Here is a 56,692-nt window from a genome sequence, read left to right as displayed (position 1 = left end):
CACGGCTTGCTGTTGCTGGCCAGCCTGCTGTTTCTGGGCTCGGTGCTGAACCTGATTCCGCTGTCGGCGCTGGCGGCGGTGCTGCTGCTGGTGGGCTTCAAGCTGACCAAGCCGGCGCTCTACCGCACGCAGTTCAAGCTGGGCTGGGCGCAGTTTATCCCCTTCATTGTCACCATCGTGGCCATTCTTTTCACCGACCTGCTGAAAGGCGTGGGCGTGGGCCTGGTGGTGGGCTTCTTCTTCATTTTGAAAGCCAACGCCGAACAAGCGTATTTCCTGAGCCGCGACACCCCCGACCACGAGCCCGGTACCCTGCACCTGCGCCTTTCCGAGCATGTGTCGTTTCTCAACAAGGCCAGCATCGTGAACACGCTGGAGGCCCTGCCCGCCGGCAGCCGCGTCATCCTCGACGGCAGCCAGTCGGCCGATATCGACCACGACGTGCTCGAAGCCATTGAGTCGTTTCGTCAGGTGGCGCCCGAACGTCACGTTGAGCTGGAGCTGCGCGGCATTCGTTCGGTGGCGGTGGGCAGCCATTAGGCCACCGGGCCCGCTTTTTTCTCCGTTTTCTTTTTAATTCCGTATCATCGTGCCAGCACGTTCGCTCATTTCAAAAAAGTCTCAACCCATGTCCGGAGTAGAGGAAATTCTTAGAAACAACCGCCAGTGGGTGGCGGATAAAAACGCCCAGGACCCCGACTTCTTCAAGCGCCTGGCCAACGGCCAGCATCCCAAGTACTTGTTCATCGGCTGCTCCGATTCGCGGGTGCCGGCTTCGGGCATCACCGGCACCGGTCCGGGCGAGATGTTTGTGCACCGCAACATTGCCAACATGGTGGTACACACCGACATGAACCTGCTCAGCGTACTGCAATACGCCGTGGAAGTGCTGGGCGTGAAAGACATCTTAGTAGTGGGCCACTACGGCTGCGGCGGCGTGGCCGCGGCGGCCAGCAACAAGCAATATGGCCTGATTGACAACTGGCTGACCAACATCCGCGACGTCATTCGCACCCACGAAACCGAGATTCTGCGCATCAAAGACGAGCAGCAGCGGGCTCGTCGCCTGGTGGAGCTCAACGTCATTGAACAGGTGCGCAACTTGGCCAAAACCAACATCATCCAGAACGCCATGCGCGGCGAAAACCCGCCCCGGCTGCACGGCTTGGTGTACGACATCGCCGACGGCGTGCTGAAAGACCTGCAGGTCGACAACTCCGCCGTATTCAGCGAGATGGAGCACATCTACGGCACCGAGTCGCCGGTGGAAGCCGAGGAGGAGGCCGCGCCCGCGTCCCAGTCCGAGCCGCAATCGGTGGCCTAACGTTACCCCCGTTTTCCTTTCCAAGCACCCACAAAAAAGCCTGCCGCATGCTGCGGCAGGCTTTTTTGTGGGCCAACACGGCCGAAGTAGCGAAGAAGGGTTACTTCGCGGCTTCGATTTCGGCAATGGCTTTGTCGACCTGCTCCTTCGCCGTGGCGGCGTTGGCGCCTTTGGCCTTCTTGTCGGCAATGGCTTTCAACTGCTCGATGATGGGCTTGTCGGCGCCGTACATCTTGTACTTCACGCCCAGGCCTTTGAGGCGGCTGATGCCCTCCGCGAAGGCGGTGGCGTCGTCGAGGCGGCCGGTCATGGTGGCCAGGGGCTCTATCATGCCAAACTGGGCCTGAGGGCGGGCCGCGTCGAACTGGTCGCGCACGTAGGCCCACTCGGCCGCGCCGCCCCCCTGGGCGTAGGCCTGCATCACGGCTTGGTCGAGGGCCGCGTTGCCGTCGGTTTTCAACGCTTTGGCGCGGGCCAGGGCCTGCGCGGGCTGCACGGTGGCCAAGCCCTTCAAGGCGGCGGCTTGCACGTTGTAGGACTGGCTGTTGAGGTTCTGGCTAAACAGCTTCTCGTCCTTCTTGTCTTTCAGCTGCGCCAGCGCGGCAAACATCTGGGCCCGCACGTTGGTGTTCGGCTCATTGGCAGCCAGCTTGCGCAAGGTCGGCGCAGCGGCTTTGGCCACGGTTTTGTCGTCCATTTTCAGCGCCTGCACGGCCACGCTGCGGATGCCGTAGAACTTGTCGTTGAGGGCCGCCAGCAGCACGGCGCGCGAAGCGGCGTTGGTGGTTTGGTCCTTGGCGGCGGCCGTTACAGCTTCGCGCCGGTCCACGAAAAGCGGGGCGTGGCTGTACTGGTAGGCAAATTCGGCGGCCGATTTGTTGTCGGTTTTGTTCCAGAGCAGCTTCTTGCGGGCGTCTACGTTCACCAGCTCGGGCTTGGCGGCGAGGGGCATGCTGAAGGTCTGAGTGGCTTCGGTCATGGTCACGGCCTGGTGAATGGCCTTGCCGCCCACGTAGTAGTCGATGGTGAACGGCAGCTGGAAGGGCGTGCCCGGCTGGGTCTGCTTCACGGTCACGGACTGCACTTTCTTGGCCGCGTCCCAGGCGTAGTCGATGGTCACGACGGGGTGGCCGGGCGAGTAGTACCACTGATTCCAGAACCAGTTCAAATCCTGGCCCGACACGGCCTCGAACGCCAAGCGCATCTGGTGCGCCTCGCCGTTGCCGAAGGCGTTGTCCTTGAGGTATTTCTGCAGGCCGGCGAAGAAGACGTCATCGCCCAGGTAGGTGCGCAGCATGTCCATGATGGCGCCGCCCTTCTGGTAGCTCACCAGGTCGAATACTTCCTCCTGCTGGTCGTAGTGGAAGCGCACGAGGGTTTTGGCGGCATCGCGCGGCGAGCTCAGGTAGCGGCGCAGGTAGGTGTGGTAGTGGGCGTCGGCGGCTTCCTGGCCGTACTTGTGCTCGGCGTAGAGGCCTTCCGAGAAGTCGGCCATCGTCTCGTTCACGGTGATGTTGGACCAGCTTTCGGCCGTCACGTAGTCGCCAAACCACTGGTGAAACAGCTCATGCGCAATCACCGACTCGCTGCTGTACTGGCGGTCCAGCAGCTCGCGGTCGGTCATTTGCACCTGCTCGCCGTGCAGGGTGGCGGTGGTGTTTTCCATGGCGCCGCTCACGTAGTCGCGGGCCACAATCTGGCTGTATTTGTTCCACGGGTACTCCACGCCGAGGCGGTTGGAGTAGAACTCCAGCATGTCGGGCGTGTTGCCGAAAATCTGCTTGGCGAAGGGCGCATACTTGGGCTCGAGGTAATAATTCACCTCTTTGCCGCGCCAGGTGTCTTTGTAGATTTTGAAGTCGCCCACCGCCATCATAAACAGGTAGGGGGCGTGGGGCAGGTCCATTTTCCAGGTGTCGGTGCGCAGGCCGGGGCCGGCGGGCGTGCTGCTCACCAGCTTGCCGTTGCTGAGCGTGACGTACTTGGCGGGCACGGTCATCGAGATTTCCTCGGTGGTTTTTTGGTTGGGCCGGTCGATGGTGGGGAACCAGGCCGACGACCCCTCGGTCTCGCCCTGCGTCCAGATTTGCACCGGCTTGCCGGCCGTCGCTGAGTCGGGGTTGATGAAATACAGACCCTTGGCGTCGGTGATGGCGGCCGAGCCCTGCACTTTCAGCTCGTCGGGCTTGGCGGTGTAGTCGAGGTAAACGGTGTATTCTTCGCCCGGCTTGAAGGTGCGCCCCAGGTTGATGCGCAGGTTCATGCCGTCGGCGTAGTTGTACTTGAGCGCGGTTTGCTGGCCGCCGGTCACCAGGGCCACGGCCTTGATGTCCATGCCTTTGGCATCGAGGCGCAGCGAATCGGTGGGGTAGGCGTGGGGCTTGAGCGTGACCCACTCCTTGCCGTAGAGGTAGCGTTTGGCGTAGTCGAAGCGCACGTCGAGCTTGGTGTGCACCAAGTCGTTAATCTTGGTGGCCGAAGCGCGGTAGGGCGATTCGGACTTGGCGCCGGGGGCCTGGGCATAGGCGGCGCTGGTGGCTACGAGGCCAAGCAGGCCCAGCAGAGAAAGATGTTTCATTCAGAGAACAGCGGTGAGTGAAAATGGGAGTTCGCGCGAAGGACCGGGCCGCGGCGTAGGAGTTGCTTGGCGCAGCCACGAAAGTAGCGTGGGCGCCGCGAGTCTGTGCCGCGGTGCCGGGGCCGCGCTGCCGGGGCCGGGAGGGAACGGACGCGCCGAGCCGGGCGACAGTAAGTTTGTACCCTCATCAACCTCCTGCTTAATGCGACCAATTCGCTACGCTACGCCACTTTTCTGCTCATTTTTTGCCCTTAACTCGTTCGCCCAGACTGCCCCGGCCGACAGCGCCCGCAGCCTGCGCGAGGTGACGGTGTACGGCTCGCGCCTGAACCAAGTGGCTGGCCAGACGGGTCGTTACGTGTCCGTAATTCCGGGCCGCACGCTGAGCCAGTACCCCGTGGCCTCGCTCGACGACCTGCTGCGCCTGCTGCCGGCCCTGGAAGTGCAGAGCCGCGGCAATTTTGGCACCCAGGCCGACATCACCCTGCGCGGCTCCACCTTCAACCAAGTCCTGATTCTGCTGGACGGCATGCGGCTGAACGACCCGCTCACCGGGCACTTTGCGGGCTACTTTCCCATCGCGCCGGCCGAGATTGAGCAGATTGAAGTGGTGCGCGGCCCGGGCGCGGCCCTCTACGGCCCCGACGCCGTGGGCGGCTTCGTCAACATCGTAACCAAAACCTTTGCCGCCACCCACCGCCCCGATGCCCTGGAGCTGGGCGGGACCTTCCTGGCCGGCGAGTACGACCTGAAAAGCACCAACGCCGGCTTCTACGGCCAGGAAAAGGGGCTGCGCCTGGCCGGTGGCATCCTCAACAACACGGCCAGCGGCCAGCAGCTGAACCTGCCCGGCGGCGGGCGCAACGATTTCAAGCTCAATACTTATTCGCTGTCGGGCGCTTACCAGATTAGCGACAAGCTGAGTGCCGCGGCCCGCGCCAGCTTCGACCGGCGCGACTACAATGCCCAGAATTTCTACACCACCGCAGCCGGCGACCGAGCCCGCGAAACCACGGCGCGCGACTGGTACCAGGGCCAGCTGCGCTACGACTGGAGCGCCCGCGCCCGCACCGAGCTGCAGTTGGTGAGCACCGCCAGCACCGACTACTATCTCTACACGCCCGCTTCGGTGGCCAGCAGCCACCTCATGCACTACCTCAACGTGCAGGGCCAGCACCAACTTACCTTCTCGGACAAGGTGCGCCTGACCCTGGGCGGCCAGGCCGACCGCCGCGCCGTGCGCAGCAACGACCAGGGCCGCCACGCCGTGTGGCACCAGGGCGCCTTTGCCGTGGCCGGCCTCACCCCAACCCCGGGCCTGAGCCTGACGGCCGCCCTGCGCCTCGACCACGACCAAGCCTACGGCACCGAAGTGGTGCCTCAGCTCACGGCCAGCCAGCAGGTGGGGGAGAAGCTCACGGTGCGCGGCGCCGTGGGCCGGGCCATTCGGGCCGCCAATTTCACGGAGCAATACTACTCGTCCATCCGCCCCGGCACGGTGCCCTCGGGCTTCAACATCGGCAACCCCAACCTCAGCGCGGAGCGCACCTGGAGCTACGAGGGCGGGCTTGATTTTCAGCCCCTGCCGGTGCTCACGCTGCGCGCCACTTACTTCAACCGCTACGGCCGCAACCTGATTGACTACGTGGGCCAATCCGGCAGCCAGGTAATTGAAACCACGGGCCTCACCAACCTCAACCCCGCCGCCACCTACCGGCTGGCCCAAAACCTGTTTGCCGTGACTACTCAGGGCCTGGAGCTGGAAGCCACCGCCCGCGCCCAACTGGCGCCCCAGCTGCGGCTCGACGGCAGCGTGGGCTACACCTATACCCAGTTGGACGTGGCCGGCGACGTGGTGTCGCAGTACCTGAGCAACGTGGCCAAGCAGCTGATTACCGGCAACGTGAGCTTGACGCACCGGCGCTTCAGCGTGGGCGTGGGGGGCGTGTACAAGCAGCGCGCCGGCCAGCGCACCACTCCCAGCGCCACCGTCAACGACGCGGAGCTGACGCCCAGCTACGTGGTGATAAACGGCCGCCTCGACGTGGCGCTGCTGCCCGGGCGCGTGTGGGTGGTGGGGCAGGCCCAAAACCTGTTCAATGCGCAGTATTCCGACTTGCTGGGGGCCCAGATGCCCGGTCGCTGGCTGATGGCCGGTGTGCGGCTGGCCCTGCGCAACTAGCGCCTACCGTCCCCTCAAAAACAGCAGAAGCCCCCGATTTGGAACAAGTCGGGGGCTTCTGCTGTATCTTTGCCGTATCAATTCTTTCTCCCTGAAGGATTGTTTTTATACAGAGGCGCTGAGAGACAGGCTCTACGACGCGCCGGCAACCACCCGCAACCGCGGGCACGGTGCCAATTCCTGACCATATAAAAACAAGTTGCCGTGGAAGCCCCCAACAACCAACCCGTTTTTCTTGCCGCTTTTCGTGCCCGCGCCGCTGCCATGCGTTGCGTTGGCATGGCGTGTTGTTGCTGTTGTTGTCCGGCCTAACCCGCTGTAGTTTTTTCATCGCGGGTAGCCAAAGCTGAGTCCGGAGCAAGTTGGCTTCGCCGGGCCGCCGTGTGCGGCGTCCGGCTTGCCTGCCCGCCTCGGCGTTTCGGCCTCTTCCGACCCCGGCTCAGCGCCTTGCTCTGCGCAATTCCATTCCTGTCTCATGTCGGGCTTTGCCAGTTCACCACCTGCGTTGAGCAGCGTGCCCGCTTGCCTACGTTTCAACCCCCTCATTTCCATTATGTCTGCTGCTCAAAAGCCCATTGGCATCTACTTCGAACACCCCGAATGGTTCAAGCCGCTCTTCGCAGAGCTGGACCGCCGCGGGCTGCCCTACGAGAAAATTGATGCCGCCCACCACCTCTTCAATCCCGCCGAAAAGGAAAGCCGCTACAGCCTCGTGGTCAACCGCATGAGCTCCTCGGCCTACCTGCGCGGGCACGGGCAGGGCATTTTTCACACGGCGGGCTACGCCACGCATTTGGAGCGCATTGGCACGCGCATCATCAACGGCTCGGCGGCCACGGCCATCGAGACCAACAAGGCCCGGCAGCTGTCGCTGTTCGAGTCGCTTGGCCTGAAATACCCGAAGTCGTTTGTGATTAACCACGCCTCGCGGGCCGTCGACGCCGCCCGCGAGCTGCGCTTCCCGGTGGTGGTGAAGGTGAACATCGGCGGCAGCGGCGCGGGCATCATCCGCTTCGACACGCTGGAAGGCCTGCAGGCCGCCGTCGACAACAACCAGATTGACCTCGGCATCGACCAGACCGCGCTGGTGCAGGAATACGTGACGCCCCGCGGCGGCCACATCCACCGCGTCGAAACGCTGGACGGCAAGTTTCTCTACGCCATGAAGGTGTACACCACCGGCGAAAGCTTCAACCTGTGCCCGGCCGAAATCTGCCAGATTCCGGAGGAGCAGTCGGCCGAGTTCTGCCTGACCGAAGCGCCCAAGAAGGGCATTCAGGTGGAGGCCTTCACGCCGCCAGCCGAGGTGATTGCCGCTGTGGAGCGCATCGTGGCCGCCGCCAAAATTGACGTGGGCGGCATCGAATACTTGATTGACGACCGCACCGGCGACGTCCTGTTCTACGACATCAACGCCCTGTCCAACTTCGTGGCCGACGCCGTGAACGTGGTCGGCTTCGACCCCTACGCCCGGTTTGTGGACTACCTGGAGTCGCAGCTGCCCGCGGCCGTGGCCACCACGGCGCCGGCCGAGCTGGCCACCGCTTAACGCCCCAACAACCCGGTCCCCGCGCGGAGTTTGCCGGAGCATTTCTACCGCTTCGTTGCAGCGAAGTTGCCCACTCACCAGGTAGGAGTGCTTCGGCAAGCTCCGCAGGAGGACCCCTCAAAATCGCCAACAGCATGAAATTTGGATATTGGATGCCCATTTTCGGGGGCTGGCTGCGCAACGTCGAAGACGAGCAGATGCCCACCGACTGGAGCTATGTGAAGCAGCTGGCGCAGCGCAGCGAGGCCTGGGGCTACGACCTCACGCTGATTGCGGAGCTGTACTTGAACGACATCAAGGGCACCGAGGCGCCGTCGTTGGAAGCCTGGAGCACGGCCGCTGCGCTGGCCGCCGTCACCGAGCAGCTGGAAATCATGGTGGCCGTGCGCCCCACCTTCCACAACCCCGCGCTGCTGGCCAAGCAGGCCGCCAACATCGACCTGATTGCTCCCGGCCGCCTGTCGCTCAACGTGGTGAGCAGCTGGTGGCGCGACGAGGCCACCAAATACGGCCTGCACTTCGAGCAGCACGACGACCGGTACGCCCGCACCAAAGAGTGGCTCGACGTGGTGACCAACGTGTGGAAGCAGGACCATTTCAGCTACCAGGGCAAGTACTACCAAGTGGCCGACAACATCTTGCAGCCCAAGCCGGCCAAGGCGCCGTTCCTGTACGCCGGCGGCGAGTCGGAGGCTGCTAAAGACCTCATTTCGAGCCAGTGCGACGGCTACGTGATGCACGGCGACTCGCCGGAACAAATTGGGGCCCGCATTGCCGACATGCGCCGCCGCCGCGAGCAGAAAGGCCTCCCGCCCATGAAGTTTGGCGTGGCCGGCTACACCGTGGTGCGCGATACCGAGCAGGCCGTGAAAAAGGAGCTCGACCGCATCACCAACGTGCAGGCGTCGGCTTCGGGCTACGGCAACTACCAGCAGTGGCTGGCCGGCACGCAGCTGGAGCAGCAGGTGTCGCTGCAGGATTATTCGGTGTCGAACCGCGGCCTGCGCACGGGGCTCACCGGCACGCCCGCCCAGCTGCAGGACCGCATCGGGGCCTTCGAGCAGGTGGGCGTGGACTTCTTCCTGCTGCAAGCCAGCCCGCAACTGGAGGAGATGGAGCGGTTTTCGGAGTCGGTTATTCAGGTGTTGGCGTAACCCACGCCAGCACCGGAGAAACGTCATGCCTCGCTGTGCGCTGCATGACGTTCTATTTTTTCGTCATTCAACGTGCCCCGGTTGGCGCGTTCACCCATTTTCATGCTTAAAAAATCACTCGAGCTGCTTCGTGCCGAAGCGGCCGAAACGGGGGCTAACACCCTCAAGCGCAGCCTTAACGGCATCAGCCTCGTTGCCATTGGCATCGGCGTAATTATCGGAGCGGGGTTGTTTTCGCTCACCGGCATAGCCGCGGCCAACAACGCCGGGCCGGCCGTGACGCTTTCTTTCGTGGTGGCGGCCGTGGGCTGCGCCTTCTCGGCGCTGTGCTACGCCGAGTTTGCGGCGCTGGTGCCCGTATCGGGCAGCGCCTACACCTACTCGTATGCCACCATGGGCGAGCTGTTTGCCTGGATTATTGGCTGGGACTTGGTGCTCGAATACTCGGTGGGCGCGGCCACGGTGGCCATCAGTTGGTCGCAATACCTCATCAAGTTTCTGGGCAAGTACGGGCTGCACATTCCGGCGCAGTTGGTGATGTCGCCGTTTGAAAGCGCCAAGCTGGCCGACGGCTCCACCGTGAGCGGGGTCGTGAACGTGCCGGCCATGCTCATCGTACTGGCCATCACGGCCATTGTCACGCGCGGCACCAAAGGGTCGGCGTGGTTCAACGCGCTGGTGGTGGCCCTGAAGGTGGCGGTGGTGCTGGTGTTCATCGCGCTGGGCTGGCAGTACATCGACCCCGCCAACTACCAACCCTACATTCCGGCCAATACGGGCACCTTTGGCGAGTTTGGCCTGAGCGGCATCCTGCGCGGGGCGGGCGTCATCTTCTTTGTTTTCATCGGGTTCGACATTGTGGCCACCATGGCCCAGGAAACCAAAAACCCGCAGCGCAACATGCCCATCGGCATCCTCGGCTCCCTGGCGGTGTGCACGGTGCTGTTTGTGTTGTTTGGGCACGTGCTCACGGGCCTGGCCAACTACACCGAGTTCAAAAACAGCGCCGCGCCGGTGGCCATTGCCATCGAGAAAACGCCGTACGCCTGGCTGTCCTCGGCCGTGATTCTGGCCATTCTCGTGGGCTACACGTCCGTCATTCTGGTCGATTTGCTGGGCCAGTCGCGGGTGTTCTTCTCCATGTCGAAGGATGGGTTGCTGCCGCCGGTGTTTTCGCGCATTCACCCGAAGTTCAACACGCCGTTTCAGTCCAGCCTGCTGCTGGGGCTGTTCATTGCGCTGTTTGCGGGCTTTGTGCCCATTTCGGTAGTGGGCGAAATGACGAGCATCGGCACGCTGCTGGCCTTCGTGATGGTGTGCCTGGGCGTGCTCATCATGCGCCGCACCAACCCCGACGCCCCACGCTCGTTCCGCACGCCGTGGGTGCCGGTGGTGCCCATCCTAGGCATCGTGGTGTGCCTCGTGATGATGGCTTCGCTGCCCGGCGAAACGTGGCTGCGCCTCATCGTGTGGCTGGCCATTGGGCTGGCCATTTATTACGGCTACGGCAAGAAGCACAGCAAGCTGCGGCTGGCGCAAGCGGCCGAAGCGGCTCGGCCTAGTGCGTTGTCAGGCCGTTAGCGTCCAGCGAGTCGCTGTCGCGCACGCGGGAAAGGCTGCCTTCTAAATCCACGGCGTCGTCGGCAGCGGAGGCCGAGCCGGGCGAAGCGCTGCGCGCCGGCGCTTGCTTGTACACGTCCACTGCGCCGTTGGCATCCAGCACGGTGCGGGCGCGGTTGGCCTGGTCCTCGGTGGCGGCCTCCACGGTGAGGACGGCGCTGTCGGCGCGGGCTGCGGCGATGTGGGCCTGGGCGTCGGCGTTTTCGTTGCCCGCAAACAGGTCCGTAAAGAAGCGAATGAACCCCGTGCCCAGCGGCTCGGCAGGCGCTTCCGTTTCGGTAGCGGCGAGGTGCTCGGCGCGCAAGGTGTCTTGGGTGGCCAGGTGAAGGCCGGTGCGCTGGAAACCGGCCGCCAGCAGTTGCTCGGTGGCGGATTGCGCTTCAGAAACGTGGTCGAATAAGCCAACGACGGTACGGGCCATGTGCGTGTAGGGAAGGTGCCCGTCGGTTTACGGACGTGAGTAGGGCTGGTTGTGCAAAGCTGCAGGACCTTGGCAGGGCTGACCGCAGGGGGACTGTCCTCGTTTTGATGGCAACGATTGCGCATCTGCGCGGTGGGGAGGAGCAAAAACAGTGCTGTTTTAATGCAAACGATACCGGTATCGATGCCGGCATCGATTGCGCAGTTTAATGCGGCTAAAGAGCTTGTGGCCTGTGCCAAAGCTTCTACGTTTGGTGCTCCAGCCGGCCGTTTGGACCACTGCTTTCACTTCCACCACTACTCCCTAAAACCCACCATTCCATGAACAAGCTTTTCGTTCTGTTTTTCCTCGGCGCGGCGCTGGCAGCCTGCAACAAAGCCAACGACCCAGCCGCTTCTGCCAGCGCCCCCACCGCGGCCCCCGCCACGGCCAACGCCAGCGTGACGGTGACCACGGAAACCGCCCTGAAAAACGCCATCGCCGCCGCCAACCCCGGCGACGTCATCACCGTGAGCGGCACCATCCGCCTCACCAGCACCTTGCAACTGCTGCGCAGCGGCACTTCCAGCGCCAAAATCAACTTCACGGGCGGCACCCTCGACTGCTCCGGCGTGCCCTCGGGCTGGGGCGTGAAGGTGAACGGCAGCTACTGGAACATCACCAACATGACCATCAAGAACGCGCCCGACTGTGGCCTGGTGTTTCAGCTGGGCGGCTACAACTACACCAACAACGTGACCACCACGGCCAACAAAGACTCGGGCCTGCAGGTGTACAACGGCGCCCACGACAACAACATCACCTACTGCACTTCCACCGAGAACTACGACGTGGCCAACGGCGGCGAAAACGCCGACGGCTTCGCCTGCAAGCTCTCGGCCGGGGCCAACAACAAGTTCGACCACTGCACCGCCAACCACAATTCCGACGACGGCTGGGACCTCTACGGCCAGCCTTCCACCGTGCGGATTACCAATTGCACGGCCACCAACAACGGCTACGGGGGCACCGGCGACGGCAACGGCTTCAAGCTGGGCAGCGCCGGCCAGAACGTGGCCCACACCGTGACGGGCTGCACTTCCAGCAACAACAAAGCCAGCGGCTACGACGGCAACGGCAACACCGGCCACATCACCACCACCGGCAGCGGCGGCTCGGGCAACGGCAAAACCCTGTTTTACCGCATCTATTAACCCCCAGCCGGCCGGCTGAACGGACGGGGCGCTTCGCAAGAGGCGCCCCGTTTTGCGTTTGGGGCAATCCGTTCAGAAAAGATGGCGTCTTGCGCGCCAGAGTAATTTTTAGGGGCTTTTCATTCGTGCAATGCCAAATTCAACATCCTCCCGTTGGCCGTGTCAGGCCAGTCATTCACTGCCTAAACTTCTCCATTCGCCGGTCGAAACCGGGCGCTCCGGCCGTCTTGCACTAGTTTGCGGAAAACCTGACCACCCCATGTCAGTCGCCGGCAGTTCGCCCCGTTATGTCCACCACCGCCTTGCATCATCCCGAGCTTATTCCCGCTTTTGAACCCCAACGCCTGGCGGCTTTGCGCCGCTACCACGTGCTGAGCGTGCCCGGCGAAGAAGCCTTCAATACGCTGGTGGCCATCGTGGCACGGGTCTTCAACGTGCCGGTGGCGCTGGTGTCGTTGGTGCAGGCCGAAGAAGTGCAGTTTGTGGGCAATGCCGGGCTGCCCGGCGTGGCCGCCGTGCCCCGCGCCGACAGCCTGTGCTCGGTGGCCATCTTGCAAGACGGCATCACGCTCTTTGAGGACCTGCTCCAGCGCCCTTGCCACCTCACCACCGACGCCGCCGCCCGCACGTTTAACCTGCAGTTTTATGCCGGCTGCGCCCTGCGCACCTCCGGCGGCATGCCCATTGGGGCGCTGTGCGTGATGGACCGGCAGGCCCGCCGCTTCAGCATGGCCGAGCGCACCCTGCTCAACCACCTCGGCGACGTGGCCATGAGCCTGCTCGACATCCGCGCCGCCCAGCCCGACGACCCGGCCCTCTTTTCCAGCCTGCGCACAGTGCTCGACGAGCACGTAAGCCAGTCCCTCGACCGCTTGGATACCCTTGCCGGCCTGGGGGAGTGGGAAGACCCCGACAGCGCGGAGGCCCTGGCCTACCAGCAGTCCGGCCTCGACGAAGCCACGCACATCACCCGCCTCATTCAGCAGGAGCTGCAGGCCACGCTGAAGCGACTGGGGCGGTAGGGCACGCCTCAGGCCCGCAGGTGCTCCGGGCGTTGGGCCGCCATTCAACGGGTGCCGGCCAGGGCATTGCCCCGAGGCGGGTACGGGCTGCGCCATGGGGTTGCGGTACTCAAAAACGACCTTTTCTCCGGTTACCTTTGTTGATTCCCTGCGCCGAAAGCCTCCGGCGCCCCCGTTCAAATCAACTCGAATTCCGTGATAGTTTGCATTGCCGAAAAGCCCAGCGTGGCCCGTGAAATTGCCAACGTGCTGGGCGCCACCCGCCGCATGGACGGCTACATGGAAGGCAACGGCTACCAGGTGACCTGGACCTTCGGCCATTTCTGCCAGCTGAAAGAGCCCGACGACTACCAGCCCGAATGGAAGCGCTGGAGCCTGCACAACCTGCCCATGATTCCGGATAAGTTCGGCATCAAACTCATGCGCCGCGATGCGGGCGTGGTCAATCAGTTCAATACCATCAAGAAGCTGGTGGACGGGGCCACCGAGGTCATCAACTGCGGCGACGCCGGGCAGGAGGGGGAGGTGATTCAGCGGTGGGTGCTGCAGGAGGCCAAATGCCGCAAGCCCGTGAAGCGCCTTTGGATTTCGTCGCTCACCGAGGAGGCCATTCGCCAGGGCTTCGCCAACCTGCGGGAAGCCAAGGAGTTCGATTCGCTTTACCAGGCCGGCAAGAGCCGCGCCGTGGGCGACTGGCTGCTGGGCCTGAACGCCACGCGCCTCTTCACCCTCAAATACACCACCTACCAAGACAAGCAGCTGCTGAGCATTGGGCGGGTGCAAACGCCCACGCTGGCGTTGCTGGTGGAGCGCTGGCACGAAATCCAGAACTTCAAACCCGAGCCGTATTGGGTGCTGAAGACCGAATACCGGGGCACGCTTTTCAGCCACATGGCCGCGCCCGACAAGGCCAAGGACGCCGACGCCGCGCCCGATACCAAAAGCCGCCTGCGCGCCCTGGGCTACTTCGTGACCGAGGAAGAAGCCCGCGAAGCCCTGGAAGCCGTGCGCCCCGCCCCGCTGCGCGTGACCGACGTGGAGATTAAGAAAGGCCGCGAATCCCCGCCGCGCCTCTTCGACCTGACCTCGCTGCAGGTGCAGTGCAACAACCAACTGGGCCTCTCGGCCGAAGACACGCTGAAGATTGTACAGGGCCTGTACGAGAAGAAAGCCGTGAGCTACCCGCGGGTTGATACCACGTTTTTGCCCGACGACCAGTACGCCAAAATCCCCGGCATTCTGCGCGGCATGGGTTATGATAGCCTGACAGCCCCGCTGCTCGCCGCCAAGATTCCGAAGACGCCCAAGGTCTTCAACAACAATAAAGTCACCGACCACCACGCCATCATCCCGACCGGTGCGGCCGGGCCCGGGGGCGGCATGGAAACCAGCGTGTACGACATCATTGCGCGCCGCTTCATCGCCGCCTTCTACCCCGATTGCGAGGTCAGTAACACCACCGTGCTGGCCGAAGCCGCCGAGCGCCCGTTCCGCGTGCGCGGCCGTCAGATTCTGAACCCCGGCTGGCGCGTGGTGTACGGCGACCCCACGCAGCAAGCCGCGCCCAAGCCCGCACCCGCCCCGGGAGCCGCCGGCGCGGCGGCCGATGCCGATGACGACGCCGTGAGTACGGTGCTGCCCAGCTTCGTGAAGGGCGAAAGCGGCCCCCACGACCCGCGCCTGGAAAGCAAGATGACCCAGCCGCCCAAAGATTACACCGAGGCCACGCTGCTGCGCGGCATGGAAACGGCCGGCCGCAACATCGACGACGAGGAGCTGCGCCAGGCCATGAAGGAAAACGGCATCGGCCGCCCCAGCACCCGCGCCGCCATCATCGAAACCCTGTTCAAGCGCAACTACATCCGGCGCGAGAAAAAGCGCATCGTGCCCACGCCGACCGGCGTAGAGTTGATTGGCCTGATTCGCAACCCTACGCTGAAATCGGCGGAGCTCACCGGCCAGTGGGAGCACAAGCTGCGCCAGATTGAGCGCGGCGAGCTGTCGTCGGAAGGCTTTTTGGGCGAGCTGTCGGGATTGGTGAAGGAGATGGTGGCCGAAGTGAAAAACGACGGCCGCGGCCGCATGGTGACCTCCGGCAGCGCCGAGCTGGCCGTGCAGGCGGCCCAGAACGGCGGCGCCGTGGCCAGTGGCAAAGTGCCCGCCGGCATGACCGGCAGCCGCCCCGCCAAGCCCGGCGGCCCGGCCACGCTGCCCGGCGCCAACGGCCTAGGCTACTGCCCGGCTTGCAAAACCGGCCACGTGGTGCGCGGCAAAACCGCTTTCGGCTGCGTGCGCTTCCGCGAGGGGTGCACCTTCCGGCTGCCCATTGAGGTGCACGGCAAAAAGCTCAGCGACCCGCAGGTGAAAGCCCTGCTGGCCAAAGGCCGCACGCCCGTGATGAAAGGCTTTGTGGGAGCCGAAGGCCAGAAGTTCGACGCCGCCATTGGGCTCGATATGAGTTTCCAGCCCATGCTGCTGCAGGTGGCCGAAGCCAAGCCCGGTGCCGCCCCCGATTCGGGCCTGATTCCTTGCCCGGTGTGCAAGTTGGGCACCATGCTCAAGGGCAAGGCGGCCTACGGGTGCTCACGCTTTCGCGAAGACTGCCAGTTCCGGGTGGCGTTTGAGTGGGGCGGCAAGCAACTCACCGAAACCCAGCTGAAGCAGCTGCTGCGCAAGGGCGAAACCAGCGTCATCAAGGGCTTTGTCTCCAGCAAAACCGGCAAGAAGTACGACGCCGCGCTGAAGGTGGAGGAAGGCCGCGTGGTGCCGGTATTTGGGTAGAAATTGGCTTGGCGGTGCCCACCGGCTATCTTGTACGGGTGGCCTCGGTACGGCCCCTTTTGCCCGATGACGCTCTCCGACTTCGTATTTCGCCCGTATTGCGCCGCCGATGAGGCCGCCGTGATGGCGCTATTCCGCAGCAACCTCGCACCCTATTTTTTGGAATCGGAAGCCGCCGAGTTAAGCAGCTTCCTGCGCCAGGAATCGGGGGCTTATTTTGTGGCCGAATGGAAGGCCGGAACCGCGCAGGCGGGCCAGCTAGCCGCCGCCGGAGGCTATGCCCTGAATAGTCGTTATGCGGTGCTTACCTGGGGCATGGTTGGCCGTAGTTTGCACGGGCGGGGACTGGGCCGGGTGTTCACGCAGTTTCGCATTGCCGCCTGCCGGCGGGCCTTTCCGGGGCGGGCCATTGAAATCAACACCTCGCAGCGCACGGCCGGGTTCTACAAAAAGCTGGGCTTCCGCACGTTGGCCGTCGAGCCGGCCGGGTGGGGACCCGGCCTCGACAATGTGCACATGCTGCTGCCCGCCTGACGGCGCCCGCCCGAGGCGAACGGTGCCCGAGTGCCTTGGAACATCAGCAGGCCAACTCGGCGCGGAGGGCGGCCTGCACGCGGCGCGCCTGCTGCACGTGCCGTTGCTGGTGCACCACCACAAATTCCAGCGCTTCGCCCAGCCGCAGCTTCAGCAGCCGAAAAAACTCGACGGGCACCGCCCGGCGGTTGAGGTCGGCCCGGGCGGCCTGGGCCAACAGCGCCAGCAGCTGGGCCTGGTGCTGGTCAAATTCTGCGAGCACCTCGTGGCCCAGCCGGCTGCCCAGTGGGTTTAGGTGCTTCAGGGTGTTGCTTTTTTTAGCGTTGGTGGGCCGCATCATGTCCACCGATTTGCGCCCCAGCCAGGAATACTGTACCTCGTCGGCCGTCGCGTTCGTGGGCCGGGCCAAGGCTTTGGCGAAAGCTGCATTGTAGTAGCGGCTATACCGGTTCAGGTGCTCCAGGCATTCGAGGATGCTCCAGTTCGTGGGGGCGGGCCGCTGGTTGAGCAGCACGGCATCCAGGGGGACGAAGCTGGCCTGGGCCGTGTTGCGCAGCTCGGTCACGGCAGTTTCGAGGGCGGCGAGAAAAGGGGCGTTTTTCATGAGGGGCAGGAACGCAGAAATAGGTGATGGAATGCTGCAAAGTTCTGCCCCTTAGTCCTTGCCAAACCTTGATTGCGGTCAAGATTTAGCAGCTAACGCAGCCGGCTTAAGGTCTCGGGCGACATCCGCAGGTAGGAAGCCAGGTATTTGCGCGGCACCAGCTGAAAAATGTGCGGGCTGCGTTGGCGCAGGCGGGCCAGCCGCTGGGCCGGCTCGGGCAGCAGCAGGTCTATTTCGTGCTCCATGCGGCCCACCAAGGCTTTTTCCAACTCCAGGCGCCAGAACCGGGCAAAGGCCGGGCTTTGGTCTAGAAACGCCAGGAAGTCGGTCCGCCCGATGGCCAGCAGTTCGCTCTGCCGCAGCGCCTGAATGGCGTACTCGGACGCCGCGCCGGTGGCAAACGAAGGGAACGAGCACAACAGGGAGTTGGCGTGCCCAAACCCGACGCAGGTTTCCTCGCCGGGCGCGGTTGGGAAGTAGATGCGCAGCAAGCCGTGACGCACAAAGCACAGCCGTTGCTCGGGCTGGCCCGGCTGCACCAAAAAATCGCCTCGTCGCAACCGTATCGGCTGGTCCCAACGGCTGGCAAAATCGGCTACTTCCTCGGCCGTCAAACCGGGAATTTGGTTGAGCAAAGCCCTAAGCAGGGCGCAGGTATCGGGAGCAGGCATTGGATGTAAGCGAGGGAGTTGCGCCCTAAGGCACGGCAGCGTCGGCGCTAATTTGTGCCAGCGGGCTGCATTTCCTCCTCATAGTGCACAATGTTCTTCGCCATGCCTTTGAAAATGATGCCGTGGAAGGGCAGCACCGAGTACCAGTACAGGCGTCCGGCCAGGCCGCGCGGGCGGTAGGCGGCCAGCTGCTCTAGGGCGTGGGTGCCGTCTTCTTGGTCGATTATTCTGAACTGCAGCCAGGCCTCGCCGGGCAGCTTCATCTCGGCGTAGAGCAGCAGGCGGCGGCCGGCCTTGTCGGCCACCAGCACGCGCCAGAAATCGAGCGGGTCGCCGGCCCGCAGGCGCGAGGGCGAGCGGCGGCCCCGGCGCAGGCCCGGTCCGCCCACGGCCTTGTCCATCAGGCCCCGGATTTGCCAAAGCCAGTCGGTTTTGTACCAGCCCCGGTCGCCGCCGATGCGCCAGATGTTGTCGAGCACTTCGCCCACGGGCCGGGTGAAAGGCACAAACTGGCGGTCGAAGAACATGCCGTTTTTCGGGATTTGAATGGCGTCCATGTAGTTCTGGCGCATGGTGCCCGAGCTGATGGCGTCGCTCCAGGAGCTCACCACCTCGTTTTGCTCGATGCGCTGAAAGGCCAGGGCCAGCGCAGCCCGGTAGCTCATGCACTCGTGCGGAATCACGGCGCCGATGCCCTTGGCCGGGTCGCACACGGTGTCGTTTTTGAGGCTCTCGACCAGGCTTTGGGCCAGCGAAAACGTGGTGCTCGTGACCAGGTACAGCCACCACGACGACAGCCGGGGCGTGAGCACGGGCACGGTCACAATCCAGCGCCGGTAGCCGCGTTCGGCGGCCAAGCCCAGCAGCATGTCGCGGTAGGCCAGCACGTCGGGTCCGCCCACGTCGAAGGCCCGCCCGTAGCAGGCCGGGTTGTCGAGCACCGCCGTGAGGTAAAACATGATGTCGCGCACCCCAATGGGCTGGCAGCGCGAATTCAGCCAGCGCGGCGTCACCATCACGGGCAGCTTCTCCACCAGGTCGCGAATGATTTCGAACGACGCCGAGCCCGAGCCGATGATGATGCTCGCGCGCAGCACGGTGAGCTGCGCCTTGTCGGCTTTGGCCAGCACTTTCTCCACCGCAAAGCGCGAGCGCAAATGCACGCTCAGGCCGTGGTCGTTGGCGATGCCCGAAAGGTATATGACCTGCCGGGCGGCGGTGGTATTGAGCAGTTGCGTGAAATTGTGCGCCGACTGCTGCTCTAGCTGGAAGAAATTTTCGCTGCCGCCGCTCATGGAGTGCACCAGGTAATAGGCGGCGTCGATGTCGGTGGGCACGTCGGCCAGGGTATCGGGCTTGAGCAAGTCGCCCTGCGCCACCGTCACGCGCGTCTGCAGGGCCTCGGGCAGGAGGTCGGCCAGCGAGAAGCGGCGGGCGTCGCGCACCAGGCACACCACGTCGTGGTCGGCGGCCAGCAGCGGCAGCAGGCGCTGGCCAATGTAGCCGGTGGCCCCGGTGAGCAGGATTTTCATAAGGCGAAGGGCAAGCGGAGTGAAATGCAGCAAGTGGGGGCACAGGCCCATCCAACCGTGCTTTTAGCTGAACGGCAGAAAGGCCAGCTTGTTCGGCGCAGCCCCCGGCGGCGACGGGAGCAACCCCCTGCATCCTCAGCACTTAATCGGCATCTTTGCGCGCATGAAACACTTCGCCGCATTCCTCGCCACGGCCCTGCTGCTGGCCACGGCCGCCCAGGCCCAGACCAAGCTCACGGCCCCGCCCCTGAGCCCCACCACGCGCATTCACCAAAACTTTTCTACCTCCTACATCGACCTTGCGTACTCGCGGCCGTCGCTGCGGGGGCGCACGGCCTTTGGCAGCCTCGTGCCCTTCGGCACGGTGTGGCGCACGGGGGCCAACACCATCACCAAAGTGCGCTTCGGCGAAGAAGTGAAAATCAATGGCCAGGCCGTACCCGCCGGCGCCTACGCCCTGCTCACCATTCCCGACGCCAAGGAATGGACCTTCATCCTGAACCGCGACACCGCCCAGTGGGGCAGCTACGAGTACAAGCCGGCCCTCGACGTGCTGCGCGTGAAAGCCAAGCCCACCAAGCTGGCCGCGGCCGTCGAAACCATGTCCCTAACCGTGGAAAACCTGCGCCCCAACGCCGCCGACCTCGTGGTGAGCTGGGACCGCACCCAAGTGGCCATGCCCCTCACCGCCGACCCCGACCGCATGGTGATGGCCCAGATTGAGCAGGCCATGAAGGGCGAAAAGAAGCCCTACATCACCGCCGCCCAGTACTACTACAACACCGGCAAAGACCTCACGCCCGCCATCGGCTGGGTCGATGAGGCCATCAAGGCCAACCCCAGCTACTACGGCTACTACTGGAAAGCCAAGCTGCTGCAGAAGCAGGGCAAAAACAAAGAAGCCATCGAAGCCGCCAACAAGTCGTTAGAATTGGTGAAGTCTGACAAAAACGAAGTGTCCAAGGCCGAATACACGCGCCTCAACCAAGAGGTGCTGGCCGCCGCTGGTGCCAAGAAATAGCTCGTGTCACTACACAAAAAAGCCTCGTCAAAAGATTGGCGGGGCTTTTTTGTGCGTTTCCCAGTCGAGCATCAGGGCTTCACCCAGCGGCCGCGCCACGGCTGGCCCGCCACAGTGGTTTCAACGAGGTAGAGTCCTGCCGCCAGCTGCGGGGCTTCCAGGGCCAGCGTTGCCTCGCCGGCGGGCGCGTTCGTGGTCAGCTCCAGCACCGTGCGGCCGGTCAGGTCGCGCACCTGCACGGCCAGGGTTTGGGCGTGGCGCAGCGTGAGGTGCAGGGCCGGCGCCGCGCCCGGGTTGGGGCTGATGCCCAGCGGCTGGGCAGCCGCCGCGCCGCGGGTGCCCAGCACGCCCAGCGCACCGTTGTCGCTGATGGTTTGGGCGTACACGCCGTCGTCCTGGCGCTGGTCGGCCCACACGTTCACCAGCTGGCCGTTGGCGAAGGGCAGAGTGGCAACGTTGAATTTGGGGCTGGTTCCGGTGCTGAGCGCAATGATGCCGCTGCCCGTGGGGAAAGCCGACTGCCCCTGATAGTTGGTTTTGATGGCCCACAGGGCGCGGTTCACGGCGCTGGTGTTTTCGGTGTAGGTGATGATGAGGCCGGTGCCGGTGTCGCGCAGGCTTTGGGCCGAGTAGTAGCTCGAACTCACGGCCTGCACGGGCACGCCGCTGGCGCCCAGCTGGGCGGCGCCGGTGGCGGGGGAGAAGCGCTGCACCGTGAAGCCCGAATTGCTTTGGGCGCTGTTGAGCTCGTTCACCACCACCCATACTTCGTTGCGCGCGGGCACCCACTGCAGCGAGCCGCCAATGCGGGCCGTGGCCGTGCCCGTCAACACTTCGGTGCCGGTGGTGCCCCAGGGCTGGCTGCCGTCGGCCAGGATGCGCTGCGCATACATGTCGCCCAGGGTAGCGCTGGCCGGGTTGCCCGAGCCCAGCAGCACGTAGAAGCCGCCGCTGCCGTCGGGCACCAGCTCAGGGAAGGCCGCGAAGCCGATGGTTTTGTCGCTCACGCGCACCGGCGTGGCCCACACCGGCGCGCCCGTGGTGCTAAACCGCTGGGCTAAGACCGTGGACACGCCCAGCCCACTGCCGGTTTCTTCCACGTACTGCATCACCACGTCGTCGGCCCCGAAGGCGTTGGTGGTCATGGCCACGAAGCCGGGACGGCTGTAGCGCTTCACGGGGTCTTGCACGCGCTGCACGCCGCCCAGGGCCGTGCCCGTGGGCGAAAGCTTCTGAAACGACACCCATTTGCTGGCGTGCGCCGCATTGGCTGTGCCGCTGGAATTCCACCCAATAACCACGTTGTTGCCGAACGTGACCCCAATGCTGGGCGACAACCCGGAGGTGGCGTCGGCATCAAGCAGCGGAATGCCGTTGGCGCCCCAGAGCTGCTGGCCGGTGGGCGAAATCTTATAGGCCACGCACTGGTTGGCACCCGAGCGGGTGTCCTGAAAGGCCAGGATGGCATTGCCCAGGTTGTCGGTTTTGAGGTCGTAGCGGTAGAGGGCAGTGCCCTGGGGCTGGTTGCTCACCAGCAGGCCGGCCGCGCCCAGCTGGGGCCGCCCGTTCACGTCGAGCAGCTGCAGCCGCATCTGGTAATTGGTGGTGGCCACGGTTTCGAACCACGACACCCAGGTGCCGCCGTTCGGCGCGGGCGAAATGCGGGGCGTGACTTCGCTGGTGCCGGCCACGTCGCGCACGGCCAGGTTTTGGGCGGGGTTGGGGTTCCACTGCGCATGGGCTGGCAGGGCACCGAGCACAAATGCCAAATACGGAAGTACTAGTCGTTTCATAGAAAAGTGGGTTGGATGAAGTCAAGATAAAAAGTGAATAGGTCAATATTGCTAAAAATAGCTGCTTTGCCAATATGACCGTCGCGAATCTGAAACGCGGCTTTCCAAAACCCGCAAAAAAGCCGCGCCGCAAATGAATGCGACGCGGCTTCCGGTTGATTACAAAGGCGTTTACTGCTTCTCCTGGCTTACCATCTGCGTGAAGCTCTTGGCCGCGTTGGTGAACTCGGAGGGGATGAGCACCACCGTCGTGGTGTTGTTGTCGATGCCGATTTCTGAGAGCATCTGCATGCGGCGCAGCTCCAGCGCAATGGGGCTTTCCTCCATCTGCTTGGCGCCCTGCGTGAGCTTGATGGAGGCCTCCAATTCCGCTTCCGCCTTGATGATGCGGGCGCGCTTCTCGCGAATGGCCTCGGCCTCACGGGCCATGGCCCGCTGCATAGACTCCGGAATTTCCACGTCCTTTATTTCGACCATCTCCACGCTCACGCCCCAGTTTTCGGTGGCCGCGTCCACAATCTGCAGCAGCGCGGAGTTGATTTGCTGGCGCTCGCGCAGCACCTCGTCGAGCTGGTGCTGCCCGATGATGTTGCGCAAAGCTGTGACCGACAATTGATAAACCGCCTGGTTGAAATTGGCCACTTTGATGATGGCATCGGCCGGGTTCACCACCCGAAACCACAGCACGGCGTTCACCTTGATGGTCACGCTGTCCTTGGTGATGGTTTCCTGCTGCTCCAAATCCACCGTTTTGGTGCGGATGTCGATGGTTTGCTGGCGCTCAAAAAACGGAATTATCCAGAACAGCCCCGGCCCGCGCGTGCCCACAAACCGGCCCAGCCGAAACACAATGGCCCGCTCGTATTCCTGCGCAATGCGCAGGCCGGAGAGCAGGATGACAATAATAATGAGAACGATGACGAGCGGAGACATGACCGGTTGGGGTTGGTGAATTTTCAGAGGTTGTATCGGCACAACCAACAAAGTATTACAACCGGTCAAGAGGCATCAGCACGCAATGCGCGAAAGTAAAATCAAAGCTCATGTAGCGTTAGGCTCCGCTTTAATCAAGCGTTGTTGGATGAGATGTGTCGTCACTTGCTTAGCCGATAGACATCCTTATAGGAAGGGGCTTGCTTAGTAATTTCCACCACATTGCCGCTCACATTCAAGTCGTATTCGTCACTCAGTATCAACGACCAATCAAAGTCTGCGGTCCAATAGCAAATGTTCGTGAATGTTATCCTTTTCCCAATCACGTCATAAGTGCCGCTGCAAAGCCCGGGGTGCTTGGGAATCTGACTGTTGCCGCTCCATTTGCCTCCTGAAAAAGTGAGGCTCACCTGAGAAACTTGTCCGCCACCGCCTGACTGCCGCTGAAAAGTGCCGGTGTAAGTACCGTTTAAATCGGGAGTGGGAGTCGACTTCTGGCAGCTAGTTATTGGCAGCAGAAAATACACAGCAGAGAACAGTGAGAAGCGCATGGTCAGAGGATTGGTTTCGTTGCCTGACCTGCGAGCGTAGCAAGTGGTTGCGCGCGCCTCACTATGTTTACGGAGACGCTCACTCGCTAATGGCCGCTCTTACCGCCCCACCACCGGCAGCACCGCCACGCTCTCGTGCCCGGCCGCATCAACCGAGGCCACGCTGAAAATGAAATTGTCCTTGCTGATGGGCAAGTCGGCCGTGGTGCCGCTCACCGGGAAGCGCTGCTGCCACTGCGGGGCGCTGGTTTCGCGCACCAGCACCACGTAGCCGTTGGGCTTGGGGCCGGCCGCCGGCGCCTGCCAGCGCAGCTCGGTGCGGTTGGTGAGGTTGGCAGTCAGGACTTCGACCTTGGCCGGGGCGGCGGGGGCCAGCGCCAGCGCCGCCATGGTGGCGAGGTTGATGCCGGCGTTGCGGCGCAGATAGGCGTAGTCCACGCCCTCGGGGGTGTCGCCGTAGGCGCGGCCTTTTTCGGTGCGCAGGTCTTGGTGCTGGTGGGTGAAGTCCTCGTTCATCTCGGTGAAGCGGACGGCGGCGAAGCCCTGCTGGTTGAATGGCGTGTGGTCGCCGCCGCGCAGGAAACGGTCGGGGCGGTACTCCAGGGCCACTTTGTGCCCGCGGCCGTAGAGCTGGGCCGCGCGCTGAATGTAGCGCGCCAGCTGGCGGCTGGGCGCGTCGTTTTCGGAGCTGAGCTGGCGGCGGATGCGGGCCTGCTCGGGCGTTTCGTTGGCCGGCACGCCCTCGCTGAACACGCGTACCTGCGTGGCGTCGCTGATTTCGGGGTCGAAGCCGTGCGAGTTGCCCACGATGTCGTTGTTGAGCATCGCAATCAGGTTCCAGCCTTCTTTTTTGGCGCGCTCGGCCAGGTGGCCCGAGCCGTAGAGGCCCTGCTCTTCGCCCTGCACGGCCACAAATTTGAGGGTGCAGGGGAATTTCTGGCCGGCCAGCACGCGGGCCAGTTCCATCACCAGCACCGTGCCCGAGCCGTCGTCGTTGGCGCCGGGCGCGTCGGCGGTGGCGTTCATCACGTCGCTCACCCGCGAGTCGATGTGGCCGCTCACCAGAATCACGCGGGTGTCGGTGGGGTCGGTGCCGGGCAGGGTGGCCAGCACGTTGGCCATCAGCACGGGCTTGTTGATGCGGCGGCCGTCGGGCTTCACCGTGAAGGTGTCCATTTCCACCGTCATGCGGCCGCCACCGGCTTTGCTGTATTTCAGAAACTCGTCGCGCACCCAGTTGCGGGCCGCGCCGATGCCGCGCGTGGGGCTTTGCGTGTCGCTCAGCGTGTGGCGCGTGCCGAAGGAAACCAGCTTGCGGATGTCAGCCTCCAGGTTTTTGGCCGAAATCTCATCCACCAGCTTTTGGATTTTGGGGTCGGCCGGGGGCAGGAGCGGGGCGGGCTTGGTTTGGGCCAGGGCAGCGAAGGGCGCGAGCAGGAAGAGCGAGGCAAGTTTCATGCGGGGAAGGTAGGACGTGGCTTGGGAATAGAAAGAAAAAAGAACGTCATGCTGAGCGCAGTCGAAGCATCTCTCCCGCGAGAGTAAGCTGGTTACTTCCACGGGAGAGATGCTTCGATTGCGCTCAGCATGACGTTCTTGTCGCTAGCTGAACCGGTTGTTATCCTTTGCGATAGAAAGGCTCCACGGTGCGGAAATACGGGTTCACGCCTTCTTCCGAGTTCGGGTCCAGCAGCATCAGGTCCACAAACTGGTAGGCATTGGTCTGGCCTTGCAGCACGGGGCCCAGGTTCTGCATGAAGCTCGGGTCGGGGTTGTTGCTGATGAACGCCAGCAGCAGGCGCGGCACGTCGGGGTTGTCGGCAAGCTGCATCTGGGCTAGGTAGGCGGCTTCGATGTGCGACTCGGTGGCGGCCCAGGCGGCAATGGCGTCGGCCACGGCCTGCGGGTATTCGGCGGGCTGGCTGAGCAGCACCTGCGCGTCGCCCCCGGCCGGCGAGAGCGGGCCGGTGAGCTGGCCCGACAGCAGCGCCGCTAGCTCGTCCTTGGGCAGCAGCTTGCCGGCGGGCGAGAAGGGGTTCAGCACGCAGTCCTGGCCCTGCACCATCTGGAAAAACGCGTGGCCGGGCAGGCGCACGTAGCTCATGGGCGGGTGGTCCATGTCGCCGTCGGTGAGGCGCGGCACGGAGCTAAAAATGGGCAACTTGCCGTCGTTCAGCACCTGCAGCTGGATTTCCTGGCCTTCGCTCAGCACCACTTCGCCGGGCTCGATGCCTTCCATCGGGGCGAGTATCATCAGGATTTCTTCCTGCAGTAGGGCCTGGTAGAAGGCCGGGCGGGCGTTTTCGTCGGTGGCGGCCAGCAGCAGAAGCTGCTCCAGCACGTTTTCGGGCTCGAAGGGCAGCGGCATCGGCTCCGGAATTTGGTACACCGGGGCAGGAGCCACGGGTTCGACCGGCGCCACGAACTTGGAGCCTTGGTAGCGGGGACCACCAGCAGGTTTCTCAGCGGGTGCGCTGCCGGGGTTGCCGGCAGGAGCGGGGGTAGCCGGGGTGTCGGCGGGTTTATTTTTCAGGAAGTCAAACAGGCCCATATCGGATAAGAATGCAAGTGAATTGGGGTGCAATCTACGGCGAAAAACGGGTTTGGCAGGGGCAAAACGCGGGAAAGTACATGCTGAACACAACCGTTCTACACTTCAGGCCCTTACCGCCCCCGGCACGCTTCCAGCTGCTGCTCCACCTCCCGGATGGTGCGGGGCGAAGCGCTGTTGCCCCAGTGCGTTTCGATGAAATTGAGCAGGTTGGTGAGCTGGGCGGGGCTCAGGCCCTTTTCGCCGGGCATCACGTTGTGGTAGCCCACGCCGTTCACCACAATGACTTCCTTCTGGCCGTAGCGCAGCAGGCAAGGCAGCTCGGCGCGGTGGTCCACCAGGTAGTCGGCCCCGGCCAGGGGCGGAATCAGGCGGCCCAGGCCCTGGCCCTGCTCGCCGTGGCAGCCCGCGCAGTGCTGTGCATACAGCTTCTCGCCCTGGTGGCGGTTGTTGCTGAAGCAGCTTTGCTGGAGCAGCGCCGCCAGCAGGGCCAGCGCCGCGCCCAACGCGCTGGCCGGCCGGGCAATGGCCCGCCTCATTTCCGGGCCAGGCCGGGCTTGCGGCTGTCGATTTCGGCCAGCAATACGGGCAGCTCCACCAGCAGGCGGTCCACCTCCTTGGGGTTGAGGCTGTCGTAGAGGCCGCGCACGTGGCCCTGGTCGTCCACGAGGGCGAAGGTGCCGTTGTGGGCAAAGCCGCCGGGGGCCTGCTTGTCGGGCAACGCCGCCGTGAAGTAGGCCTGGGCCAGCTGAAACACGGTGTCGCGCGCGGTGGGCTCGCCGTGGGCGCCGGTGGTGGCGAAGTGCCAGTTGCGGGCCGTGCCCACGCCCAGGCGCTCGGCGTAGTCGCGCAGCACCGGGATGGAGTCGTGGGCCGGGTCGATGGTGTGCGAGAGGAAGGCCAGCTGCGGCTGCTGGCCAAATTTCTTGTACACCTTCAGCATCTCGGCCTGCATCTTGGGGCAGATGCCGGGGCAGGTGGCGAAGAAGAAATCGGCCACGTAGGCGCGGCCGGCAAAGCTCTTATTAGTGAGCACCTGCCCGAACTGGTCGGTGAGGCGGAACGCGGGCACGGTGGCAAACACGGTGTCGGCCGGGCCGCCGTCGGCGCGGGGGCGCACGTCGCGCTCGCCCATGATGGGCAGCTTGGCGGCTTCTTTGGGTGCCTCGGTGCAGGCGGTGGTGAGCAGGGCAGCCGCCAGCGAGGGCAGCAACAGCAGGCGTTTCAACATAACAAAGCAGGTTATTTAGAAGCGGGGGGCACGTCGCCGGCGGCGGGGTGCTCGGTGGTGAAGCGCTGGGCCGAGTCGAGGGTGGCGCGGTATTGCCGGCTCACGCCCGCCAGTATTTCCTGCTGCTGCCGGAAGTAGGCCACGCGGGCCGCGGGGGCCGCCGTGGTGTCGGGGGCTTTGTACTGGTGCATCCAGTCCATCATGGCGGCATCGGCGGCCAGCAGGCCGTGGATGTAGGGCGCGGCGGCCTCAGTGTGGTAGCCCGAAAGCTTGGCCTTGTACTCGTAGAGCTTGCTGGTTTCGGCCATCAGCGAGTCGTGGCGGTTCATGAGGGCCATTTCGGCGGCCGAAGCTTCGGAGGGGGCGCCCTGCTCGGCAATGGGCTGGTTGGGGGAGGAGCAGGCCGCAGCCAGGGCCACCAGGGCCAGCGGGAGGACGTTTTTCGGGGCGATGTTCACGGGGCAAAGGTACGGCCGGCGGACGTGTGGCGCGGAACTGACGGCCGTAGGGAATGGAGGCGTAGAGCAAAAACGAAAGCCGCAAAAAGCGAAATCAAAACCTCGGGCTAGCCGGTTTGAGATGCCCTTGCGTAGAGCCAGCAGGCGCTGCCTTCCCTACATCAACCATCAACTTTCCGTTTTGCTTTATGAAAACCCGCCAACTGGGCCGCTCCGGCCTCACCGTGTCGGCCCTCGGCCTGGGCTGCATGGGCATGTCCGACTTCTACGCCGGCCAGGACGACGCCGAAAGCACCCGCACCCTGCACCGCGCCCTTGAGCTGGGCGTCACCTTTTTCGACACAGCCGACATGTACGGCCCCTTCAAAAACGAGGAGCTGCTGGGCCGCGCCTTCAAAGGCCAGCGCGGTCGCATCGTGCTGGCCACCAAATTCGGCATTCAGCGCGACCCCCACGACCCCACCAAGCGCGGCATCAACGGCCGGCCCGAGTACGTGAAAGCGGCCTGCGAAGCCAGCCTCAAGCGCCTCGGCACCGACTACATCGACCTCTACTACCAGCACCGCGTCGACCCGAACACGCCCATCGAAGACACCGTGGGCGCCATGAGCCGGCTGGTGGAAGAAGGCAAAGTGCGCTACCTGGGCCTGAGCGAGGCCGCCCCCGCCACCGTGCGCCGGGCCGTGGCCGTGCACCCCATTGCCGCGCTGCAAACCGAGTACTCGCTCTGGAGCCGCGAACCCGAAGACGAGATTCTGCCCGCCATGCGCGAGCTGGGCGTGGGCTTCGTGCCCTATTCGCCGCTGGGCCGCGGCTTCCTCACCGGCCAAATCAAAAAGTTTGAAGACCTGGCCGAGGACGACTACCGCCGCCACACGCCCCGCTTCCAGGGCGAAAACTTCCAGAAAAACCTCGACCTCGTGGCCCGCATCAACGACCTGGCAAAGCAAAAAAACTGCTCGGCTGGCCAGCTGGCTCTGGCTTGGGTGCTGGCCCAGGGCGACGACGTGGTGCCCATTCCCGGCACCAAGCGCGTGAAGTACCTGGAAGAAAACCTGGGCGCGCTGGAAGTGCAGCTGAGCCAAGACGAACTCGCGCAGCTCGACGAGATTGCGCCCCAGGGCAAGGCCGCCGGCCTGCGCTACCCGGCCGCCATGATGGGCTCGGTGAACGGGTAAAATCTGTCATTGCGAGGCCGCAGGCCGCAGCAATCCGGCCGGTTCTCAGCGAACAGCCTTCACATGTGACTGCTTTTTGATAACGAGTTGTACACAAAAAAAGCCCCGGTTCTATCCCAGAACCGGGGCTTTTTACATTTTAAGATTGTCTGGTTTTGGCAGAATGGATTGCCGCGGCCCGCGGCCTCGCAATGACCAAGGGGCCTAGCTCGGCAGCAGGTCAATCCAGCCGTCTTCGCTCACCACCACGGCCAGCATGGGGTACTTGCTGCTGTTGGCGTAGCGCAGGGCCGAATTGAAGCGGGCCCCGCGCGAAGAGTCGCCTTTGTCGGTGGCCAGCCCGTCGAGGATGGCGCCGATGGCGTGGCACATGCCGTTGGGCTCGATGAGCACGGCCCCGTCGATGTTGGTGACCAGGCGCAGCACTGAGGGCGTCATGATGCGCGGCACCACCCGGAAGCACTGCCGCGTGAGGCGCTGGGCCTCCTGGGCCGCGCCGGCCGTGATGACGAGAATGGTTCCCGTGGGCTGCGTGCTGGCTTTTTGGGCCAGGTCCCAGAGGTAGTCGGTGCTATCGGCGTCGAGGGTCGGAAACACGATGCGCACGATGCGGGCGAAGTTGTCGGCGGCCACGCGGCCCTGGGGCAGGCGCGGCGTGTTGCTCACCACGCGCATCAGGACGTGGCCGGCGTGGCTCATTTCCCAGCTGTAGTGGTTGGTGAAATGCACAGTGACCAAGGGCTCGTACTGCCCATCCGACTCCGGCACCAGCTGGCCCAGCCCGAACACGTGGGAAGCGTCGGAAATGAGGGCCGTGTGGCCTTCGCTCAGCTCCAGCAGCTTCCGGATGGAGCGGTGGTCGCGCATGGGCACGGGCGTTTCCAGCGTGAGCACCGGCACGATGGCCGGGTGCAGGCGCCGGCTCACCAGCATGGTCCCGATGCCCTCGTCGCCCTCGTGGCGCAGGGCGGCCACGCCGTTGCAGGCGTCATACAGGCCGTGGGTGCCCGCGGGGGCCACGCGCAGCATCAGGCGCCTGCCGGCCGAGCGCAGCAGCTCGTTGTAGTCGCGGTCGAGCACGGGCTGGTCGTTGTCGGCCGTATCGGCTTCGCGCAGCGCGCGGGCGCAGTCGTGCAGAAACTCCACCACCGTGGCGTGGGGCAGGTTGGCGGGCCGGGCGCTGGTGGCTTTGGGCAGCGAATAGTAGCCTTCGTAGCAGTCGGCCGAGAGCTGGAGCACCACCGTCACGAGGTAGCCTTGCAAGCTCACCGGCACCGAGCAGAACGAGCGACGGTTTTCGTGCCGGCTGCGGGTGAGCTCGTGCAGCGTGGTTTCGGTGGCGCGGCACATCAGCTCGTACCAGTGCTGCTTCTCAAACCGGTCGTGGTCGTTGGGGTGCAGGTGGTACACCGAGCCCTGCGGGCCGGTGTCGGCTTCCAGGGCCGCGGCGTTGGTTTTGACGTGGCGAAAATCCTGCGGCTTGTAGCGCGCCGTAGGGGGCTCCACCACCACGGCATCGGGCTCGTCGGCCTCTTTGGCCGAGGCAAAACCAAGCAGAAAAATCTCCGGCCGCAGGTTGCGGTCGAGCAAGTTAAATACCCCCTCGGCAAAGAGTTGGGCCGAAACGCGAAACAAACTTTGGTGTTCCCACATGGGCAGATTCAAGACGGCCGGGCCTCGCTGCGGCCCCGACTTCAGGCCGAACTACGGAAAAAACGCGGGGATAGTGGTAGAACGAAACAAAATTCCTGTTTTCGCGCTTCATCCCCCGTTCAGAATTCCGTATCTTCGAACCAGCGCCGGCCCGCCGTCGGCGCTTTCCACCGCCCTTTCGCACGCCCGGCCTATGCTCTTCGTCGACATGCTTTTTGTGATGGCGGTGGCCATTTCCTTTATCCCCATCCTCACCGGGTACTGCGCCCAAAGCCGGGGCCGCTCGTTCTGGCTGTGGTTTGCGTTGGGCTGGTTGCTGCCGCTGGCCTCGTTTTTCCTGCTCTTCGCCCTCATCGCTCGCGAAGAGCTCGACCCCGGCCGTCGCCTGCTCGGCGAAGCCCGCCAGATTTTGCGCGAAGCCGAGGAAAAAGCCAAAGCGCTGGCCAAGGAATAGAAGGGGCAGTACCTGGTATTGCGAACGCAGCGCTCGCAACGACAAACGGCTTATCCCCGCTACATCACATCCTTGCCAAAATGCCCCGCGCCACCCACGCCCCGGTGCTGAAGCAGCCCTGCAGCAGGTAGCCGCCGGTGGGCGCTTCCCAGTCCAGCATTTCGCCGGCCACGTAGGTGTCGGGGCGCTGCCGCAGCATCAGGAATTCATCAACGGCCGCGAAGCCGATGCCGCCGGCCGTGGAAATGGCTTCTTCCAGCGGCCGCAGCCCGGCTACGGGCAGTGGCACCGTTGTAAGCAAGGCGGCCAGGGCTTCGGCCGGGTAGGTGGCCACGTCGGGCGCCGTTTCGCGCAGCAGCGTGGGCACTGGGGCTCCCAGGTGCAGGGCTTTGCGCAGAAAGTCGGGCAGCGAGGTGCCGCTGCGGCGCTGCCGGAGCTTGGTCAGCAGCGCCGGCGCCGGCAAGTCGGGCTTCAGGTTCAGAAACAGCGTGGCCCCGCCGGCGGCCTGCGCCTGCCGGACCTGCGGCGTGAGCGCATACACGGGCGTGCCCTCGACGCCGTATTCGGTCAGCAGGGCCTCGCCGCGCACCGGCGGGCCGTCGTTCACCCGCACACTGATGTTTTTGAGTGGGGCGCGGCCAACTTTCTGCTTGAAGAAATCCGACCAATTCACTTCTGCGCCGCAGTTGGCGGGAGCGAAGGGAGCTACGGGCACGCCAACTGCCTGCAGCAGCGGCACCCAGGCCCCGTCGGAGCCGGTTTTGGCCCAGCTGGCGCCGCCCAGGGCCAGCACGGTGGCGGCGGGGGCCAGGGTGGTTTCCTGGCCGGTGGTTTCGTCGCGCAGCCGGAGGCCGTGGTCGCCCGCAAAGCCCAGCCAGCGGTGGCGGGTATGCAGCCCGACGCCCAGCTCCCGCAGCCGGGCCAGCCAGGCCCGCAGCAGCTCGGCCGGCTTGTGTGCCGCCACCGGGAAGATGCGCCCGCTGGTGCCCACGAAGGTTTCGATGCCCAAATCGGCGGCCCAGGCCCGCAGGTCGGCGGGCGAGAAGTGCGCCAGTAGCTCCCGAAAACGGGCTGCTTCGGCGCCGTAGCGGCCCGCAAACCGGGCGGTTTCTTCGGCGTTGCTTAGGTTGAAGCCGCCGTGCCCGGCCACCAGAAACTTGCGCCCCATCGTGGCCTGGGCCTCGAACACCTGCACGGCCAGCCCGGCTTCGGCCAGGCGCTGGGCGGCCATGAGGCCCGCCGGCCCGCCCCCGATTACGACGACTTCGCCGCGGCGCTTATGCATACAAAAAGAAGGTTGGAAAGGCCATGGCGCACCCCCGAAACGGGCCGCCAAGTTACGGCCCACGGGCGCTAGGGCTTAACCCCACCGCCGGCTCGCCCGTTAGCAAGCTCCTCTATGGGACCCTACACCATCCTCATTGGCCTGAGCCTGGCCGTGCTGCTTTCCTACGTGTTCGACCTGGCCGCGCGGGCCACCAAGGTGCCGTCGGTGCTCATGCTGCTGCTGGCCGGCATTGCCCTGAGCCAGGCCGCCGCTTATTGGGGAGGCGTGCCGGTGGCCGTGCCGCCGGTGCTGCTGCAGCTTTTCGGCATTGTGGGGCTTATCTTGATTGTGCTGGAAGGCTCCCTCGACCTGCGCCTCACCCGCGACAAGGCCCCGCTCATCCGGCGCTCGTTTCTGGCGGCGGTGCTCATCATGGGGGTGCAGGTGGCGGCCATTGCGGCGCTGCTGCATTTCTACGTGGGGGCCCGGTGGCAAAGCAGCCTGCTCAATGCCGTGCCGCTGGCCGTGGTGAGCAGCGCCGTGGCCATTCCCAGCGTGGCCGGCCTGGGCGGCGACAAGCAGGAGTTCATCGTCTACGAAAGCACGTTTTCCGACATCGTGGGCATCATGCTGTTCAACTTCATTTTGCAGGACGACTTTGCCCAGGGCTGGTCCGTTGTCACGTTTGGGCGCGATGTGCTGGCCGTGGCCGTGGTGGCGGTGCTCAGCACGGCGCTGCTGGCCTGGCTGCTGGGCCGCCTGCGCTCGCACGTCAAGTTTTTTCTGCTGTTTGCGTTTTTGGTGCTCATCTACAGCATCGCCAAAATGCTGCACTTGTCCTCCCTGGTGTTGGTACTGGCTTTCGGGCTGGCCGTCAACAACGCCGACCAGTTGCTGCAGCACCCGCTGTTGCGCCGCTTTCTGCACCCCGAGCAACTGGCCCGCGAGCTGCATCAGCTCAAAAGCATCACCGCCGAGTCGGCGTTTCTTATTCGCACGTTCTTCTTTCTGTTGTTTGGCTACTCCATCACCCTGAGCAACTTAGCCAGCGTGAGCCTGCTGTTGCAAGGGGCGCTTATCGTGGGCGTGCTCACGCTGGTGCGCTACGTGTACCTGCGCTACGTGGCCCGCACCGACCTGGTGCCCGAGCTGTTCATTGCCCCCAAAGGCCTGATATCGGTGCTGTTGTTCTACAGCATTCCGGCTCGTTTTCTGATAGGCGAAGTGAGCGAAAATATCCTTTTCGTGGTCATCCTGCTCACCGGCCTGCTCATGATGGTGGGCCTGCAGCTGGCGCGCAAGGCCCCGGAGCTCGGCGAGTATTGACAGGCAGGTGGCCAAAGGTCAGGCCTCGCTTTCCTGGATGAGCTGGCGCCGGTAGCGGGCCAGAATGTCGGTTTTGACGATGAAGCCCAGGTAGCGGCCGTCTTCTTCGCACACGGGCAGGGCCCAGAATTCGTAGCGGTCCAGCAGGCTCAGGGTGTGCTCCAGGTCGTCGTTGGGGCCCACCACGGCGGGGGCGGGCTTCATGAGCTCGCGCACGTGGGTGGTGGCGTAGTGGGCGTCGTCGAACAGCGCGTCGCGCACCGAGTTCAGGCTCACCACGCCCAGCAGCCGTCCGCCCGCGGCCACCACCGGAAACAAGTCGCGCGAGGAATGCCGGAAAATGTCGACCAACTCGCCCAGCGTGGTGCTGGGCCGCACCGGAATAAAATCGGTCTTGAGCAGCTGGCGCGGGTCGAGCTGGGCCAGCAGGCCCCGGTCCTTGTTGGCGTACACGTCCACGCCCCGCGCCGTGAGCTTGCGCGTGTACACCGAGTAGGGCTCGAAGTACTTGGTGATGAGGTAAGAAGAGCTGGCCACCAGCATCAGCGGCACAAACAGGGCGTAGCCGCCCGTGATTTCGGCAATGAGGAAGATGGCCGTGAGCGGCGCGTGAATGACGCCCGCCAGTGTGCCCGCCATGCCCAGCACCACAAAGTGCACTTCCGGAATGTGCACCAGCCCGCTCAGGTTGATGATGCGGGCAAAGAAAAACCCGGCCAGCGCCCCCGCAAACAGCGACGAGCCGAACATGCCCCCGTTGCCGCCGCTGCCCACCGTGATGCTGGTGGCCACCACCTTCAGCAGCATGCTGAACAGCACGAGCACCAGCAGCAGCCAGGGGTTATTGTCCTGGTAAACCGAGAATATGCTGGCGTCAGTGATGTGCTCGGGGTGGCCGCGCAGCAGCAGCTCCACGGTGTTATAGCCCTCGCCGTACAGCGTGGGAAACAGGAAAATAAGGCCTCCCAGCGTGAGGCCGCCCAGCGCCACTTTGCGCCAGCGGAGCCCCGGCCAGCGCTCAAAAAAATGCTCGAACCAATGGTAGGTCCGAATCATATACACCGAGAAAAACGCCGTGAACAGGCCCAGCAGCACATAAAACGGCACCGCATCCACGGGCCAGCTCGTGGTAATGAGCACAAACGGTTGGCCCGCGTACAGCGCCTTCGACACCACCGTGGCCGTGGCCGACGAAATCAGCAGCGGAATAAAATATTGTGCCGGCAGCTCCAGCAAAATGGTTTCGACCGCAAACAGCACCCCGGCAATGGGGGAGTTGAAGATGGCCGCCACGCCCGCCGCCGCCCCGCAGCCCGTAAGCAGGCGCCGCCGCCGACGGTCCAGGTGCAGCACCCGGCCGGCGTTGGAACCGATGGCCGAACCGGTGACGGAAATCGGGGCTTCGGTACCGGCCGAGCCGCCAAAAGTGACCGTGAGAAAAGCCGTCACCAATTGCGAATAGAGCTTGGAGCGCGGCACCACGCTGCCCTCGCGGGCCGTGTTGTAGATGATGGGGCCGATGCCCCGCCCCAGCTGCCCGCCCAGGAAAAACTTGGTAAATAGCACCGTGAGCGCAATGCCCACCACCGGGTAGATGGACAGCGCAAACACCCGGCTGGGTTCCGCAATACCGTTTTGCAGCATCTCCTGGCCCCAGCGCACCGACGTTTTGAGGAGCACAGCGGCCAAGCCTGCCGCCCCGCCCACCAGCACGCTCAGGATGAGCATGTACATCCGTTCGCTGATGTGGCGGGCCCGCCAAACCAGCAGCGGGCGCAACAGTCGGTGAACGGCGTGGTGGGGCATAAGCGAGAGCGGGAAGTCAACGCAAAAGCATCAACGCAAAAAAAATGCCGGCAGATGAGAGGCGCGTGAAACCAACCATCGGCTTGCTGTCGGCAACGCAGTGCCGGCGGCCCATATTGTCAGGCCTCTGTTCAGGATTCGGATGCCGCGGCCGCGGGGTTGCTTCGCGCGGGCCTGGCGCCCGGGTTATTTCGCGGCCGACACGCCCTGCAGGTAGGTGCGCTTCAGGTGCGCGCCGAGTTGTTGCAGGTTGGGGTCGTGCTCGTACAGCAAGTTGCGCCACAGGCTCTGAATGAGCAGCAGCAGCAACTGCGTGGTCATGTCGGGGCTGGGGGTGCCCAGGTCGGTAAAGGCCTGCTTGAGCAGGCTGTCAATCGGGCTCATGAAGCGCTGGAAGTACTTCTGCACCAGCGGGCGGTTGAACTCCTTGTCCTGCATCTTCCAGAAGTCGGGCTCGTCGTGCACCAGCTTGTAGGGCAGGTCGATGACGTTTTCGACCAGCACGCGCGGGTTTTTCTCCGTCAGAATGCCGCGGTTGGCTTCCACAATGCGCCGAAACCCCTGCTTGATGAGGTATTCAAACAGCTTCTCCTTGCTCAGAAAATACTTAAACAGCAGCGCTTCCGACACTCCGGCGCCCTTGGCAATGAGCAGGGTGGAGGTGCTGTCGTAGCCTCGTTCTCCGAAAAGCTGCAGGGCCGCCTGCTCAATTTTGGAATGACTGGTCATAGCCCAACCGAATATAAATAAACCGCCAAAAATCAGTCTCAGGACCGTTTACGGCCCTATCTCGGTGGCAAGATAGGGCCCGCGGCAGGCATTTAGGGCGTATGGGCACGCAGAAATGAACGTATTCGCCAAAAAGTAAACCCGTCCGTGCCATTCGCATGGCCCTCGGAGTGCTCTGCCGGAAACGCGCCAATGGCCCAAAACAATACAGCCGGTTAAATCGAAGCGCGTTCGACTTAACCGGCTGTAACGTGTTGAACTCCGCATGCCGTAGCTCCTAGGACGGAGGCCCGAACGGATTCAACCATTGTTTTCCCAGGTGGGGTGGGATACACCTGGCGAAAGAGGACGTGGGAATTGGCTGCTCGGTCAACTTTATGACTGATAGCGCAACAAAGGTAGGTGAGGAGTTGCTAAGGCCATATAAGTGTTAGCTCACTATTGGTAAGCAAACACTCACTCGCCTTTTTATCAGCGTACTAAATTTCCGCTATCGAGCTAGTCTATAGCTCCATAATGTCCTCGTTCCACAGGGTGGGCTCGGCTTCGATGAACTCGTTCATCATATCCACGCACTCCTGCAGGTCGAGGTCGACCACTTCCACGCCGTGGCTTTCCAGGAAAGCACGCGACTCGCCGAAGGTGCGGCTCTCGCCCACCATCACCTTCGGAATTTTGAACTGCACGATGGTGCCGGCGCACATGTAGCAGGGCATGAGCGTGGTGTAGATGACGGTGTCGCGGTAGCTGCGCTGGCGGCCGGCGTTGGTGAGGCAGTCCATTTCGCCGTGCTTGATGGCGCTGTCTTCCTGCACGCGCTTGTTGTGGCCTTGGCCGATGATTTTGCCGTCGCGCACGAGCACCGAGCCGATGGGAATGCCCCCTTGTGAACGGCCCAGGCGGGCTTCGTCGATGGCGGCTTGCATGAATTCGTCTTTGCCAGTGGGGTTTTGGTTGGTCATGGGATGGGTGTTGTTATTGGGTAAATGAGAAAGGAGACTGTCAGCCTGAGGTGAGCGAAGGACTTTCTCACGCCTGCTTTACCTGTTGCAAGTTGTTCTTTGATGAGAAGGACCTTCGACCTCGCTTGATTCGCGACAGCTCAGGCTGACAAAACAGAAAGCACTACCGGGCGCAAATGCCCTTGTAGGGGCAATGCTCGCACTTGGTGAAGTCGTCGGTTTTGCGGATGGGCTCGGTGGGGTCGAGGATGCGCAGCACAATTTTACGCACCAGTTCTTCGGACGCGGCCACGAACTCCTGACCGCCGTCGGTGATGAAGCTGAGGTCGGCGGAGAGCAGGCCTTCGTCGATGTTGCGCAGGGAGAGGATGGCGGTTTCGGCCGTTTCGCGCTGGGCGGTGTGGGCCAGCATGAGGCGGTAGAGCCAGAGCTGGCGCACTTTGTCGGCACTGGAGGAGGCTTCGAGCAGCAGGCGCTCGGTGGCTTCGGCGGGGCTGAGGCGGTCGCGGTAGCCGCGCAGCTGCAGGTCGTTGCGCTTCACCAGGCCCGATTTGTAGTCGACCACGCGCAGGCGGCCGTCGGGCAGCTCGTCCACGCGGTCGGCGAAGCCGAACAGGCGCACGGCCAGCGGCTCCGGCTGGCCCGGCACATCCACGAAGACGGTGGCCGCCAATTCCTTTTCCAACCCAAACAAGCGGATGGGCAGCAGGCCGGGCTGCTCGGTCAGGCTTTCGAGCAGGCGCACCATGAGGCGCGTGGCCACCTGGCCGTACACGTGGTTGAGGCCTTCGTCGGCGCGGGCGTGCTTTTCGGTTTCTTCCTGGCGCAGGGCCTTTTGCACTTCGTGCGGGGCCTGCCGGATGAGCTCCGGAATGTCGTCGGCCGTGATGGAGCGCGCCTCCTGGGCGAAGGGCTGCATGAGGTTTTCCAAGGCCTCGTGCACCATGGTGCCGAAGCTGCTGGCTTCCAGAGTTTCCTCCACGGCGTCGTTTTCGTGGAAGCGGGCCACTTTCGAGAAATAGAAGCGCAGCGAGCAGGCCAGAAAATCGTTGAGGCGCGAGGGCGAAATGTTGCGTTCCAGCACGCCGCGCAGGGCGGCCAGCATCTCGGGGTCCTTTTCCAGAATGAGGTCGCCTTCGTAAGGATTGGCGCCCACTTCGGCGTCCGGGCCGGCCACCGAGACCGTCAGGTCTTCCAGCGTGAGCTGCGGGTTTTGGGGCAGCAGGTCGTTTTCCAGCTGCAGCAGGAAGCGGCTGCGCTCGCCGCTTTTCATGCCCTCGGCGCCGGGCAGCACGTGCACCAGGTCGACGCGCTGGGCGCGCTGGAGCAGGCGCCAGAAATTGTACGCCGTAATGGCCTCGGCGTCGGCGTAGGTGGGCAGCTTAAACTCGGTGAGGACGTCGTAGGGGAAGAGCGACTGCTGCTTTTTGGGCGCCGGCAGCACGCCTTCGTTGCAGCTGAGGATGATGAGGTGGTCGAAATCCAGCGCCCGGGTTTCCAGCAAGCCCATCACCTGCACTTCGGCCAGGGGCTCGCCGGAAAAGGGCAGGCGGGTGCGGCCCATCTGCTCGTACAAAAACCGGCGGAACGAGCGCACCGACAGCCGCTGCTCGCGGCAGTCGAAGGCCGAGTCGAGCTGCTTGACGAGCGTATAAAACAGGTAGAGGTATTCGGCCTCGATGCCGCCCTGCTGGTCGGCGTACACCCGTTTCAGCAAGTCGATGAGCGTGTTGCAGGCGGCAATGATGTCGTCGCAGTTATCCCAGGTTTTGAACAACGCCTCCACGATGGGATGATGCGCGCCGAGCCGCAGCAGCTCCTCGGCCGGCAGCAGCACGGCGTTGAGGCGCACGATTTCGCGGCAAATCTGGTCGAGCACGCCGTGGTACTGGGGCTCGTCGGCCTGGCGGTCCTGCCACTGCTGGTAGCGGCGTAGGAAGGGGTGGCTGAGTAGCTTGGTGACGGCCAGGTGATGGTAGCGCGGCACGCCGTAGCCGGTTTCGGGGCTGCCCTCGCGGATGCCGGTGAGGTGCACCTCAAACAGCAAATCGACCAAATTGAACAGCGGCGTGGCCTGAAAGCTCAGGCCCATGGTCACGTTGTAGTCGGGCACCTCGTCGGGCGGCAGGCCGTGCAGCACCGGCAGGAGCAGGGTTTCGTCGGGCAGCACCACGGCCACGGTGGCGTCGGGGTATTGGCGGCGGGCTTCGGCCAGGAGCTGGCCGGCCAGCTTGCCCTGCATGCTGGGGTTGGCCACGCCGAGGTAGCGCACGTGCCGGGGCCGGCCGCGCAGCCACTCCACGCCGCCGCCAAAGTTGTCGAGTGGCAGCTGCCACTTCTCAAAGTAGCGGCGCAGGTGCTGGCCGGCGCGGTTGGGCGAGTCTTTTTCGAGGTAAAACGGGTCGGCGTCGAAGCGCACTTCGGCCCGCCCGGCGGTGAGGAGCAAGCGAATGAGCTTCTCTTCGGAGCGCGACAAGTTGCCGAGGCCCACGAACACGTGGCGGGCTACTTCGGGCGCCGCCGGGTCCTGGATGGTTTTTTCCAGCTTCTCCACGGCCAGGCGGTAGGCCAGGCCGGGGTAGGCGAGGTGGTTGGCTTTCATGCGCCGCTGCAGTTCGCGGTACACTTGCTCCAACTGGTCCCAGAAGCTGAAGGAGTGCGCGGCGGCGCGGCTTTTCTCGGGCAGGGCTTCGAGGTCCCAGCGCTCCAGGGCCTTGGCCTGGCTCAGGTATTCGAACACCTTGCGGGTGGGGGCCAGGTTCTGGTCGAGGTTGGAGAAGTCGCTCAGCAGCAGCCCGGCCCAGCCCACAAACTGGTCGAAATCGAGGTGCGGGTCAATGCGTTTGAGGATGTCGTAGAGCAGCAGCTGCAGGGCAATGGGCTCTTCCACCTGCACGCCGGCCAGCTCCACCATGTAGTCTTCCATGGCGGCCACGCGCGGGGCCCACAGCGGGGCGCCCACGGGCAGGTTCACGGCCAGTTCGTTCTTCAAATACACCACGGCGCGGCGCGTGGGCACCACCACCACAATGTCGGACAGCTCATCGAGCGGGCCGGAGCCGTAGCGGTCCAGCAGCTCGCGGGCCACGGTGGCGAGGAAGGAGGCAGGCGCGGCAGCGGGCGCCGTGGGGGCAGAAAAAACGTCGGAAGCAGGGCGGGAAGGCATCGGGGTAAAGATACCAAGACAGCAGCGCGAACGGTGCAGTTCGCGGGCTGGCACGTGCACCTTCGGAAATTTCCCAACAGTCCTGCCCTCGGTAAACTCCTGGCGCTGGCGTGCTAAAGCGGCTGCTCCAATTCGGCAGCCGTTTCGCCCCAGGCCACAAAATCGTGTAGAATCGCCAGCAATTCGGGGCACGTGTGGGGCCGCGGGATGAGCAGCGCCGGCGTATCGGGGGGCACGGGGCTCAGCAGGCGGCGCAGGTCGGCGGGTTGCGCCGGCCGGAACCCCATCGACCACCCCCCGAACACGCGTTTGCGGTTGGCCGCCTCGCCCAGCACCTGGCAGTTGAAATGGCGCGGGTCCAAGGCAATGCGGTTGTGATAGAGGTGGCGCACCGCGTCGTACTCGCCTTCCAGTGCTTGCACAAACCGCCCGTCGGGCGTGAGCAGCAACAGCCCCGTGATGCCATGCTCCCGGTTGTAGCGCCTCGCTTGCTCCAACAGCGCCGACAATTCCCGCGGCTCGAAGGGCACCAGCGCCTGGCTTTGATACACGAGTTGATGCAAAGCCATGGGGCGAATGTTTAAGAACGGCAAGCAGGGCGGCGACCGGCTTCGGGCCCGAAGCAAACCCTGCCCCGATGCGCAACGCATATTGCTACTCAAAAGAATAGTGCAGTTACTACGTATAAAAATAGACTCCGTTATCGGCACCGGTCCGCGGCCGGATACTGCTTTCTGTATGGCCAAGCTTACTTTGCCGCCACACTCACTCCTGCATTCATGAAAACACGTCTTCTCCTGCCGCTGGTCGCCCTGTGCGGCACCCTATCGGTGCGGGCCCAAACCACGCCCACCGTCATTCCGGACCCCGCGCCCACGGCGCCCGCGCCCGACCCGCTTTGGCGCAAGTCGCTCAAAACCGGCCTGGGGCTGAACGAGGCCCTGCTGAGCAGCAACTGGCGCGGCGGCGGCGTCAACACCATCGGCTTCAACGCCCTGGCCAACGCCCGCGCCAACCGCAAAAGCGGCGCTCACAGCTTCGACAACGAAGCCGATTTCCTCTTCGCCTTTTCCCAAACCAAGGGCCTGGGCTACCGCAAAGGCCAGGACCGGCTTTACCTCGACACCAAATACGGCTGGGCCATGAGCACAAAGTGGGACATGTTCGTGTCGCTGAACCTGCTTTCGCAGTTTGCCCCCGGCTACAAGTACGATAAGGATGCCAACGGCGACGAGCGCGCCCGGCAGGTGTCCGATTTTTTTGCGCCGGCGTTTCTCACCGCCGCCTATGGGTTCGAGTACCGCCCCGCTCCCTATTTCCACTTGCGCTTGGCGCCCTTTGCGCCCCGCCTGACCGTCGTGAACCGCGCCGACAGGTTTGTGGACGTCCTCGGCGACACGCCCTACGGCGTGAACCCCGGCCACAGCACGCGCTGGGAAATCCTGGCTGCCCAAATTCTGGCCGAACTCGACCGCAACATCAGCCCCAACGTCAACCTGAAAGCGCGTTACCTGCTGTTTGCCAACTACAGAAACATCAACCCCCAGGAAATCGACCACCGCCTCGACGTGGGCCTCACCGCCAAAGTGGGCAAGTACGTGAACGTGGCCCTCAACGGCATTGCCCTCTACGACTACGACCAAGACGGCGCGGTGCAATTTTCGCAGGGCCTCACCCTCGGGGTGGCGTATTCGGTGCAGAATTTCGTGGACGCGAAAAAGTAGGGCCGGCGCCCCCGCGCATCACTTCCACGACTGGGTGTCGGGCAGCCGCAGCAACAGGTCGAAAACCTGCCGCAGCCCGGGGTTTCGGCTAAGGTCGGAGTCTTGGACGGTCTTGGTGTGGCCAGCCGCGTCCGTCACGGCCAAGGTGTAAGTGGACAGGTCGATGTTCAGGTGGTGCTGATTATCGGGGATTTGCATGAAATTGATGTAGCCCAACAGCACCCACAGCTCTTGGTGCGATTTTAGGTCGATGGTAGTCTTTAGGACTCCGGTCTTGGATGGAAATTCAATGGCTTCGTATCGGGCTAGGCGGTTGCGGTCAATCTCTACCTGAAAAACCGGGCACCGGCCGTAGCATCGCGTGGTGCTAAAGACAAGCTTCTGAAAATCGTGCCGGCTCGGATGGGCGTTGTAGGGAATGAAGCGGGTTTGGGCAAAGACTAGCGTATCCAATTGGCACTGCAAGGCTACGCTTTGCGTGGCCGCCGACCACGTGCTGCTTTGCTGAGCGCGCTGGATAGCGACGCGCCCGCGCACCTGCACCGCGTTCAGTAAATAGCAGGGAGAGCCGTATTCGCCGTCGATGAGCACGTTCTTAATGCCCGCTACGCCTTGGTCCATGAAACAAAAAGCTGCCTTCGAGCCGCCTTTCAGGTGGCCGTACACCAGCAGGTCGTTACGGCCGTTGCTGTCAAAGTCGGCTTTCAGCCAACTCTTCAGCGGACGAGCACCAAAACAGCTGCGCGCGCCGCTGCAATCCACCAGTTGGGCCGCGCTCACCGATTGCACATAGGTTTCCGTGGTTGAGCCTTGCTGACGCCGACCGAGGTGTTCTGTGCTGGGCTTGGTGAGCAAAAACGGTTGCTTGCTGGCAGTGACCGGCAATTCCAATAAGTAAAATGCCTGATACTGCGAGCCGTATGACTCTTGAAGCGACTGATTAACAAACTGCAAAACCTGGGCGTCCGTAGTCAAGCCGTCAAGTTGACTGCGCGGGGACGCGGCTACGTTTTTATGCATTGCCGCGCCGGACGGATGAGCCCCCAACAGGTCGAAAGACAGTGTGGTTAGGAGGCCGAGGAGAAGTCGGGTAATCAGCATTGCAGCAGGGGGGCGGCGAGTGAAACTAACCAGTGGATGCCGCAGTTCACCGCAGCGCATAAATCCGCTCAATAATTTCCACCACTTTCAACCCCTCTAGCGCATTCGTTGTGGCAAAGCTGCGGCGCTGCACCGTGTCCACCACGTTTTCGATGACCTGCACGTGGTTGGCGGCCGAGCCCTGGAAGGCGCCGTAATTATTGGCGGGATTAGTGGCGGGTAATTCCGGCATGTGGTAGCCTTCAATGTGGCAGTAGTCCACCTTGTCCATGTACTGGCCGGCGATGCGCAGGCTGCCGCGCTCGGCCACCACGGTAAGGGAGCTTTCGAGGTTGCGGTCCCACACGGCGGTGCTGTAGCTGAGCGTGCCGCTGCCGCCGCGCACGAGGTCGAAGGTGACGAGGCCGCTGTCTTCAAACTCGGTCAGGCCCGCGTGGGTGAAGTCGCGGAAGCGGGCCGCAATGTTGGTGATGTCGCCAAACACCCAGTACAGCAAATCGACGAAATGGCTGAACTGGGTGAAGAGCGTGCCACCGTCGAGGGCCTGCGTGCCTTTCCAGCCGCCGGGGCGGTAGTAGCGCGCGTCGCGGTTCCAGAAGCAGTTCAGCTGCACCAGAAACACCTGGCCCAGCCGCCCCTCGTCCACTATCTGCTTGAGCCAGGCGGCCGGGGGCGAGTAGCGGTTCTGCATCACCCCAAACACCAACCGGCCGGTTTGCAGGGCCGTGTGCACGATGGTTTCGGCATCGGCCTTGTGCAGGGCAATGGGCTTTTCGATGACCACGTGCAGGCCGTGGCGCAGGCCGGCCACCGCCTGCGGGGCGTGCAGGCCGTTGGGCGTGGCCACGGTGAGGACGTCGGCCGCGGGGCCGGTTTGCAGGTATGCTTCGAGCGAGGTGAAAAAGGGCACGCCCGGAAACTCCGTCGCCAGGCCGGGCTGCAGGTCGGTGCGGATGTCAATCAGGGCTGCCAGTTCGGCTCCGTCGTGGCGCGAAACCAGCGCCGCGTGGCGGCGGCCAATGTGGCCCACGCCGCTAATGGCGAAGCGAACGGAAGCACCAGAATTATTACTCATCAAAAGCGAAGAATTTGAGCCGCAAAGGCTACGCAAATCTGCGTGAATAATTGCGCCTCAGCACCAAAAAGAAAATAGATACCGAAACCCAAACCAACCTAGAAAGAAAAGCCCAATGACCACTAATAGGTAGAGCAAATACATGCGCTGGTATCTTTTCATTAGGTCTTACTCAACCCATAAACGACTTAACGCAGCCGATAATATATTCCTGCTGCTCCCTCGTCAGCAACGGGTGAATGGGCAGTGACAGCACCGCCTCGCACAGCCGCTCCGCAACGGGAAACTGCCCCGCCCGGTAGCCCAGGTAGGCGTACGCCGGCTGCGCGTGCACGGGCAAAGGGTAGTATATCATAGTCGGCACGCCGCAGCCGCTGAGGAAATGCTGCAACTCGTTGCGTCGTTCGGGTTCGTTTACCTGAATGGTGTACTGGTGAAAAACGTGCGTGCTGCGCGGGTCGCGGGCCGGAATGGTGAGGGCCGGCATGCCGGCCAGGGCCGCATCGTAGCGGGCGGCCACGGCTTGGCGGGCGGTGGTGTTTGCGGGCAACTGCCGCAGCTTTATGCGCAGCAGGGCCGCTTGCAGCGTGTCGAGGCGGGAGTTGAGGCCGATATGCTGGTGGTGGTATTTCCGGCTCTGGCCGTGGTTGGCCAGCTGCCGGAGCAGGGCGGCGCGGGCGGTGTCGCGGGTGAGCAGGGCGCCGCCGTCGCCGAGGCAGCCCAGGTTTTTGGAAGGGAAAAAGGAGGTCGTGCCCACTTCGCCCACCGCGCCGGCAAATGCCGTCTCGCCGCTGGCAAACCGAAACGTGGCGCCAATGGCCTGAGCATTGTCCTCAATCAGGGCCACGCCGTGACGCGTGGAAATAACTTTCAAGGCCTCCAAATCGGCACATTGCCCGAATAAGTGCACCGCCACGACGGCGCCCGTGCGCGGCGTAAGGGCGGCTTCCACCGCCGTCGGGTCGATGTTGAAGGTATCGGGCCGCACGTCAACCAGCACGGGTTTCAGGCCCAGCAATGCCGCTGCTTCCAGCGTGGCCACGTAGGTGAAGGCCGGCACAATGACTTCGGCTCCCGCAGGCAGTTCCAGGCTCATGAGGGCCAGCGTGAGGGCGTCGGTGCCGTTGGCGCAGGGCACGACGTGAGCGCCGCCCAGGTACTCGCCCAGCTCGGCCGCAAACGTGGCCACCGCCGGCCCCTGAATAAACGCCGCCGACGCCAGCACCTCGCGCAAGGCCTCGTCGAGGGCCGGTTGCAGGGCGGCGTGCTCGGCGGCCAAATCGAGCAGGTGAATGGGGGCGGGCGGGGCGGGAAGTATCAAAGCGGCGCAGCAAACGGGGCCGCCAAAGATACTGGGCAAACTCAGGCCAGCTCGCGCAGCAGCCAGTGCAGTTTCAGCAGGTCGAAAAGGCGCAGGCTGGGGGCCGCCGTCAGCAGCTGGCGGCGCAGTGTCGGCGCTGCCGCGGCCAAGGCTGCCCGGGCCGCCCTGGCCAGGTGCAGCCGCTGCAGGCGCAGGGCCGTTTGCAACAGGCGGGAGTCGGTACCCAAGCCTTGTTGCCGATGTACCTGGGCGAGGTTGCGCACCGCCTGTTCGCTTTTATGCAGGAAAACCGCGGCCGGTTCCAGCCCTTCGTGCAGCACGGGGTTGTCGAGGTGGCGCACCGGCACTCCGGCCACGGCCAGCGCCTCGCCGAACTGCGTGTCTTCGTGCCCGTAGCCCGTCAGCTGTTCGTCGAGCGGGTATTGCCGGAATACGTCGGCTTGAATCAACGCGTTGTTGACGGTCAGCTGCTGGTAGGGCTGCGCTCGGCGCTCGGAAGCCGCCCGCGCCTCCCGGGTCTGCCCATACAGCCAGCGCAGGCGCAGGGCGGGGTCGGCCGGCGGCGCGGCCCGGTAGCTGGTGCCCCCAATGAGCACCGGCGCCTGCGCGCGGGCCGCGGCGTAGCGCGCCAGAAACCGGCTGTCCGGCAATGAGCTGTCGTTGTCAAGCAGCAGCAGCCATTCGTGCTGCGCGGCGGCTGCCAGCTGGTTGCGGATGGCGGCGCGGCCCACGTTGAGGGGCAGTTCCTGGTACTGCACCCCCGCGTGCGCGCCAAGCAGCCGATTGGCCGCGCGAAATTCCGGCCGCGAGCCGTCGTCAAGCAGCAGAATTTCGACCGGGCCGGGCCAGTCGGGCCGCTGCGCCCGAAGCGAATTCACCAGCGCACCCACTTCCCAGTTGTACACCGGAATTAGTACCGACAAGCCTTCGGTCATGGCAGGGGAAAGGGGAGATGAGCAGAGGCGTGGCAGCGAACGGGCGCGGGCCGGTCGATTACTGCGGCGGGCGGGCCGAATCCAGCAATTCGCCGTCTTTGCAGGTCAGCACGCGGTGCGGGTATTTTTCGAGCAGCTGGAAATTGTGCGTAGCCATCAGAATGGCCGTGCCGGCATTATTAATCTCGGCAAATAGCCGCATGATGCTGTCCGACACGTCCGGGTCGAGGTTGCCGGTGGGCTCGTCGGCCAGCAGTAGCACCGGCTCGTTCAGCATGGCCCGGGCAATGACCACGCGCTGCTGCTCGCCGCCCGAGAGGCGGTGCGGCATGCGGTTGGCCGCGCCGTTGAGGCCCACCTGGGTCAGCACATCGCTCACGCGCTGCTGCTTTTTGGCCTTGCCCTTCCAGCCCGTGGCGTTGAGCACGAACAAAAGATTTTCGGCTACGGTGCGGTCCGACAGCAGCTGAAAGTCCTGGAACACAATGCCCAGCCGCCGGCGCAGATACGGCACCTTGCTGGCCGGCAGCTTTGCCAGCGGGAAGCCCGCCACCGTGCCCATGCCGCTCTGCAGGGGCAGGTCGGCGTACAGGGTTTTCAGCAGCGACGACTTGCCCGAGCCGGTGCGGCCCACCAAATAGGCAAAGGAGCCTTTTTCCAGCGCGAACGTCACGCCCTGCAGCACGGCCTGCTGCTCCTGCATGATGGTGGCGTCGTGCAGCTCAATCACGTTTTCAATCATACAGCTACAAGCTCAACGGCTGCAATTTGCCAAATTCCAGGCCCGAAATCACGGCGGCCAGCTCATTTTCTTTGCCCTCCAGGCCGTAGCGGTGCAGGTCCTTCAGCGGCCGGTCGGCCCGGAAATAGGCGATGAGCACAAACGCCTCATCCCGCAGCTGGATGTAGTCCGGAATTTTGGCCTTGCCCTTTACTTTGATGATGTACATGTCGGTGATGTGTTAATTGATTGATGTGCTGATGTGCTGAGTTTCATTGCCAGCAAAGGCAAGCGCATCAGCACATCAAAAAATCAGCACATTAAGAATTGACCTTCTTGTGGTCGGCCAGGAACGTGGCCAAGCCCTTGTCCGTCAGCGGGTGGTTGAGCAGGCCGGTGATGACGTTGAGCGGGCAGGTCACCACGTCGGCGCCAATCTCGGCGCACTGGATGAGGTGCGGCACGTGGCGTACGGAGGCGGCCAGCACTTCGGTGGGGTAGCCGTAGTTGCTGAAAATCTGCACAATCTGCTCAATGAGCTGCAGGCCGTCGTGGCCGATGTCGTCGAGGCGGCCCACGAAGGGCGACACGTAGGTAGCGCCGGCTTTGGCCGCCAGCAGGGCCTGCCCGGCCGTGAAAATCAGGGTGCAGTTGGTTTTGATTCCTTTGTCGGCGAAGTACTTGATAGCCTTTACGCCTTCTTTAATCATGGGCACCTTCACCACGATGTTGGGGTGCAGCTCGGCCAGCGCCTCGCCTTCGCGAATGATGCCGTCGAAATCGGTGGCAATGACCTCGGCAGACACGTCGCCGTCCACCAGCTCGCAAATCTGGCGGTAGTGCGCCATCACGTTGTCGAGGCCGCGGATGCCTTCTTTGGCCATCAGCGAGGGATTGGTGGTCACGCCGTCCAGCACGCCCAGCTCCACGGCTTCGCGGATGTCGTCGAGGTTGGCGGTGTCGATGAAGAATTTCATGATAAGGTCTTAGGGGACTGGGGCTTAGGGGTGGCGGTCAAAAGAGGATTCCTGGCCAAAAACCAAGTTTCCACTACCGCAAATCTCTCAGGCCGTGAAAAAGAATCGGCCCCAAAGCTACTCATTGGCCCGCCAAATTGCGGAACAGAGCAGCGCCGGGGCCGACTGGAAAAGGCAAAAAAAAGCAAGCCAAAATCGCACCGCTACAACCACCTACCCTTGCTACCTTCCGGTCCTGGGGGAGTTCAGCAGGAGCTGGTCGTTCTGACTTGCCGCTGCAAAGATACGCACGGATTGCGTCAGATGAAACAGGAAGGGGCTTTTTTACGGCTTATCCGCCGTAGGAAGCTGATTAAGCAGCGAATAGAGTTTCGCGTAGGTCCGTCTTTATTCCCGCACGAGGCGCTGCACCGCGGTTTCGGCGCCCTGCGTGAGGCGCAGCAGGTAGTGGCCGGCCGGCACGTCGGCCAAGGGCAGGGTGGCGGTGCCGTCGGCGGCCGGCAGCAGGCGGGTGGTGCCGCGCACGGTGCGCCCAAGCATGTCGGTGAGCTGGTAGCTGGCAGGCTGGCCGTTGGGCAGTTGGACGCGGCACGCCGCCGTGGCCGGATTGGGGTACACGTCGGCCAGGAGCGCGGCGGCGCTACGTGTGGCCGAGGCCGTGCCAAAGGTCAGGCGTAGGTTCAGCAGGGCGTCGCTGGTGGCCAGGGCCGTGGTGTTGGAAATGGCGGCGCCGGAGGTGTTGCGCCGGGCAATGTTGGTGCCCATGAAGTTGTAGTTCCACAGCGTGGTGCCCGTGCTGCCACCGTTGCGGACCACCAGCAACGAGAGGTTGCCGGTGTTGTTATAGACGAAGGGCGTGTTCAGCACCACTTCCTGGTAGCCGGTGGTGCCGTTGTTGGTAAACGCACCCGCCCACACGCGCTGATACCCCGTGGTGTCGAGGGTGCCGGCCGTGAAGACGGTGGCCGTGGTGTGCTTCATGTAAATGACGGTGCGCGTGAGCGGCGACTGAAAGGCGCCGCTGTTCTTCTCAAAGGCCACGCGAGTGATGGTGCCGGCCAGGTTGAGTTGGGTTTGCTTGTAGATGGCCTCGTAGACGCTGTTGGCCTGGGTGCTGTTGAAGGGACTCAGCGCGGAGCCGCTGGTGCCCACGGAAACGGTGACGACTTGGGCCTGCGCCGCAAGGCTGCTGGTGAGGGCAAACAAGAGTAAGATTCTTTTCATGGCGGTGGGTGAAGTGAGAAAATGAGGGGTGAGCCGGCAAGTTACGTACGCGCGGCTTCTGGGCGCGGGGCGCAATGTTGCCCGGGGTGTGGTATTACGTTTGCCGCCGTGAGTAGCTTTGCGGCATGGAACGACTTATCATTCTGGATTTCGGCTCGCAGTACACGCAATTGATAGCCCGGCGCATTCGCGAATTGCACGTGTTCTGCGAAATTCACCCCTACACCCACGCCCCGAACCTCGTCATCAGCGACGATATTCGGGGCGTTATTCTTTCCGGCTCGCCCTGTTCGGTGCGGGAAGAAGGCGCCCCCAACCCCGACCTGAGCCACCTGCTCGGCCACGTGCCGGTGCTGGGCGTGTGCTACGGCGCGCAGCTGCTGGCCCAGCAGGGCGGGGGCGAGGTGCTGCCGGCCACCATCCGCGAGTACGGCCGTGCCCGGCTGGCCGAATTGAACAACGCCTCGCCGCTGCTGACGGGCATGCACGCCGGCTCGCAGGTGTGGATGTCGCACGGCGACACCATCCAGACCTTGCCCGCTGGCTACGACATCATTGCCAGCACGCCGGAAGTGGCCGTGGCCGCCTTCAAAATCGAAGGGCAGGACACCTACGGCATCCAGTTTCACCCCGAGGTGACGCACTCCACCGAAGGCAAGCAGCTGCTGGCCAACTTTGTGGTGAACATCTGCCAGTGCAGCCAAAGCTGGACCCCCGACCACTTCGTGGATTCGGCCGTGACGGCCCTGCAACACACCATCGGCCCCGACGACCAGGTGATTCTGGGCCTCTCCGGCGGCGTGGACAGCAGCGTGGCGGCCCTGCTGCTGCACCGCGCCATCGGCCCGCGCCTGCACGGCATTTTCGTGGATAATGGCCTGCTGCGCAAAGACGAGTTCGAAACCGTGCTGAAAGCCTACGAAGGCCTGGGCCTGAACGTGACCGGCGTGAACGCCGCGCCCGAGTTCTACGCCGCCCTGGCCGGCATCAGCGACCCGGAAGGCAAGCGCAAGGCCATTGGCCGCACCTTCATCGAGGTGTTCGACCGCGAGGCGCACAAGGTGCAAGGCGCGGCGTGGTTGGCCCAGGGCACCATTTACCCCGACGTTATTGAATCGGTGTCGGTGAAAGGCCCGGCCGTGACCATCAAAAGCCACCACAACGTGGGCGGCCTGCCCGAGAAGATGCACCTCAAAGTGGTGGAGCCGCTGCGCATGCTCTTCAAAGACGAGGTGCGCGAGGTGGGCGCCGCCCTGGGCCTGCCCGGCGAAATCCTGAACCGCCACCCCTTCCCCGGCCCCGGCCTGGGCATCCGCATTCTCGGCGACATCACGCCCGAAAAAGTGGACCTGCTGCAGCGCGCCGACGCCGTGTTCATCAACCTGCTCAAGGAGCACGACCTGTACCAGCACGTGTGGCAGGCCGGCGCCATGCTGCTGCCCGTGCAAAGTGTGGGCGTGATGGGCGACGAGCGCACCTACGAGCGGGTGGTGGCCCTGCGCGCCGTGACCAGCGTGGACGGCATGACCGCCGACTGGGCGCACCTTCCCTACGATTTTCTGGCCGAGGTAAGCAACAAAATCATCAACCAAGTGCGCGGCATCAACCGCGTGGTGTACGACATTTCGAGCAAGCCGCCGGCGACGATTGAGTGGGAGTAACCCAGTAGGTAAACCAGAAAAACCGAACGTCATGCTGCGCTTGGCGAAGCATTGCTACCACGAGAGTAAAATCAATTACTTCGGCGGTAGCGATGCTTCGCCAAGCGCAGCATGACGTTCTTCCTTCTCATCCATAACAACAACCATGCGCTGGCACTGCCTCCAACACATGCCCGACGAAGGCCCCGGCCATGCGGCCGACTGGCTGGCTGCACACGGCCACACGCTCACGTGCACGAAGCTGTTTGAATCCAACCCGGTATTTCCGGTGCTGCCTGATTTCGACGCCCTGCTACTCCTGGGCGGCGCCATGAGCGTGCACGACGAGGACCGGCTGCCGTGGCTTCGCAACGAAAAAGCTTTCATTCACGAAACCCTCCGTGCTGGTAAAATCACGCTGGCCATTTGCCTGGGGGCGCAGCTGGTGGCCGAGGCGCTGGGGGCGGAGGTAAAACCCAACCACGCGCCCGAAATCGGCTTCTGGACGGTGCGGTTTTCGGCAAAGTCTTTGGCGCATCCACTGCTGCGCGGGTGGCCCGAGAAGGCCACCTTGCTACACTGGCACCTCGATACATTCACGGTGCCGCCGGGCGCTATGCGGGTGGGCATGTCGGCGGGGTGCGCCACGCAGGGCTTCGTGTGGGGCGATGGCGTCATCGGCCTGCAGTTTCATCCCGAAATGACAGTGGCAATGGTGGAGCAGCTCATGGCCTTTGAGGGGCACGAGCAGGCCGAGGAGCAGGAGTTCGTGCAGACCGCGGAGCAGATTCGCGCCAAGCTCAAATCGGTGTGGAAAGGGCGCAAGCTACTGGAATCGCTGCTCGCCAACTTGGTCGCCCTGCACGAAGGAGAAACGGTTGCCTCCGGCAGCTAGCTAATTTTAACCTGTTCGAAAGTAAAAGTCCATTCCGTGCCCGCCTGCCCATGGCCGGTGAGCAGTTGGAAGCGAATGGCGTGGGCCGCGCCTTTCGGCGTGATGGTGTGGGTGTCGATGTCAAGCTCGGTGAGGGCGCTGGCGGACAAGTCGAGCGGCCCCAAGTTGAGCTCGCCGACACCCTGAAACGCCAGCGTCAGCGTATCATAGCTGCGGGTGTCTTCGTTGTAAATGCCGAGTTGGAGGGTGAGGGCGCTGCGTTTGAAATCGACCGTCAGGGCATCAACGCCCATGCCGTGTAGCGTGGTTTGTTTCAGGTTTTCGAAGTCCGTCATAAGGTCAGTTGTCGACAATTGCGTGCTTTAGAATCCCTTCGGCAGGTCAATTCCTTTGATGGTTTTGTATAAGCTCAGGGCGTTCTGGTCGGTCATCCCGGCCACAAAATCGGTGAGCAGCAGGATTTTCTCGTAGGCCGACACGTGGGCCTGGTGGCCTTCGGCGCGGAACTGCTCGGGCAGCAGCAGGAGCAGCTTGCGGCTGCGGTGGCCCTGGCTGGCATCAAAAACCGCGCAGAGAAACGCATCGAGCAAGCCGCCAAGCACCTCAAAGCCGGCGGCTTCGATTTCCAGCACCGGGCGGCTGCGGTAGAGCTGGTTGATGCTCAGGCGCTGCACTTCCTGCAAATCGACCCAGCAGCTCAGCTCCTTGATAAGGGACTGGTCGTACTCGCCGCGCAGGATGGCGGGGGCATGCGCGGCAAAAAGCGCGGCCAGCTCCGCCACCAGCTTGCCAATGAGGCGGGCACGGACGTAGCCCAGCTCCTCGCGCCAGTCGTGCCACTGCACGCTGCCCACGCGGCCGGCCGGGTCGTTGAGCATGCGTTTGAGCAGCGGCAGGCCGGTTTCCGGGGCAATGAGGCCCAGCTTGAGGCCGTCCTCAAAGTCGATGATGCGGTAGCAGAGGTCGTCGGCGGCTTCGACCAGAAAGGCCAGCGGGTGGCGGTGGTAGAAGCCGTTGGCAACGTCTTTGGGCAGCAGGCCCAGCTCCGCGGCCACGTGCCGGAAGCGGGCGCTTTCGGTCTGGAAATGGCCGTATTTCTTCTCGGAGGCGCCGCCCACGCGGGCATCGTCGGGCACGAGGCTGGGGCGCGGGTACTTGGTGAAGGCGCCCAGCGTGGCGTAGGTGAGGCCCAGCCCGGCGGTGCCGCTGCTGTGCGCCGCGTAGGTGTGCGTGAGGATGCGGAAGCCGGCCGCGTTGCCTTCAAAATGCTGCAAGTCGGCCACCTCGGCCGGGCTGAGGCGCGCCAGGTACGGCGCGGCGGCCGCGCTCAGGAAGTAGCTGCTGATGGCGTCTTCGCCGGAGTGGCCGAAGGGCGGGTTGCCGATGTCGTGGGCCAGGCAGGCGGCGGCCACAATGTCGCCGCAGTCCTGGTCGAGGTTGGGCAGCTGGCGGGCCAGCTCGGCGTCGGCCTCCATGAGGTGGCGGGCGGCGAGGCGGCCCAGCGAGCGGCCCACCACGGCGGTTTCGAGCGAGTGGGTGAGGCGGGTGTGCACGAAATCGGTTTCGGGCAGCGGCATCACCTGGGTTTTGCGCTGCAAGCGCCGAAAGGCCGAGCTGAACACCACCCGGTCGTAATCTTGCACGAAGGCGCCGCGCACGGGGGCGGCGCTGGCGGGCGGCAGCTGTTGGTCGGGGAAGCGGCGCTGCGAGAGCAGGCGCGGCCAGGACATCGGGGTTTCGGCGGGCATGGGGCAAAAGTAGCGGCCGCGTCGGGCGAGACACGGGTACGGTCGACTCGATTCAGTGGGAAGCGTTGGGAAGCATCGGGGAAGGCCGCGGCGGTTGCTGGGCTAAATTGCTGCGGTTATAAAACGCAGGTCACTCAATCGAGCCACTATGAATGCCGCCCAACTTCTGGAAGACAGCTTGTTAATCATCTGGAACGACCGAAATGCCAACCGGCGCTTGGCCGCCATGCACGGCGTTTACGCTGCCGATATTGCTTTTTTCGAACGGGAGGGGGCAGAGGCCATCTCCGGGCATCGGGCGATAAATGAGCTTATTACCACGCTGCAGGCCGAATGGCCCGTCGAGTTTCAGTTTGCATTGACCAAGCCCGCGCAGGCCAATCATCCGGTGCAGCTCGTATCGTGGCGGCTGGGCGCCGCGGGAGCGCCACCGGTAGCAACCGGCTCAGATGTGGCGGTGGTCGAAAATGGCTTGATTAAGTCCTTGTACCTGTTTCTGGATGTTGCCGCCGGCGCGTAAGCACCCACATTCTAGCGCGTCAAATTCTCATCCAGCAAGCGGAAGGGGCTCAGCTTGTTCAGGTTCAGCACGAAGCGAATGCCGTCGGTGAATTCCTGACGGCTGCCGGGCAGGCCGCTGGCGAACTGCGAGCCGGCCACGGGCACGTACACCTCGAAGATGTTCCGGACAAACGGCAGCGTCACGCCGGCATCGTAGAACAGGCGCTGCGCCGTGGCACGGCCGCCCATAAACTGCTTTTCGCTGGTGGCGCCGAGGTCGGCAAACACCGCCAGCGGCAGGGCAGGCACGTCGACTTGCACATTTAAGGTGCTGAGCCACTTCTGGCTGGCCACGGGCACAAAGGCCTTGAAGGCGCCGTCGCGGTTGTCGGTTTGGTGCACCTGGGCGGTGAGGGCGTGCGAAATCTGCTGGCGGTCGAGGAAGGCGGTTTGGCGGCGGTAGTCGGGGCTGCCGCTCAGACCCAGCACGAAATCGGTCTGGGCCGCGCTTTGCAGAAAACGGCCGCCGAACAGGCGCACCTGCACGCGCTTCTTCTGGGTGTAGAAACGCTGGTAGGCGGCCGAGGCACGCAGCAGGAGGGCGCCTCGGTCGTTGCTTTCGGTGGCGCTGGCCAGCAGGTGGTTGAGCTCCACGTTGGCCGACCACGCCTGCAGGGCGTTTTCGTGGCGCACGTTGTAGTCGGCCGTCACGATGCTGCTGGTGCGGCTCAGGTCCTGGTCAGTGACGGAAGTAAAAGCCACCTGCACCTGCTGCTGGGGCACGTAGCCCACCCGGTGCGGCAAGATGAACGTGAAGCTGGGCTCGGTCTTGAAATAGCGCTCGAAGCGCTGCACGGTGAGGGCCGTGATGAACTGGCGCGAGCCGCGCTGGGGCAGGGCGTTGAGTTGGATGCGCCCAATGCCGTTCAGCTCGTTGCGGTTGAAGCTGTACATGGGCATGAGCAGGTACTGCAGCTTCTTGGGCGCCAGCGGGTTGTTGTAGAACGCGGCTCCCAGCATCAGCTTGTCGGAGGTGTTGGCGCCGAGCACGGGCAGCCAGTTCACGGTGGCCTTGTCCCAACGCTCCACGCTGAAGAGCGGACGCAGGCGCAGCGGCTCGGAGCGGTCAAGAGGGCCGCTTTCAATTTTGAGGCGGTCGTTGCGGCGGTTAAGCTGCGGGGTGAGGTAGCCGGCGTCCACCACCACGGCGGCCACGTTTTCGCGCTTGAAGTTGAGCTGGCTCGTTACTTCTTCGTCGGCGTTGGGGTCGGTGTTGCCGAAGGGCGGCGTCCAGAGCGTTTCGAGCACGTTGTTCTGGGCGTCGACGGTGGACACGGGCACGGCCCACGGCACCGAAGAATCGGTGCGCACCAGCACCTTCACCACGTCATTGAACACGGCCAGCGCGCTGATGTCGGCATCGTAGGGCTGCGCCGTGCCCAGAAAATCCCGGAAAAACCAGCCCAGCTTTTGCCCGGTGCTTTCCTCAAACACGGCCTGCATGTCTTCCGGATAGGGGTGCTTGAACTGCCAGCGCGAGTAGTACAGCTGCATGGCGGCGTCGAATTTCTCCTGCCCCAGGTAGCCCGCCAGGTACTTCATCGACACGGCCGTTTTCTCGTACACCGTGGCCGCGTAGTTCACCTGCGTGTAGTCGGCCGAGGTGGGGCCGTGCACCGGCTGCGCCAGCCCGCGCGTGGCCAGCGCCTGGTAGGGCAGCAGGCTCAGGGCCGGGCCGGGCAGGTTTTCCAGCCCGAAGGCGTTGGCCACGGGCTTTGCCTTTTGCAGGGCGGCCAGCATGCCGGCCTGCGGGTCCGTCAGCGACTCCACCCGAATCTGGTAGTAGGAGTTCATGCCCTCGTCCATCCACGGAAAGTCGCGCTCATTCGAGCCCAAAATGCCGTAAAACCAGTTGTGGCCCACCTCGTGCACAATGGCCTCGGGCTCGGTCACGGTCACCATGGGGTATTCCATGCCGCTGCCAGCCGAGAGGGCGCCGTCCACGGCCGTGGCGCTGGCGTAGGGGTAGTCGCCCACCCACTTCGAGTAGTTCCGCACGGCGTCGTTCACGTCCTGCAGGCCCTTTATCCACTTCACTGCCTGGCGGTTGGTAAACAGCACCCACGTCGAAACCACGCGCCCCGAAGGCAACTGCACCGAGTCGCGCAGCACGTTGAAGCGCTTGTCGGCAAACCAGGCGAAATCGTGCACCCGGTCCTGCTTGTAGCGCAGGGTTTTGGTGGTGGGCGCCGAGGCCGGGAAGGCCACGTCCTTGCCGAAATCATCGGCCGTTTTCTTCTGGGCCGAGGCAGTGGCCAGGGTGGCCATGCGGGCCTGCTCGTCGGGGTTTTGGAGCACGCCGGTGGCCCCCACCGTGTAGTTGCTGGGCAGGGTGATGCTTACGTCGAAGGAGCCGTATTCGGAGTAAAACTCGCCCTGGCTGAGGTAAGGGATGGGGTGCCAGCCGCGCCGGTCCAGCACCGCCGGCTTGGGGTACCACTGCGAAATCTGGTAGCTCTGCCCCACGTGGCCGAGGCGCGAAAACGACCCCGGCAGCTTCACCCGAAACGGCGTGGCGATGGTGGC

At 63.8% G+C, this 56,692-nt stretch carries 49 protein-coding genes, 1 other RNA gene and 1 riboswitch (2 of these 51 cut by a window edge); of the genes, 18 read left to right on the top strand and 32 right to left on the bottom strand.

Going from position 1 to position 56,692, the window contains the following annotated elements; genetic code table 11:
* On the top strand, positions 1–540 hold the 3' portion of the coding sequence (locus JAO73_RS13165) for a SulP family inorganic anion transporter (protein ID WP_198977472.1). 1,092 nt of this gene lie to the left of the window's left edge; only the last 540 of its 1,632 coding nucleotides appear in the window; its start codon lies off the left edge, out of view; its stop codon occupies positions 538–540.
* Between the two features lie 88 nt (positions 541–628).
* Entirely contained in the window at positions 629–1,324 is a 696-nt protein-coding gene (locus JAO73_RS13160; RefSeq protein ID WP_198977471.1) for a carbonic anhydrase, read from the top strand.
* A 100-nt stretch (positions 1,325–1,424) separates the two neighbouring features.
* On the opposite strand, the gene JAO73_RS13155 is transcribed toward JAO73_RS13160, so the two are convergent.
* Positions 1,425–3,902, bottom strand: coding sequence for a M1 family aminopeptidase (locus JAO73_RS13155; protein ID WP_198977470.1), 2,478 nt, complete (start codon positions 3,900–3,902; stop codon positions 1,425–1,427).
* 202 nt (positions 3,903–4,104) lie between these two features.
* On the opposite strand from JAO73_RS13155, the gene JAO73_RS13150 reads away from it, so the two are divergent.
* The 4 genes from JAO73_RS13150 to JAO73_RS13135 all read left to right on the top strand — a co-directional run bounded on the left by JAO73_RS13150 (position 4,105) and on the right by JAO73_RS13135 (position 10,368).
* On the top strand, positions 4,105–6,084 hold the full coding sequence (locus JAO73_RS13150) for a TonB-dependent receptor plug domain-containing protein (protein ID WP_198977469.1): 1,980 nt from the start codon (positions 4,105–4,107) through the stop codon (positions 6,082–6,084).
* A gap of 102 nt (positions 6,085–6,186) precedes the next feature.
* A riboswitch (SAM riboswitch) is annotated at positions 6,187–6,279 on the top strand.
* Positions 6,280–6,637: 358 nt separating this feature from the next.
* Positions 6,638–7,633: an ATP-grasp domain-containing protein gene (locus tag JAO73_RS13145; protein WP_198977468.1), complete on the top strand. Its 996-nt coding sequence runs from the start codon at positions 6,638–6,640 to the stop codon at positions 7,631–7,633.
* Between the two features lie 134 nt (positions 7,634–7,767).
* Positions 7,768–8,787 (top strand): LLM class flavin-dependent oxidoreductase, encoded by a 1,020-nt coding sequence (locus tag JAO73_RS13140; protein ID WP_198977467.1) that lies wholly within the window; start codon positions 7,768–7,770, stop codon positions 8,785–8,787.
* 102 nt (positions 8,788–8,889) lie between these two features.
* Entirely contained in the window at positions 8,890–10,368 is a 1,479-nt protein-coding gene (locus tag JAO73_RS13135; RefSeq protein WP_198977466.1) for an amino acid permease, read from the top strand.
* Here JAO73_RS13135 and JAO73_RS13130 read toward each other — a convergent pair.
* Entirely contained in the window at positions 10,346–10,828 is a 483-nt protein-coding gene (locus JAO73_RS13130) for a hypothetical protein (protein ID WP_198977465.1), read from the bottom strand. The genes JAO73_RS13135 and JAO73_RS13130 overlap by 23 nt on opposite strands.
* Before the next feature lie 320 nt (positions 10,829–11,148).
* Here JAO73_RS13130 and JAO73_RS13125 point away from each other — a divergent pair, with 320 nt between their 5' ends.
* The 4 genes from JAO73_RS13125 to JAO73_RS13110 all read left to right on the top strand — a co-directional run bounded on the left by JAO73_RS13125 (position 11,149) and on the right by JAO73_RS13110 (position 16,358).
* Positions 11,149–12,021, top strand: a complete 873-nt coding sequence (locus JAO73_RS13125) for a right-handed parallel beta-helix repeat-containing protein (protein WP_198977464.1) — start codon at positions 11,149–11,151, stop codon at positions 12,019–12,021.
* Positions 12,022–12,308: 287 nt separating this feature from the next.
* Entirely contained in the window at positions 12,309–13,043 is a 735-nt protein-coding gene (locus JAO73_RS13120) for a GAF domain-containing protein (RefSeq protein WP_198977463.1), read from the top strand.
* A gap of 195 nt (positions 13,044–13,238) precedes the next feature.
* Positions 13,239–15,824, top strand: a complete 2,586-nt coding sequence (locus JAO73_RS13115; RefSeq protein ID WP_198977462.1) for a type IA DNA topoisomerase — start codon at positions 13,239–13,241, stop codon at positions 15,822–15,824.
* A gap of 66 nt (positions 15,825–15,890) precedes the next feature.
* Positions 15,891–16,358 (top strand): GNAT family N-acetyltransferase, encoded by a 468-nt coding sequence (locus JAO73_RS13110; RefSeq protein ID WP_198977461.1) that lies wholly within the window; start codon positions 15,891–15,893, stop codon positions 16,356–16,358.
* 43 nt (positions 16,359–16,401) lie between these two features.
* Here JAO73_RS13110 and JAO73_RS13105 read toward each other — a convergent pair whose 3' ends face one another.
* The 3 genes from JAO73_RS13105 to JAO73_RS13095 all read right to left on the bottom strand — a co-directional run bounded on the left by JAO73_RS13105 (position 16,402) and on the right by JAO73_RS13095 (position 19,165).
* The gene (locus JAO73_RS13105; protein ID WP_198977460.1) at positions 16,402–16,962 is read right to left on the bottom strand and encodes a DinB family protein; all 561 of its coding nucleotides are present in this window, start codon (positions 16,960–16,962) and stop codon (positions 16,402–16,404) included.
* A gap of 92 nt (positions 16,963–17,054) precedes the next feature.
* Entirely contained in the window at positions 17,055–17,633 is a 579-nt protein-coding gene (locus tag JAO73_RS13100; protein WP_198977459.1) for a Crp/Fnr family transcriptional regulator, read from the bottom strand.
* A 47-nt stretch (positions 17,634–17,680) separates the two neighbouring features.
* The gene (locus tag JAO73_RS13095; protein WP_198977458.1) at positions 17,681–19,165 is read right to left on the bottom strand and encodes an SDR family oxidoreductase; all 1,485 of its coding nucleotides are present in this window, start codon (positions 19,163–19,165) and stop codon (positions 17,681–17,683) included.
* A gap of 163 nt (positions 19,166–19,328) precedes the next feature.
* Between JAO73_RS13095 and JAO73_RS13090 the strand changes: the two genes are divergently transcribed.
* Positions 19,329–20,186 (top strand): DUF2911 domain-containing protein, encoded by an 858-nt coding sequence (locus JAO73_RS13090; protein WP_198977457.1) that lies wholly within the window; start codon positions 19,329–19,331, stop codon positions 20,184–20,186.
* A gap of 71 nt (positions 20,187–20,257) precedes the next feature.
* On the opposite strand, the gene JAO73_RS13085 is transcribed toward JAO73_RS13090, so the two are convergent.
* The 8 genes from JAO73_RS13085 to JAO73_RS13050 form a co-directional block, all read right to left on the bottom strand.
* Positions 20,258–21,979, bottom strand: coding sequence for a T9SS type A sorting domain-containing protein (locus JAO73_RS13085; RefSeq protein WP_198977456.1), 1,722 nt, complete (start codon positions 21,977–21,979; stop codon positions 20,258–20,260).
* A 171-nt stretch (positions 21,980–22,150) separates the two neighbouring features.
* A complete protein-coding gene (locus JAO73_RS13080; RefSeq protein ID WP_198977455.1) occupies positions 22,151–22,912 on the bottom strand; it encodes a slipin family protein in 762 nt (253 codons plus the stop codon).
* Positions 22,913–23,073: 161 nt separating this feature from the next.
* The gene (locus JAO73_RS13075; protein ID WP_198977454.1) at positions 23,074–23,463 is read right to left on the bottom strand and encodes a hypothetical protein; all 390 of its coding nucleotides are present in this window, start codon (positions 23,461–23,463) and stop codon (positions 23,074–23,076) included.
* Between the two features lie 99 nt (positions 23,464–23,562).
* The gene (locus JAO73_RS13070; protein ID WP_198977453.1) at positions 23,563–24,921 is read right to left on the bottom strand and encodes a M20/M25/M40 family metallo-hydrolase; all 1,359 of its coding nucleotides are present in this window, start codon (positions 24,919–24,921) and stop codon (positions 23,563–23,565) included.
* Positions 24,922–25,081: 160 nt separating this feature from the next.
* A complete protein-coding gene (locus JAO73_RS13065; RefSeq protein ID WP_198977452.1) occupies positions 25,082–26,014 on the bottom strand; it encodes an enhanced serine sensitivity protein SseB C-terminal domain-containing protein in 933 nt (310 codons plus the stop codon).
* Between the two features lie 113 nt (positions 26,015–26,127).
* The gene (locus tag JAO73_RS13060; RefSeq protein WP_198977451.1) at positions 26,128–26,553 is read right to left on the bottom strand and encodes a c-type cytochrome; all 426 of its coding nucleotides are present in this window, start codon (positions 26,551–26,553) and stop codon (positions 26,128–26,130) included.
* A complete protein-coding gene (locus tag JAO73_RS13055; protein ID WP_198977450.1) occupies positions 26,550–27,245 on the bottom strand; it encodes an SCO family protein in 696 nt (231 codons plus the stop codon). Before JAO73_RS13055 ends, JAO73_RS13060 begins: the two co-directional genes overlap by 4 nt.
* A gap of 11 nt (positions 27,246–27,256) precedes the next feature.
* Complete coding sequence (locus JAO73_RS13050; RefSeq protein ID WP_198977449.1) at positions 27,257–27,703, bottom strand: hypothetical protein; 447 nt, start codon at positions 27,701–27,703, stop codon at positions 27,257–27,259.
* Positions 27,704–27,891: 188 nt separating this feature from the next.
* Between JAO73_RS13050 and JAO73_RS13045 the strand changes: the two genes are divergently transcribed.
* Positions 27,892–28,881, top strand: coding sequence for an aldo/keto reductase (locus JAO73_RS13045; RefSeq protein ID WP_198977448.1), 990 nt, complete (start codon positions 27,892–27,894; stop codon positions 28,879–28,881).
* Positions 28,882–29,085: 204 nt separating this feature from the next.
* On the opposite strand, the gene JAO73_RS13040 is transcribed toward JAO73_RS13045, so the two are convergent.
* Positions 29,086–30,534 (bottom strand): diadenylate cyclase, encoded by a 1,449-nt coding sequence (locus JAO73_RS13040; protein WP_198977447.1) that lies wholly within the window; start codon positions 30,532–30,534, stop codon positions 29,086–29,088.
* A gap of 193 nt (positions 30,535–30,727) precedes the next feature.
* On the opposite strand from JAO73_RS13040, the gene JAO73_RS13035 reads away from it, so the two are divergent.
* Positions 30,728–30,988: a hypothetical protein gene (locus JAO73_RS13035; protein WP_190922005.1), complete on the top strand. Its 261-nt coding sequence runs from the start codon at positions 30,728–30,730 to the stop codon at positions 30,986–30,988.
* A gap of 64 nt (positions 30,989–31,052) precedes the next feature.
* Here JAO73_RS13035 and JAO73_RS13030 read toward each other — a convergent pair whose 3' ends face one another.
* A complete protein-coding gene (locus JAO73_RS13030; protein ID WP_198977446.1) occupies positions 31,053–32,273 on the bottom strand; it encodes a BaiN/RdsA family NAD(P)/FAD-dependent oxidoreductase in 1,221 nt (406 codons plus the stop codon).
* A 114-nt stretch (positions 32,274–32,387) separates the two neighbouring features.
* Between JAO73_RS13030 and JAO73_RS13025 the strand changes: the two genes are divergently transcribed.
* Positions 32,388–33,581, top strand: a complete 1,194-nt coding sequence (locus JAO73_RS13025; RefSeq protein WP_190922007.1) for a cation:proton antiporter domain-containing protein — start codon at positions 32,388–32,390, stop codon at positions 33,579–33,581.
* Positions 33,582–33,599: 18 nt separating this feature from the next.
* Here JAO73_RS13025 and JAO73_RS13020 read toward each other — a convergent pair whose 3' ends face one another.
* From JAO73_RS13020 to JAO73_RS13000, 5 genes are all read right to left on the bottom strand, one after another.
* Positions 33,600–35,387 (bottom strand): chloride channel protein, encoded by a 1,788-nt coding sequence (locus tag JAO73_RS13020; protein ID WP_198977445.1) that lies wholly within the window; start codon positions 35,385–35,387, stop codon positions 33,600–33,602.
* A 186-nt stretch (positions 35,388–35,573) separates the two neighbouring features.
* Positions 35,574–36,116 (bottom strand): TetR/AcrR family transcriptional regulator, encoded by a 543-nt coding sequence (locus tag JAO73_RS13015; RefSeq protein WP_198977444.1) that lies wholly within the window; start codon positions 36,114–36,116, stop codon positions 35,574–35,576.
* Positions 36,117–36,619: 503 nt separating this feature from the next.
* The gene (locus JAO73_RS13010) at positions 36,620–37,078 is read right to left on the bottom strand and encodes a nucleoside deaminase (RefSeq protein WP_198977443.1); all 459 of its coding nucleotides are present in this window, start codon (positions 37,076–37,078) and stop codon (positions 36,620–36,622) included.
* Positions 37,079–37,241: 163 nt separating this feature from the next.
* Positions 37,242–40,244 (bottom strand): PD-(D/E)XK nuclease family protein, encoded by a 3,003-nt coding sequence (locus tag JAO73_RS13005; protein ID WP_198977442.1) that lies wholly within the window; start codon positions 40,242–40,244, stop codon positions 37,242–37,244.
* 113 nt (positions 40,245–40,357) lie between these two features.
* Positions 40,358–40,813 carry a BLUF domain-containing protein gene (locus tag JAO73_RS13000; protein ID WP_190922012.1) on the bottom strand — a complete coding sequence of 152 codons (456 nt, stop codon included), beginning with the start codon at positions 40,811–40,813 and terminating at the stop codon, positions 40,358–40,360.
* Between the two features lie 210 nt (positions 40,814–41,023).
* On the opposite strand from JAO73_RS13000, the gene JAO73_RS12995 reads away from it, so the two are divergent.
* Positions 41,024–41,968, top strand: coding sequence for a DUF3078 domain-containing protein (locus tag JAO73_RS12995; RefSeq protein WP_198977441.1), 945 nt, complete (start codon positions 41,024–41,026; stop codon positions 41,966–41,968).
* Between the two features lie 18 nt (positions 41,969–41,986).
* On the opposite strand, the gene JAO73_RS12990 is transcribed toward JAO73_RS12995, so the two are convergent.
* The 9 genes from JAO73_RS12990 to JAO73_RS12950 form a co-directional block, all read right to left on the bottom strand.
* A complete protein-coding gene (locus JAO73_RS12990) occupies positions 41,987–43,069 on the bottom strand; it encodes a DUF6438 domain-containing protein (protein ID WP_198977440.1) in 1,083 nt (360 codons plus the stop codon).
* Positions 43,070–43,115: 46 nt separating this feature from the next.
* Positions 43,116–44,144, bottom strand: coding sequence for a Gfo/Idh/MocA family protein (locus JAO73_RS12985; RefSeq protein ID WP_198977439.1), 1,029 nt, complete (start codon positions 44,142–44,144; stop codon positions 43,116–43,118).
* 172 nt (positions 44,145–44,316) lie between these two features.
* A complete protein-coding gene (locus tag JAO73_RS12980; RefSeq protein ID WP_233169189.1) occupies positions 44,317–45,465 on the bottom strand; it encodes a DegT/DnrJ/EryC1/StrS family aminotransferase in 1,149 nt (382 codons plus the stop codon).
* Positions 45,466–45,506: 41 nt separating this feature from the next.
* Positions 45,507–46,400, bottom strand: a complete 894-nt coding sequence (locus tag JAO73_RS12975) for a glycosyltransferase family 2 protein (RefSeq protein ID WP_198977438.1) — start codon at positions 46,398–46,400, stop codon at positions 45,507–45,509.
* A gap of 58 nt (positions 46,401–46,458) precedes the next feature.
* Positions 46,459–47,142, bottom strand: coding sequence for a cell division ATP-binding protein FtsE (locus tag JAO73_RS12970; RefSeq protein WP_198977437.1), 684 nt, complete (start codon positions 47,140–47,142; stop codon positions 46,459–46,461).
* Positions 47,143–47,146: 4 nt separating this feature from the next.
* Entirely contained in the window at positions 47,147–47,350 is a 204-nt protein-coding gene (locus JAO73_RS12965; RefSeq protein WP_190922019.1) for a fructose-6-phosphate aldolase, read from the bottom strand.
* 91 nt (positions 47,351–47,441) lie between these two features.
* The gene (gene fsa / locus JAO73_RS12960) at positions 47,442–48,098 is read right to left on the bottom strand and encodes a fructose-6-phosphate aldolase (protein WP_198977436.1); all 657 of its coding nucleotides are present in this window, start codon (positions 48,096–48,098) and stop codon (positions 47,442–47,444) included.
* Between the two features lie 178 nt (positions 48,099–48,276).
* Positions 48,277–48,374: signal recognition particle sRNA small type (gene ffs / locus JAO73_RS12955), an RNA gene on the bottom strand.
* A gap of 111 nt (positions 48,375–48,485) precedes the next feature.
* The gene (locus tag JAO73_RS12950; protein WP_198977435.1) at positions 48,486–49,322 is read right to left on the bottom strand and encodes a T9SS type A sorting domain-containing protein; all 837 of its coding nucleotides are present in this window, start codon (positions 49,320–49,322) and stop codon (positions 48,486–48,488) included.
* Between the two features lie 125 nt (positions 49,323–49,447).
* Between JAO73_RS12950 and guaA the strand changes: the two genes are divergently transcribed.
* Both guaA and JAO73_RS12940 read left to right on the top strand, forming a co-directional pair.
* Complete coding sequence (gene guaA, locus JAO73_RS12945; RefSeq protein WP_198977434.1) at positions 49,448–50,983, top strand: glutamine-hydrolyzing GMP synthase; 1,536 nt, start codon at positions 49,448–49,450, stop codon at positions 50,981–50,983.
* A 169-nt stretch (positions 50,984–51,152) separates the two neighbouring features.
* Complete coding sequence (locus tag JAO73_RS12940) at positions 51,153–51,857, top strand: type 1 glutamine amidotransferase (protein WP_198977433.1); 705 nt, start codon at positions 51,153–51,155, stop codon at positions 51,855–51,857.
* Here the strand turns inward: JAO73_RS12940 and JAO73_RS12935 are convergent.
* Together JAO73_RS12935 and dgt are read right to left on the bottom strand one after the other, a co-directional pair.
* Positions 51,854–52,192, bottom strand: coding sequence for a hypothetical protein (locus JAO73_RS12935; protein ID WP_198977432.1), 339 nt, complete (start codon positions 52,190–52,192; stop codon positions 51,854–51,856). The two genes, JAO73_RS12940 and JAO73_RS12935, sit on opposite strands and share 4 nt — an antisense overlap.
* 27 nt (positions 52,193–52,219) lie before the next feature.
* Complete coding sequence (dgt, locus tag JAO73_RS12930; protein WP_198977431.1) at positions 52,220–53,605, bottom strand: dGTP triphosphohydrolase; 1,386 nt, start codon at positions 53,603–53,605, stop codon at positions 52,220–52,222.
* Positions 53,606–53,753: 148 nt separating this feature from the next.
* On the opposite strand from dgt, the gene JAO73_RS12925 reads away from it, so the two are divergent.
* Positions 53,754–54,125 (top strand): nuclear transport factor 2 family protein, encoded by a 372-nt coding sequence (locus JAO73_RS12925; RefSeq protein ID WP_198977430.1) that lies wholly within the window; start codon positions 53,754–53,756, stop codon positions 54,123–54,125.
* A gap of 11 nt (positions 54,126–54,136) precedes the next feature.
* Here JAO73_RS12925 and JAO73_RS12920 read toward each other — a convergent pair whose 3' ends face one another.
* A protein-coding gene (locus tag JAO73_RS12920; protein WP_198977429.1) for a M1 family metallopeptidase crosses the window boundary here: on the bottom strand, positions 54,137–56,692 show its 3' portion. The gene runs 459 nt beyond the window's last position; 2,556 of the gene's 3,015 nt are visible here — the last part of the coding sequence; its start codon lies off the right edge, out of view; its stop codon occupies positions 54,137–54,139.

It is taken from the genome of Hymenobacter miniatus, from assembly GCF_016427455.1.
Classification (GTDB): Bacteria; Bacteroidota; Bacteroidia; order Cytophagales; family Hymenobacteraceae; genus Hymenobacter; species Hymenobacter armeniacus.
This window is presented reverse-complemented; position numbering and strand designations above follow the sequence as displayed.

Coding starts and splice junctions, on each gene's coding strand:
- JAO73_RS13160 (WP_198977471.1), top strand. CDS start 629: ATGTCCGGAGTAGAGGAAATTCTTAGAAACAACCGCCAGTGGGTGGCG.
- JAO73_RS13155 (WP_198977470.1), bottom strand. CDS start 3,902: ATGAAACATCTTTCTCTGCTGGGCCTGCTTGGCCTCGTAGCCACCAGC.
- JAO73_RS13150 (WP_198977469.1), top strand. CDS start 4,105: ATGCGACCAATTCGCTACGCTACGCCACTTTTCTGCTCATTTTTTGCC.
- JAO73_RS13145 (WP_198977468.1), top strand. CDS start 6,638: ATGTCTGCTGCTCAAAAGCCCATTGGCATCTACTTCGAACACCCCGAA.
- JAO73_RS13140 (WP_198977467.1), top strand. CDS start 7,768: ATGAAATTTGGATATTGGATGCCCATTTTCGGGGGCTGGCTGCGCAAC.
- JAO73_RS13135 (WP_198977466.1), top strand. CDS start 8,890: ATGCTTAAAAAATCACTCGAGCTGCTTCGTGCCGAAGCGGCCGAAACG.
- JAO73_RS13130 (WP_198977465.1), bottom strand. CDS start 10,828: ATGGCCCGTACCGTCGTTGGCTTATTCGACCACGTTTCTGAAGCGCAA.
- JAO73_RS13125 (WP_198977464.1), top strand. CDS start 11,149: ATGAACAAGCTTTTCGTTCTGTTTTTCCTCGGCGCGGCGCTGGCAGCC.
- JAO73_RS13120 (WP_198977463.1), top strand. CDS start 12,309: ATGTCCACCACCGCCTTGCATCATCCCGAGCTTATTCCCGCTTTTGAA.
- JAO73_RS13110 (WP_198977461.1), top strand. CDS start 15,891: ATGACGCTCTCCGACTTCGTATTTCGCCCGTATTGCGCCGCCGATGAG.
- JAO73_RS13105 (WP_198977460.1), bottom strand. CDS start 16,962: ATGAAAAACGCCCCTTTTCTCGCCGCCCTCGAAACTGCCGTGACCGAG.
- JAO73_RS13100 (WP_198977459.1), bottom strand. CDS start 17,633: ATGCCTGCTCCCGATACCTGCGCCCTGCTTAGGGCTTTGCTCAACCAA.
- JAO73_RS13095 (WP_198977458.1), bottom strand. CDS start 19,165: ATGAAAATCCTGCTCACCGGGGCCACCGGCTACATTGGCCAGCGCCTG.
- JAO73_RS13090 (WP_198977457.1), top strand. CDS start 19,329: ATGAAACACTTCGCCGCATTCCTCGCCACGGCCCTGCTGCTGGCCACG.
- JAO73_RS13085 (WP_198977456.1), bottom strand. CDS start 21,979: ATGAAACGACTAGTACTTCCGTATTTGGCATTTGTGCTCGGTGCCCTG.
- JAO73_RS13080 (WP_198977455.1), bottom strand. CDS start 22,912: ATGTCTCCGCTCGTCATCGTTCTCATTATTATTGTCATCCTGCTCTCC.
- JAO73_RS13075 (WP_198977454.1), bottom strand. CDS start 23,463: ATGCGCTTCTCACTGTTCTCTGCTGTGTATTTTCTGCTGCCAATAACT.
- JAO73_RS13070 (WP_198977453.1), bottom strand. CDS start 24,921: ATGAAACTTGCCTCGCTCTTCCTGCTCGCGCCCTTCGCTGCCCTGGCC.
- JAO73_RS13065 (WP_198977452.1), bottom strand. CDS start 26,014: ATGGGCCTGTTTGACTTCCTGAAAAATAAACCCGCCGACACCCCGGCT.
- JAO73_RS13060 (WP_198977451.1), bottom strand. CDS start 26,553: ATGAGGCGGGCCATTGCCCGGCCGGCCAGCGCGTTGGGCGCGGCGCTG.
- JAO73_RS13055 (WP_198977450.1), bottom strand. CDS start 27,245: ATGTTGAAACGCCTGCTGTTGCTGCCCTCGCTGGCGGCTGCCCTGCTC.
- JAO73_RS13045 (WP_198977448.1), top strand. CDS start 27,892: ATGAAAACCCGCCAACTGGGCCGCTCCGGCCTCACCGTGTCGGCCCTC.
- JAO73_RS13040 (WP_198977447.1), bottom strand. CDS start 30,534: ATGTGGGAACACCAAAGTTTGTTTCGCGTTTCGGCCCAACTCTTTGCC.
- JAO73_RS13035 (WP_190922005.1), top strand. CDS start 30,728: ATGCTCTTCGTCGACATGCTTTTTGTGATGGCGGTGGCCATTTCCTTT.
- JAO73_RS13030 (WP_198977446.1), bottom strand. CDS start 32,273: ATGCATAAGCGCCGCGGCGAAGTCGTCGTAATCGGGGGCGGGCCGGCG.
- JAO73_RS13025 (WP_190922007.1), top strand. CDS start 32,388: ATGGGACCCTACACCATCCTCATTGGCCTGAGCCTGGCCGTGCTGCTT.
- JAO73_RS13020 (WP_198977445.1), bottom strand. CDS start 35,387: ATGCCCCACCACGCCGTTCACCGACTGTTGCGCCCGCTGCTGGTTTGG.
- JAO73_RS13015 (WP_198977444.1), bottom strand. CDS start 36,116: ATGACCAGTCATTCCAAAATTGAGCAGGCGGCCCTGCAGCTTTTCGGA.
- JAO73_RS13010 (WP_198977443.1), bottom strand. CDS start 37,078: ATGACCAACCAAAACCCCACTGGCAAAGACGAATTCATGCAAGCCGCC.
- JAO73_RS13005 (WP_198977442.1), bottom strand. CDS start 40,244: ATGCCTTCCCGCCCTGCTTCCGACGTTTTTTCTGCCCCCACGGCGCCC.
- JAO73_RS13000 (WP_190922012.1), bottom strand. CDS start 40,813: ATGGCTTTGCATCAACTCGTGTATCAAAGCCAGGCGCTGGTGCCCTTC.
- JAO73_RS12995 (WP_198977441.1), top strand. CDS start 41,024: ATGAAAACACGTCTTCTCCTGCCGCTGGTCGCCCTGTGCGGCACCCTA.
- JAO73_RS12990 (WP_198977440.1), bottom strand. CDS start 43,069: ATGCTGATTACCCGACTTCTCCTCGGCCTCCTAACCACACTGTCTTTC.
- JAO73_RS12985 (WP_198977439.1), bottom strand. CDS start 44,144: ATGAGTAATAATTCTGGTGCTTCCGTTCGCTTCGCCATTAGCGGCGTG.
- JAO73_RS12975 (WP_198977438.1), bottom strand. CDS start 46,400: ATGACCGAAGGCTTGTCGGTACTAATTCCGGTGTACAACTGGGAAGTG.
- JAO73_RS12970 (WP_198977437.1), bottom strand. CDS start 47,142: ATGATTGAAAACGTGATTGAGCTGCACGACGCCACCATCATGCAGGAG.
- JAO73_RS12965 (WP_190922019.1), bottom strand. CDS start 47,350: ATGTACATCATCAAAGTAAAGGGCAAGGCCAAAATTCCGGACTACATC.
- fsa (WP_198977436.1), bottom strand. CDS start 48,098: ATGAAATTCTTCATCGACACCGCCAACCTCGACGACATCCGCGAAGCC.
- JAO73_RS12950 (WP_198977435.1), bottom strand. CDS start 49,322: ATGAAAAGAATCTTACTCTTGTTTGCCCTCACCAGCAGCCTTGCGGCG.
- guaA (WP_198977434.1), top strand. CDS start 49,448: ATGGAACGACTTATCATTCTGGATTTCGGCTCGCAGTACACGCAATTG.
- JAO73_RS12940 (WP_198977433.1), top strand. CDS start 51,153: ATGCCCGACGAAGGCCCCGGCCATGCGGCCGACTGGCTGGCTGCACAC.
- JAO73_RS12935 (WP_198977432.1), bottom strand. CDS start 52,192: ATGACGGACTTCGAAAACCTGAAACAAACCACGCTACACGGCATGGGC.
- dgt (WP_198977431.1), bottom strand. CDS start 53,605: ATGCCCGCCGAAACCCCGATGTCCTGGCCGCGCCTGCTCTCGCAGCGC.
- JAO73_RS12925 (WP_198977430.1), top strand. CDS start 53,754: ATGAATGCCGCCCAACTTCTGGAAGACAGCTTGTTAATCATCTGGAAC.